The organism is Streptococcus infantis (assembly GCF_047464155.1).
In the GTDB taxonomy this organism is placed as follows: domain Bacteria; phylum Bacillota; class Bacilli; order Lactobacillales; family Streptococcaceae; genus Streptococcus; species Streptococcus infantis_U.
The window spans coordinates 403,700-461,370 of the sequence record NZ_JASHCL010000001.1 but is presented as its reverse complement, the minus strand read 5'-3'; the positions used below and the strand labels follow the sequence as shown (position 1 = coordinate 461,370).

The following is a 57,671-nucleotide window of genomic DNA, read 5'->3' as shown; positions in this document are numbered from 1 at the left end:
TCCAGTCATTGAATGGTGTATTGAGTTGGTTAAAGTAGGTTCTCTAAGGGAAGTTCTTGAAGCTAAGCCAGCAGATTATCCCTTGCTAGAAAAATACTATTTTGAAGATGTTAATGAAACTAATCAAGAAATGAAAATTGCGCAGAATAAGAAATTATACAAGAATATTACGGTAGAAGACGTTCAAAAGGCAAGAGACTCATGGGATATTATTAAACCAGTATACGAAACTGTTAACATCTATAACACCTATGAAGACTATCTCGATTCTGCAAAAATCTTTACTTTAGAACAAAGATACCTTCTGGCGATTATCTGGTATTTTATCGAAGTAAACAATGGAGGCCACTATCAATTTTTCGATAATTCGACAGGGATTGTCTGGGAAGATACTTTAAAGGGGTTGGAACTATTTGGAATGACGGAGCATGCTGTTAATTTCAAAAATCTTCTTGCATACTTTGGTGGAGCTATCTCCTTTGTTAGAGAAGAGAGATCGGAGATGCTGGCACAGATGGAAGAAGAGCATGGTGATGCTTTTTATCAGAAGTTGAATGAAGCAGATGATTTTGTTTATGATTATGATGGAAATGAGAATGAACTAAGTTTTATCAAAAAATATCCAGAGAAATTTATTTTTCAGGGAAATGCAGATAAATCGTAAAGAATAGTAAATAAAGACAGAGCAGATTGGAAGATCTGCTCTATTTTTTAGGGGAAAATCCTTGCTTTCTGAATAATTTCAATCTAAGTTGAATATCATAAATTCCATATTTACGGATTTTGAATATATTTTTTTAGAATATCAGGCTAAAAATTGCTTAAACCCGAATATTTTGTTACTATTATATAAAAAATGTAAGAAAATGAAAAGAAACGAAGATAAAACAGAAAATTAAAACGATTTTCCTGGGACACATCAGAAAATTATTTTCAGATTTTCAAAATAATTTTTAAAATATAGTAATTTACTTGAAACTTCTCTTAAAAGATAGTATAATAGAAATATAGAAAACGCTTACAATATAAAGGGGGATTTATGGATACATTAGAAGCTTTAAGAACTTTTACAACAGGCGAAAATTTCCATCTTCAGCACTATTTGGGCGCACATCGTGAGGAGAAAGACGGGGAATGGGGTTACACATTCCGTGTTTGGGCTCCAAATGCGCAAGCTGTTCATCTAGTTGGTGATTTCACTAATTGGGTTGAAAATCAAATCCCTATGGTTCGAAATGAATCTGGAGTTTGGGAAGTTTTTACAACTTTAGCCCAAGAGGGTCAGATTTATAAATATCATATCACACGGGCTAACGGTCATCAGCTTATGAAGATTGATCCTTTAGCTGTTCGGTATGAAGCACGTCCAGGAACAGGGGCTGTTTTAACAGAAATCCCAGAAAAGAAATGGAAGGATGGACTTTGGTTAGCTCGTAGAAAACGTTTGGGATTTTTTGAAAGACCAGTTAATATCTATGAGGCTCATGCAGGCTCTTGGAAGAGAAATCCAGACGGAACTCCATACAGTTTTGCTCAATTAAAAGAAGAGTTGATTCCTTACTTAGTTGAGATGAACTACACTCATATTGAGTTTATGCCTTTGATGGCGCATCCGCTTGGTTTGAGCTGGGGCTATCAACTGATGGGGTATTTTGGTTTAGAACATTCTTACGGAAGACCAGAAGAGTTTCAAGACTTTGTTGAAGAGTGTCATTTAAACAATATCGGAGTTATTGTGGACTGGGTTCCTGGTCACTTTACAATCAATGATGATGCTCTAGCTTATTATGACGGAACACCAACTTTTGAATATCAAGACCATAACAAAGCTCATAACTATGGTTGGGGAGCATTAAACTTCGACTTAGGGAAAAACGAAGTGCAATCCTTCTTGATTTCTAGCATTAAGTTCTGGATTGATTTTTATCATTTAGATGGTATCCGTGTAGATGCTGTAAGTAACATCCTTTATCTTGATTATGATAATGCACCTTGGACACCAAATAAAGATGGTGGCAATCTCAACTATGAAGGTTACTATTTCCTTCAGCGTTTAAATACTGTTATTAAGCTAGCTCACCCTGATGTCATGATGATTGCAGAAGAAAGCTCTTCGGCAACTAAAATAACAGGTCCGAAAGAGATCGGTGGTCTTGGATTTGACTACAAGTGGAACATGGGCTGGATGAATGACATTCTCCGTTTCTACGAAGAAGATCCAATTTACCGCAAGTATGATTTTAACCTTGTAACCTTCAGTTTTATGTATGTCTTTAATGAAAATTATCTTCTACCATTCTCACATGATGAGGTGGTTCATGGTAAGAAGAGTATGATGCATAAGATGTGGGGAGATCGCTACAATCAGTTTGCAGGCCTGAGAAACCTTTATACTTATCAAATTTGTCACCCTGGTAAGAAATTACTCTTTATGGGTAGCGAATTCGGTCAATTCTTAGAGTGGAAATCAGAAGAGCAATTAGAGTGGTCAAACCTTGAAGATCCAATGAATGCTAAGATGAAATACTTCACATCTCAACTGAATCAACTTTATAAAGACCATCGTTGTCTTTGGGAAATTGATACAAGTTATGATGGAATTGAAATCATCGATGCTGATAATAGAGATCAAAGTGTTCTATCCTTTATTCGTAAGGGTAAAAAAGGCGAGATGCTAGTCTGTGTCTTCAACATGGCACCGGTTGAACGTCCTGATTTTACAATTGGATTACCAGTTGCAGGTATTTACGAAGAAATTTGGAATACAGAGTTGGAACAATGGGGTGGAGTTTGGAAAGAACACAATCAAACTGTTCAAACTCAAGAAGGGTTATGGAAGGATTATGAGCAGACATTGACCTTTACTTTGCCAGCTATGGGTGCAAGTATTTGGAAAATCAAACGTCGCTTGAAACCTACAAAAAAGGAATCAAATAAATGTCAAAAAGGAGTAGAAAATGAAGAATGAAATGCTAGCTTTAATCCTTGCCGGTGGGCAAGGAACTCGTCTTGGTAAACTCACCCAAAGCATTGCAAAACCAGCTGTGCAATTTGGTGGGCGCTACCGTATCATTGACTTTGCTCTTTCTAACTGTGCCAACTCTGGAATCCACAATGTTGGGGTTATCACACAGTATCAACCTCTTGCTCTTAACAATCACATCGGGAACGGTTCAAGCTGGGGTCTAGATGTAATTGATTCAGGTGTTTCAATCCTTCAACCTTACTCTGCAAGTGAAGGAAATCGTTGGTTTGAAGGTACGAGTCACGCGATTTACCAAAATATCGACTATATCGATAGCATTAATCCTGAGTATGTTTTGATTCTTTCAGGAGACCATATCTACAAGATGGACTATGATGATATGCTCCAATCACACAAGGATAACAATGCCAGCTTGACTGTAGCTGTCTTGGATGTACCATTAAAAGAAGCTAGTCGTTTCGGTATCATGAATACAGATGCTAATAATCGTATTGTTGAATTCGAAGAAAAACCTGCCCAACCAAAATCAACTAAGGCATCAATGGGAATTTATATTTTCGATTGGAAACGTCTGCGCAATATGCTCGTTGCAGCTGAAAAGAATAATATTGACATGTCAGACTTTGGTAAGAATGTTATTCCTAACTACTTAGAGTCTGGAGAAAGTGTTTATGCCTATGAATTCAGTGGATACTGGAAGGATGTCGGCACTATTGAATCGCTTTGGGAGGCAAATATGGAATATATTTCTCCAGACAACGCTCTAGATAGTCGTAATCGTCAATGGAAAATCTATTCTCGTAACCTTATCTCTCCACCAAACTTTATTGGAGAACATGCTCATGTAGAAGACTCTCTCGTAGTTGATGGATGTTATGTAAATGGTACCGTGAAGCACTCTATTTTATCTACAGCAGCTCAAGTTCGTGAAGGAGCAGAAGTTGTTGATTCTGTCATCATGAGTGGAGCAGTAGTCGGAAAAGGTGCTAAGATTAAACGTGCCATTATTGGTGAGGGTGCTATCATTGCTGATGGTGTAGAAATTGATGGAACGGAAGAAGTAGAAGTAGTCGGGTATAACGAAGTAGTGGGGGTAGCAACAGATGAAGATTGATAAATATTCAGCGATTTTAGGAAACACTGTTGGTTTTCATGATATGTCAACCTTGACGAGTAATCGTCCTGTGGCGAGTTTGCCATTCGGAGGAAAGTATCGCTTGATTGACTTCCCACTCTCAAGTTTAGCAAATGCTGGTGTTCGTAGTGTCTTTGGAATCTTCCAACAAGATAATATCAGCTCAGTTTTCGACCACATTCGTTCAGGTCGCGAGTGGGGCTTGAATACACTACTTAGTCACTACTATTTAGGTATTTACAATACACGTGTAGAAAGTAGCACAGTCGGTAAAGAGTATTATCAACAACTCTTGACTTATTTAAAACGTTCTGGATCTAACCAAACTGTTTCCTTGAACTGCGATGTTTTGGTAAATATTGATCTTGCTCAGGTTTTCCATTTGCACAATACTACCAAATCTCCTATCACAGTTGTTTATAAGAAACTACCTAAGAAGGATATTTCAGAAGTAAATGCAATCCTTGATATCGATGAAACTGACCATGTACTTTCTCACAAGCTCTTTGATAAAAAATTAGACCAAAATCTTTACAACATGTCTACCGATATCTTTGTCGTTGATACCCCATGGTTGATTGAACGTCTTGAAGAAGAAGCTCAGAAAGAACATCCAGAAAAACTTCGCTATGTTCTTCGTGATTTGGCAGCTAAAGAAGGTGCTTTTGCCTACGAGTATACTGGCTATTTGGCAAATATTCATTCTGTAGAAACTTACTACCAAGCGAATATTGATATGCTTGATCAGCATAAATTCTACTCTTTGTTCTCTCCAAATCAAAAGATTCATACAAAGGTGAAAAACGAAGAACCAACTTATTATGCACCTGGTTGTGAAGTAAATACTTCGCAGTTTGCTTCTGGTAGTATTGTCGAAGGTAAAGTTGTTCGTTCAGTTATTTCTCGTAATGTTCAAATTCATAAAGATAGCTTAGTTAAAGAATCTATAGTTTTCCCTCGTGTTATCATTGGTGAAGGCGCTCAAGTTGAGTATGCAATTATTGATAAGGGTGCTGAAGTAGCTGATGGAGTTGTTATTCGTGGTACAGCAGAAAATCCTGTTGTCATCAAAAAAGGTGAAAAAGTAACAGAGGACATTCTTTCATGAAAATTTTATTTGTAGCAGCCGAAGGAGCCCCTTTCTCTAAAACAGGTGGCTTGGGAGATGTTATCGGGGCTCTTCCAAAATCATTAGTTAAAGCTGGTCATGAAGTTGCTGTTATCTTGCCATACTATGACATGGTGGAAGCCAAGTTTGGTGATCAAATTGAAGATGTTCTTCAATTTGAAGTATACGTTGGTTGGCGTAGACAATTTTGTGGCATTAAGAAGACAGTTTTAAATGGTGTTACATTCTACTTTATTGACAACCAGTATTATTTCTTCCGTGGTCATGTGTATGGGGATTTTGATGATGGAGAACGTTTTGCCTTCTTCCAACTTGCGGCTCTAGAAGCTATGGAGCGAATCGGATTTATCCCTGATGTCCTCCATGCTCATGACTACCATACAGCTATGATCCCTTTCTTATTGAAGGAAAAATACAGATGGATACAGGCCTACCAAAACATTAAGACTGTCTTAACTATACATAATTTGGAATTCCAAGGGCAATTCTCTGAAGGTATGCTTTGGGATTTGTTCCGAGTTGGATTTGAGCGTTATGCGGATGGTACAGTTCGTTGGAATGATTGCCTTAACTGGATGAAGGCTGGTATCCTCTATGCAGATCGTGTATCTACTGTATCGCCAAGCTATGCTCATGAAATTATGACACCAGAGTTTGGTTGTGGTTTAGATCAGATACTCCGTATGGAATCTGGAAAGCTTTCTGGTATTGTAAATGGAATCGATACAGATCTATATAATCCAGAAACGGATCCACTGTTGGATTATCATTTTAATAAATCAGACCTATCAGGAAAAGCTCAGAATAAAGCTAAACTTCAAGAAAAAGTTGGTCTTCCAGTTCGTCCCGATGTTCCAATGATTGGTATTGTGTCGCGTTTGACAAGACAGAAAGGTTTTGATGTCGTTGTTGAAGGTTTGCATCGCATGCTTCAAGAAGATGTTCAAATTGTTCTCTTGGGTACAGGTGATCCTGGTTTTGAACAAGCCTTCTCATGGTTTGGTCAAGTATTCCCAGATAAACTTTCTGCAAATATTACCTTTGATGTCAAGCTAGCACAAGAAATTTATGCAGCCTGTGATATTTTCCTCATGCCAAGTCGTTTTGAACCTTGTGGACTTTCTCAAATGATGGCTATGCGCTATGGAACATTACCACTTGTTCATGAGGTAGGCGGGTTGAGAGATACTGTTCAACCGTTTAACCCTATTGAAGGAACTGGCACAGGATTTAGTTTTGATAACTTGACTCCATATTGGCTTAACTGGGCTCTAGAAACTGCCTTGGATGTTTACTATAATCATCCAGATGTTTGGAAAAATCTTCAAGTCCAAGCTATGGAATGTGACTTCTCTTGGGATACAGCTTGTCAGTCTTACCTTGATTTGTATCACAGCATAGCAAATTAAATAAATAAAATCGTATGATGCTTTCATACGATTTTTTGAGATGATGAAAATATGGGGAATAAATGAATAAAGCTAGAGGACTCTGTGTCCTAGATGTTGATGGAACTTTGATAGAAGAAGAGGTTATTGATTTATTAGGGAAAGAGGCAGAGTGCGAAGAAGAAGTAGCCTTGCTAACAGCTCAAGCTATGAGAGGGGAATTAGACTTCGAAGCAAGTTTAAAAAAACGTGTTTCCCTTCTTAAAGGTCTCTCTATCAATGTTTTTGATAAGATTTATCATGAACTTCACCTTAGTAAAAACGCTACCCAGTTTATAAAAGTTCTTCAAGAAAATCAGATAGAAGTCGGTTTAGTATCAGGTGGATTTACCACTATCGTGGATAGATTAGCAAAAGATTTAGGAATTTCATTATATACTGCAAATCAGCTAGAAATCAGAGATGGTCATTTAACTGGAAATCTTATTGGCCCTATTATAAGCAGAGAAGTTAAAGAAAAAACATTGCTCAGTTGGGCTAAAGAGTTAGAGGTACCTTTCGAGAGGACAATAGCTATCGGTGATGGAGCTAATGACTTAAAAATGCTTAAAAGTGCAGGACTTGGTATAGCCTTTTGTGCCAAGGATATTGTGAAAAAGGAAATAAAACTTCAGGTAGATGAGAGAGATTTTGGGAAAGTTTTGGAAATGATAGACTTCCTTTAGATAGAAAGAGGAATCAAAATGAAAATTGTTATAGCACCTGACTCCTTCAAGGAGAGTCTTCCTGCAAAACAAGTGGCAGAAGCTATAAAAAGAGGATTCGAAAGGGTCATACCTAACGTGGAGTGTTTACTTTTACCTGTTGGTGATGGAGGTGAAGGAACAGTAGACGCCATTAAAAGTTCTCTAGGTTTGGAAGAAAAAACAGTCCAGGTAACTGGCCCTTTTGGTGATGAGGTTTTGATGTCTTACTTTCAAAAAGGAGAATTAGCTCTATTTGAAGTTGCAAATTTAGTAGGCCTTGCTAAAATCCCTTTTGAAAAACGTAATCCTCTAGAGATTCAAACAAAGGGAATTGGTCAACTGATTCTTCATTTGATAGACCAAGGGATTAAAGATATCTACGTCGGCGTCGGTGGTACGGCTAGTAATGATGGTGGTATTGGCATTGCATCAGGACTTGGTTACCAGTTTTATGACAAAAACGGAATTGTACTTCAAGCAAATGGTCAATCTCTATTTGATATCAGGAAAATTTCGAAGGAGGGAGTGCTTCAAATTCCTTCTGACGTACATATAAAAATACTTGCAGATGTGACCAATCCGCTTTGTGGACCTCATGGTGCTACCTTCACATTTGGAAAACAAAAGGGATTGGCTTCATCTAAATTTCAAGAAGTTGATGCTGCTATTAAAGACTTCTATAGTAAAGTTGCACCTGAAATATTAAAATTAGATGGTGCAGGAGCTGGTGGTGGTATTGCAGCTGGCTTGTGTGCCTTCGCTGGAGCAGAGATTGTATCTGGTATTCAAACTTGTTTGGATTTGATAAATTTCGATGAAAAAGTTACTGATGCAGATCTAGTGATTGTTGGCGAAGGTAGACTGGACTCGCAAAGCCTAGCTGGAAAGGCGCCAATTGGAGTAGCAAAAAGAACACCTAGGGGTGTTCCAGTTCTTGCTATTTGTGGTAGTTTATCAGAGGATTTACCACCTTTACCTTTCGAGAATATAGTCGCAGCTTTTTCCATACTTGAAAAAAGCGAACCGTTAGCAGATAGTTTTAAAAAAGCAGCTGTTTATTTAGAAAATACAGCTGCAAGTATTGCCCGAATCATGTCTTTGAGATAGAGTTAACCAAACCATTTTTTCCAGAGAGAAGTAGGAGCTTTCTGCTCTTTCTCTTGCCATAAGTCTGAAAAGGCCTTTCTGAGGTCTTTTTCTTGGGTTTGAACAGGACTATCACTGTGTATGACCATGCCAAAAGGAGAAGAGTTATGATCTTCAGAAACGATAGTTGCTTGGCAATTGTCATCTTTGGCATGTTTTAGGTAAAAGACTTGTTTATCAAATTCAACTTGAGGAGAAATTTTGATAAATAGAGGTTCAGTTTCTTTCTTTAGGGTCTCTAATATTGTTAAAAATGCCTTTTGAAATTTGTCATCATTTGCAGTGGCGAGTTCAGCGTAGCCAAGAACACGTTCTTCAAAGGTACCAAGAAAACGTCTTTGTTCGTCTGGATTTAACTTAATTCCACCATTGGCTTTTTCTAATATTTGTTTTGATACATCAGTCATAAATATAGTATATCATAAAAGTCTCTAGATAAGTCGGAAAAGAAAGCGATTACTTTATAAACTTAAGGAAAATTTGCACAAAGATAACGTTTTTTCTTGAAAAAGGTATCTTTTTGATGTATCATAGAGGTGTAAAATAATTTAACTCAAAGGAGAGTAAAAAATGTCAATTATTACTGATGTTTACGCTCGCGAAGTCCTAGACTCACGCGGTAACCCAACACTTGAAGTAGAAGTTTACACTGAATCAGGTGCTTTCGGACGTGGTATGGTTCCATCAGGAGCTTCTACTGGTGAACACGAAGCAGTTGAACTTCGCGACGGTGACAAATCTCGTTACGGTGGTCTTGGTACACAAAAAGCTGTTGACAACGTAAATAATATCATTGCTGAAGCTATTATCGGCTACGATGTACGTGACCAACAAGCTATCGACCGTGCTATGATCGCACTTGACGGTACTCCTAACAAAGGTAAATTGGGTGCTAACGCAATCCTTGGTGTGTCTATCGCTGTAGCTCGTGCTGCTGCTGACTACCTTGAAATCCCACTTTACAGCTACCTTGGTGGATTCAACACTAAAGTTCTTCCAACTCCAATGATGAACATCATCAATGGTGGTTCTCACTCAGATGCTCCAATCGCTTTCCAAGAATTCATGATCGTACCTGCTGGTGCACCTACATTCAAAGAAGCTCTTCGTTGGGGTGCTGAAATCTTCCACGCTCTTAAGAAAATCCTTAAATCTCGTGGTCTTGAAACAGCTGTAGGTGACGAAGGTGGATTTGCTCCTCGTTTCGAAGGAACTGAAGATGGTGTTGAAACTATCCTTGCTGCTATCGAAGCTGCTGGTTATGTTCCAGGTAAAGACGTATTTATCGGATTTGACTGTGCTTCATCAGAATTCTACGATAAAGAACGTCAAGTATACGACTACACTAAATTCGAAGGTGAAGGAGCTGCTGTACGTACTGCTGCAGAACAAATCGACTACCTTGAAGAATTGGTAAACAAATACCCAATCATCACTATCGAAGATGGTATGGACGAAAACGACTGGGACGGTTGGAAAGCTCTTACTGAACGTCTTGGCGGTAAAGTTCAATTGGTTGGTGACGACTTCTTCGTAACAAACACTTCATACCTTGAAAAAGGTATCGCAGAAGGTGCTGCTAACTCAATCCTTATCAAAGTTAACCAAATCGGTACTCTTACTGAAACATTCGACGCTATCGAAATGGCGAAAGAAGCTGGTTACACTGCTGTTGTATCACACCGTTCAGGTGAAACTGAGGATTCAACAATCGCTGACATCGCAGTTGCAACAAACGCAGGACAAATCAAGACTGGTTCACTTTCACGTACAGACCGTATCGCTAAATACAACCAATTGCTTCGTATCGAAGATCAACTTGGTGAAGTAGCTGAATACCGTGGATTGAAATCATTCTACAACCTTAAAAAATAAAATAGTTCAATGAACTAATAAAATCCCTTGGATATTATCCAAGGGATTTTTTCGTTGTTCTAGGGGGATGAAAAGTGCAAAATTTTTGTACAAACAAGCTGTATTTTTGCCATTCAAAGTGGAAAAAGAGATTTTTAATCATATTTTTGGTATAATAATACCCAGGAAAAACTAGAGAAAGAAGGAGGTTGAGATGGAAAAGTATTTATCGGTAACAACTTTGACCAAGTATTTGAAAATGAAATTCGATAAAGACCCATACTTGGAGAGGGTCTATTTAACTGGTCAGGTTTCTAACTTTCGAAAGCGTCCAACTCACCAATACTTTTCTCTAAAAGATGATCGAGCTGTAATACAAGCAACCATATGGTCGGGTATTTATCAAAAACTTGGGTTCGACTTGGAAGAAGGCATGAAGATTAATGTAGTCGGCCGAGTTCAAGTCTATGAACCAAGTGGGAGTTATTCAATTATTATTGAAAAGGCAGAGCCTGATGGTGTCGGCGCACTTGCCCTTCAGTTTGAACAACTAAAAAAGAAGCTTTCAGAGGAAGGTCTGTTTCAGGATCGTTTTAAACAGGCAATACCTCAATTTGCAAAAAAAATTGGAGTTGTGACTAGTCGTAGTGGAGCCGTTATCCAGGATATCATTACAACAGTTACTAGACGTTTTCCAGGTGTAGAAATTATTTTATATCCAACCAAGGTTCAAGGTGAAGGAGCGGCAGAGGAGATTGCCCGTAACATTGCTAAAGCTAATGAACGTGATGACTTAGACGTACTTATCATTGGTCGTGGTGGTGGCTCGATAGAGGATCTCTGGGCCTTTAACGAGGAAATTGTTGTTCGTGCTATTTTTGAATCGCGTTTACCGATTATTTCAAGTGTTGGTCACGAGACGGATGTTACTTTGTCAGATTTTGTAGCAGATAAGAGAGCAGCAACTCCGACTGCTGCAGCAGAACTAGCGACTCCTGTTACTAAGTTAGATCTTTTGACTTATCTGAAGAATCAAGAGAGACGTATGGCTACAGCTGTACAAAATACTTTATCTAAGAAAAAAGAATCCTTTAGAGGGCTTAGTCAATCAGTCATCTTCAGGCAACCAGAGCGTTTATATGATGGATATCTGCAACGCTTGGATCAGTTAGTACTTCGACTGAAGCAGGGATTGAATGGTGAGTTAGTTAGAAATCAACAGAAGATTCAAGCTCAAATTCACCGTTTGGAGCAATTATCACCAAATGTCAAGATTCATCGTTACCAGGATCGCCAGCTACAACTTGAAAAGTTACTTCGTAGTCAAATGGCGGTAGTATACGATGCCAAAGTTGCTGAAGTAAAACGCTTGTCAGAAGCGCTACTCATGTTAGATACGAGTCGTATCGTAGCAAGGGGGTTTGCGATTGTTAAAAAAGAGGATACCGTGGTATCTTCAGCAAAAGATTTGAAAAAAAATGACCAGGTGATGTTGATGATGCGAGATGGTCATGTAGAATTAGAGGTTAAAGATGTCAAAACAAAAGAAATTTGAAGATAATTTAGCAGAGCTTGAAACTATTGTTCAGAGTTTAGAAAATGGTGAAATTGCTTTAGAAGATGCCATTGCTGCATTTCAAAAAGGAATGGTCCTTTCAAAAGAATTGCAAGCTACGCTTGATAAAGCTGAAAAGACTTTGGTTAAAGTCATGCAAGAAGATGGAACAGAAAGCGAACTTCTATGAACAAGCAAGAAAAACTAGCCTTAGTTGAATCAGCCTTAGAGGAGTTTTATGGTGACCAGCAATTTGCGTCAAATTTAAGAGAAGCGGTTCTTTATTCCATACATGCTGGAGGTAAACGAATTCGTCCTTATTTACTTTTAGAAGTTTTGGATTCTTTGCAGGTGCCAATCACTCTAGCTCATGCCCAGGTTGCAGCATCGCTTGAGATGATTCATACAGGAAGCTTGATCCATGATGACCTTCCTGCTATGGATGATGATGATTTTCGTCGAGGGCGTTTAACCAACCATAAGAAGTTTGGTGAAGCGCTAGCCATTTTAGCAGGAGATGCCCTCTTTTTAGATCCTTATGCTTTGATAGCGCAAGCTGATTTAGGCAGCGAAGCTAAGGTAGATTTAATATCTTCTTTGTCCCTTGCTTCGGGTAGTATGGGAATGGTCGCTGGTCAAGTATTAGATATGGAAGGTGAAGGGAAACACTTAAACCTAGAAGAACTTCAGACCATCCATGCTAATAAGACTGGTAAACTCTTAGCCTTCCCTTTTCAAGCTGCAGGAATTATTGCAGGATTGGATGAAAATCTTCAAAAACAGCTGAAAACAGTTGGGGAGCTGATTGGGCTTGCTTTTCAAGTGAGGGATGATATCCTTGATGTTACTGCTAGTTTTGAGGAAATTGGTAAAACACCACTAAAAGATTTGCAAGCTGAGAAATCAACCTATCCTGCCTTGTTAGGATTAGATGAGGCAAAAGTTTTTTGTAACCAAACTTTGGATCAGGCAAATGCAAAGCTGGAAGAGATTAGTCAGTTAGTCACCTTTGATAAGGAACCAATTGTAAAAATAGTAGAAAGTTTGAGAATCAATGGCTAAGGAAAGAGTAGATGTACTTGCCTACAAACAAGGTTTATTTGAAACAAGAGAACAGGCTAAGCGGGGCGTAATGGCTGGATTAGTGATTGCAGTCCTTAATGGTGAGCGTTTTGATAAACCAGGAGAAAAAATTCCTGATGATACTGAATTAAAACTCAAGGGTGAGAAACTCAAGTATGTGAGCCGAGGAGGTTTGAAACTTGAGAAAGCCTTGGAAAATTTTGACATATCAGTTGAAGGTAAAACGACCATTGATATTGGAGCTTCAACAGGAGGCTTTACGGATGTCATGCTTCAAAATGGAGCAAAATTAGTTTATGCAGTTGATGTCGGGACCAATCAGCTGGCTTGGAAATTGCGCCAAGACTCACGTGTTGTTAGTATGGAGCAGTTTAATTTTCGTTATGCTGAAAAGACTGATTTTGAACAAGAACCTAGTTTTGCAAGTATTGACGTGAGTTTTATTTCTTTGAGTCTCATTTTACCAGCTCTACATAGAATATTGGCCGTTCAAGGAGAAGTTGTTGCACTTATAAAACCACAGTTTGAAGCAGGGCGAGAACAAATTGGAAAAAATGGTATTATCAAAGATGCCAAAGTTCACCAACATGTTTTAGAATCAGTTACTAAAATGGCAGTTGATGAAGGATTCTCAGTCTTAGGATTGGATTTCTCTCCTATTCAAGGCGGCCACGGTAATATTGAGTTTCTTGCTTATTTACGTAAGGAAGAACACGCAAGTAATCAGGTGGTTTCTGAAATAGAACCACTAGTAGAAAAAGCACATAGAGAGTTTAAAGATGAATAAAAAAGAAAGACTTGAAAAGATTAGAAGATTTGTGACTGACTATCAAATCGGCACACAAGAAGAAATCGTTGAACACTTGAGAGAAGCAGGCATTTCTGCTACTCAAGCAACTGTTTCACGTGATATCAAAGAATTAGGGATTGTAAAAATTCCTTTGAAAGACAATACATATGTCTATGAATTACCAAAGTCAGTAGTTAAAAGTTTACAGCTGGCTGAGAACAATATTGAAAGTTTTGAGAGAATGGGAAATTTCATCAACTTAGATGTTATTCCTGGGAATACAATTTTTGTGAAAAGTCAACTGACTCAAACATTTTCAGATAAGATTTTTAGCTGTTTAGCAGATGATAATTCAATTTTAATTATAGCGCGAACTGAAGAAGCAGCTGTAGAAATTGTAGAGCAAGTTAAAAAGTGGTAGGACCTTATGTTACTTGAAATTTCAATTAAAAACTTTGCCATCATTGAGGCTATTTCACTTAATTTTGAGAAAGGAATGACCGTTCTTACTGGGGAAACTGGTGCCGGGAAGTCTATCATCATCGATGCTATGAACATGATGCTGGGAGCCAGAGCAACAACAGATGTCATTCGTCATGGTGCACCTAAAGCAGAAATTGAAGGTCTTTTCTCGGTTGAAAACAGTCATGCTTTGCAAATGATTTTTGATGAGCAAGGAATAGAGTTAGGTGATGAAATCATCATCCGTCGTGAAATTTTACAAAACGGGCGTAGTGTTAGTCGTGTCAATGGACAGATGGTTAATCTATCTGTTCTTCGCTCAATTGGACAGTATCTTGTTGATATCCATGGCCAACATGATCAAGAAGAGTTAATGCGTCCCCAATTGCACATTCAGATGCTTGATGGGTTTGGTGATGCAGATTTTCTGGAACTGAAGCAAGCCTATCAGACAAACTTTGATGCTTATCGTAAAATGCGCAGGCAACTTCTTGAGATTAAGAAAAATCAAGAAGAGCACAAGGCTCGTATTGAAATGTTGGAATTTCAGATGGCTGAAATTGAATCTGCGTCCTTACAACCAGGCGAAGACCTCAAACTAAACCAAGAACGAGATAAACTTCTAAATCATAAAAATATTGCTGATACGCTAACTAACGCTTATACTATGTTAGATAATGATGAGTTTTCAAGTCTATCTAACGTCCGTTCAGCTATGAATGATATGGAAAGTTTAGAAGAGTATGATGTAGAATATCGTGAAATTTCTACTTCCTTATCTGAATCTTATTATGTTCTAGAAGATGTTACCAAACGTTTAGAGGATATTATTGAAGATCTTGATTTCGACGGTAATCATCTAATGCAGATTGAAAGCCGTTTGGATCTCATTCACGCCATCACACGTAAGTATGGTGGTAATGTTGACGATGTTTTGTTGTACTTTGCTAAAATCACAGAAGAATACAATCTTCTGACTGGTAATAATTTATCTTCAGATGATATGGAAGCAGAACTCAAAAAGTTGGAAGTAAGTCTAGTTGACTTAGCAACAAAGCTTGCATCTGCTCGACATAACTTAGCTCAACAATTAGAAATTGAGATTCAGCAAGAACTCAAAGACCTTTATATGGATAAGGCTCGATTTCAGGTTCAATTTACTAAAGGTAAGTTTACTCGTGAAGGGAATGAGAGTGTTGAATTTTATATTTCAACTAACCCTGGAGAAGACTTTAAACCATTAGTAAAAGTAGCTTCTGGTGGTGAGTTATCTCGTTTGATGTTGGCTATTAAGTCTGCCTTTTCTCGTAAGGAAGGTAAGACTAGCATTGTATTTGATGAGGTGGATACAGGAGTTTCAGGTCGCGTAGCTCAGGCAATCGCACAGAAAATTCATAAGATTGGTCAGCATGGCCAAGTTCTAGCTATTTCGCATCTTCCTCAAGTCATCGCTATCGCTGATTATCAGTTCTTCATTGAAAAGATTAGCAATGAGCATTCAACCGTTTCAATAGTTCGCTTGTTAACAGTTGATGAAAGAGTGGAAGAAGTTGCTAAAATGTTGGCTGGTGAGAATGTAACAGAAGCAGCACTTAGTCAAGCGAGAGAATTGTTGCAAAGTAAGGAGAAATAAATGACAGACTATTATGTTATTGGAGATGTCCATGGGAAAGCAGGAATGCTTGAGGACCTTCTAAAAACATGGGATGGTAAGACTCAATTACTCTTTCTTGGAGATTTGATTGATAGAGGTGAAGATAGTCGCCGAGTTCTAGAAATGGTCAAAGACTTAGTCGACAATCAGGGAGCTATTTGCTTGTCAGGGAACCATGAGTATATGTTTTTAACTTGGTTGGATAACCCTGAAGAAAGCTATGACCACTATCGTCGTAATGGTGGGGATACAACTATTAATTCTATTCTAGGCCGCCCATTGGATGCACCAGTAGATGGTGTAGCAGATGCTAAGCGTGTTGAAACTGAAGCAGCTGACTTAGTGGAGTTTATCCGTCAGATGCCTTTTGTGATTGAGACAGATAAGTATATATTCGTTCATGCTGGAATTGATTTAACTTTGGATGACTGGCATGATACTACAGATTACAAGAAAGTTTGGCTCAGAAAACTATTCCACGAAGCAGCTAATCATACTGGTAAAACGATTGTCTTTGGACATACACCAGTCTATGGTTTACTGAATCAAGAACGCGGTACAGCGGAACTTTGGATTACAGAAGACGGTAAGATTGGAATGGATGGAGGAGCTGTTTACGGCGGTGTCCTTCACGGTATTGTCTTTACTGACCAAGGTATGACTGAACGCTATTTCATCGAAAATGACGGCTTTGTCGCCGAAGATTAGTACTCCTAGCAGGGTATGGTCTTGTCAAAATATTAAAAACATTTTATAATTAATAGATACCCTGAAAGGAAGAGAATCATGAACGTAGAAGAATTGAAAAAACGACAGGAGAAGATTCGTAACTTCTCTATTATTGCCCATATTGACCACGGGAAATCAACGCTAGCAGACCGTATTTTAGAGAAGACAGAAACAGTTTCTAGCCGTGAAATGCAGGCCCAACTATTAGATAGTATGGACCTTGAACGTGAACGTGGGATTACTATCAAGCTTAATGCCATTGAGCTTAATTATACTGCAAAAGATGGCGAGACTTATATTTTCCACTTGATTGACACACCAGGACACGCGGACTTTACCTATGAAGTTTCACGTTCCCTTGCTGCCTGTGAGGGTGCTATCTTGGTAGTCGATGCTGCACAAGGGATTGAGGCTCAAACTCTAGCTAACGTTTACCTTGCCTTGGATAATGATTTGGAAATTCTTCCAGTTATCAATAAGATTGATTTGCCTGCAGCAGATCCGGAGCGCGTGCGTACAGAAATCGAAGATGTCATTGGTCTAGACGCTAGTGAAGCGGTATTGGCTTCAGCCAAAGCTGGTATCGGTATCGAAGAAATTCTCGAGCAAATTGTCGAAAAAGTCCCTGCTCCAACAGGAGACGTATCAGCACCATTAAAAGCCTTGATTTTCGACTCAGTATACGATGCTTATCGTGGAGTTATCCTCCAGGTTCGTGTTATGGATGGAGTTGTCAAACCAGGCGATAAGATTCAGCTCATGAGTAATGGAAAAACCTTTGATGTTACCGAAGTGGGAATCTTCACACCTAAAGCAGTGGGACGTGATTTCCTTGCGACAGGTGACGTTGGATATATTGCAGCATCTATCAAGACTGTTCAGGACACCCGTGTTGGTGATACAGTAACCTTGGCAACAAATCCTGCTTCAGAGCCACTATCTGGATACAAGCAGATGAATCCGATGGTTTTCGCAGGTCTCTATCCAATTGAGTCAAATAAATATAACGATCTTCGTGAAGCCCTTGAAAAATTACAACTAAATGATGCTAGTTTGCAGTTTGAACCTGAAACTTCTCAAGCGCTCGGATTTGGTTTCCGTTGTGGTTTCCTTGGATTACTTCATATGGATGTTATTCAGGAACGTTTGGAACGTGAGTTTAACATCGACCTTATCATGACTGCACCATCCGTTATCTACAAGGTTAATCAGACAGATGGTGAATCTATGGATGTATCGAACCCATCTGAGTTTCCTGATCCTACAAAGATTGCGACCATTGAAGAACCATATGTAAAGGCACAAATCATGGTACCACAAGAATTCGTTGGAGCAGTAATGGAACTAGCTCAACGCAAACGTGGTGATTTTGTGACCATGGATTATATTGATGATAATCGTGTCAATGTCATCTATCAAATTCCTCTTGCTGAGATTGTCTTTGACTTCTTTGATAAACTTAAGTCTTCGACACGTGGTTATGCAAGCTTTGACTACGAATTGTCAGAGTACCGCCCATCTAAACTGGTCAAAATGGATATCCTTCTCAACGGAGACAAGGTCGATGCCCTCAGCTTTATCGTTCACAAAGATTTTGCTTATGAACGTGGGAAACTTATCGTAGATAAACTTAAGAAAATCATTCCTCGTCAACAATTTGAAGTGCCCATTCAAGCTGCAATTGGACACAAGATTGTGGCTCGTACTGATATCAAAGCCCTTCGTAAGAATGTGCTTGCCAAGTGCTACGGTGGTGACGTTTCACGTAAGCGTAAACTCCTCGAAAAACAAAAAGCTGGTAAGAAACGGATGAAAGCTATTGGATCAGTAGAAGTTCCTCAAGAAGCCTTCCTTAGCGTTTTGAGTATGGATGAAGAATAATTGATTCCTAATACAGTTATCTTTTGACACTTATCTATTCTTTCATTAGAATAGAAGTGAAAGGAGAAGGATCATGAAAAAAATGGTCAGCTTATCTACACTTTTAGTGTGTTGCTTAACTCTCGCTGCTTGTAATACTTCAAAATCTAAAAAAGAAGTAGCTTCAGAAACAACAACAGTTCAAGAAACTACTACAGCCCAAGAAACAACAACTGTAGCCGAATCAACAATTAAAGATACACAGGTAATTGGGTCAGATGCTTATGGCTACGTAAAAGTGCCAAAATCATGGATACATTTTACAGAAGTTGAGGGTGGTGATGATATTCAGTACTGTGATGGAACGGACATCAATATCGTAACCCTAAATACTTTTAAACCAGAGCACCTTGGTGTTAGTGAAAGTGAATATGCTGCTCTTGATGCTGTTCAAGTTTCTACTAGCGTTTATCAAACTAAACAACAAAGCAAGGATTTCTCTAAAGTTTGGGGATCTAAGTCAAAAATTGGTGGTTATGACGCCTATGTCGTAAACTGTATTGCTAAAAATGGTAAATATCTAGTAATCTGGATTTTTAAATCAGACGATGGTAAGTTTAGATACGTTTCTCTAGAAGGAACACCTGAAGTTTTAAAGGATATGCTTCCATTGATTGAACAAAGTTGGACAACGAGAAATAATTAATATAAAAAAACAGGATGTATGTCCTGTTTTTTTATATCTTTTTTCAAAACTATTTAAAATTATTTGCTGTTTAAAATCAAACAAAAAAAATAAAAATCAAACAAAATACAACAAAAAATATTGACAACGGTTTCATATAGTGTTATACTTGTAACATAAAAGTTAAATATGAAGGGAGAAGATCATGGGATTAGATCATTTCTTCAGCAAAGACTTAGTCTTTTGTCTAGAAGCAGATAATCAAGAGCAACTATTTGATCAAGTTGCAACCCTATTGGAAGAAAAGAAAGTTGTTACGGATACCTATCGATCGGCTTTGATTGAACGTGAAAAAATGTTCCCAACCGGTTTAGATATGGAATTTCTAGGGAAGGACTTGCCAAATGTAGCAATCCCTCACACAGATACGATTCATAATTTAACTGAAAATGTTGTTGTGGTTCGCTTACCAAAACCAGTAACATTCCACAATATGATTGCACCTGACAAGGAAGTAGAAGTATCATTACTCTTCTTTATTATCAATAATTCAAGTTCAAGTCAAACAAACATTCTTGCTCAATTGATGGACTTCTTTACAGGTAACGGTCATCTAGAGGCGCTTTCTAAGATTACAGAACCAGAAGCTCTGTACCAGTATATCTCAGAAGCAACTGCTTAATTTTAAAATAAATAGAAACTAAAAAACGGAGGAAATCCAAATGATTAAAATTCTTGCTGCTTGTGGTGCGGGTGTTAACTCAAGCCACCAAATTAAAAGTGCTCTAGAAGAAGAGCTTTCAAACCGTGGATACGATGTACAATGTGACGCAGTTATGGTAAAAGATGTCAATGAAGACTTGATTAAAGGTTATGATATCTTCACACCAATCGCTTCAACTGACTTAGGTTTTGACCCAGGTATTCCAGTAGTTGAAGCTGGACCAATCTTGTTCCGTATTCCAGCTATGAGCGCTCCAGTTTATGACAATATTGAAGCAGCAATTAAAGAACACGGATTAAGTTAATTATTATTTTGTAAATTTCCATAAAAATAAAGGGAGGAAAATTATGGATATCATTATCGACCTAGCCAATAAGGTCTTCAAACCTATCTTGGAGATGGGTGGACCAATCATCATGCTGATCATTTTGACAGTATTGGCTCTACTTTTTGGAGTGAAATTCTCCAAAGCGCTTGAAGGTGGTATCAAACTTGCCATCGCTCTTACTGGTATCGGTGCTATCATCGGTATGTTAAATGGTGCTTTCTCAACATCACTTGCAAAATTCGTTGAAAACACTGGTATTCAATTGAATATTACCGACGTTGGTTGGGCACCACTTGCTACAATCACTTGGGGTTCAGCTTGGACACTTTACTTCTTGCTTGTGATGTTGATCGTCAACATTGTCATGCTTGCAATGAAGAAAACTGATACACTTGACGTCGATATCTTTGATATCTGGCACTTGTCTATCACAGGTCTTTTGATCAAATGGTACGCTGACAACAATGGAGTTAGCCAAGGAGTTTCACTCTTCATCGCGACTGCAGCAGTTGTTCTTGTTGGGGTTCTTAAAATCATTAACTCTGACTTGATGAAACCAACATTTGATGACCTTCTTAATGCACCAAGTTCATCACCAATGACTTCAACTCACATGAACTACATGATGAACCCAGTTATCATGGTTTTGGATAAGATTTTTGATAAACTCTTCCCAGGTCTTGATAAATACGACTTTGACGCTGCTAAATTGAATAAACGAATCGGTTTCTGGGGATCTAAATTCTTCATCGGTTTCATCCTTGGTATCGTTATCGGTTTGATGGGAACTCCACATCCAGTTCCTGGTGTTGAAGGTGCTGATAAATGGGAACTTGTTATTAAAGGTTGGTTGTCACTTGGTTTGACTGCCGGTGTCTGCTTGGAGCTATTCTCTCTTATCGGTTCATGGTTCATCGCAGCCGTAGAACCACTTTCACAAGGTATTACAAACGTTGCTACTAAACGTCTTCAAGGACGTAAATTCAACATCGGTCTTGACTGGCCATTTATCGCTGGTCGTGCTGAAATCTGGGCTTGTGCTAACGTACTTGCACCAATCATGTTGGTTGAAGCTGTGCTTCTTTCAAAAGTCGGAAATGGTATCTTGCCACTTGCTGGTATCATCGCTATGGGTGTGACTCCAGCTCTCTTGGTAGTTACTCGTGGTAAATTGCTCCGTATGATTATCTTCGGAACTCTCTTATTGCCACTCTTCCTTCTTTCAGGTACACTTATCGCACCATTCGCAACTGAACTTGCTAAAGGTGTAGGTGCCTTCCCAGAAGGTGTGAGCCAAACTCAATTGATTACTCACTCAACTCTTGAAGGACCAATTGAAAAACTATTAGGTTGGGCAATTGGTAACGCTACAACTGGTGATATCAAAGCTATCCTTGGCGCAGTAGTATTCCTTGTATTCTACGTTGGTATCTTTGCATGGTACAGAAAACAAATGATCAAACGTAACGAAGAATACGCAGCAAACGCAAAATAATTTGCTCCTAAAAATGTAAATTGTAAAAACTAGGTTGTCAGTTTCCAGCGTGGAGCAGTCAGCCTAGTTTTTTTGAAAAAATGGAGGTAACAGCTGTGATTGAATTAAAATCAGATCAATTGCATGTACAGTTTCAAACTTTTGGAGGTGCTTTATCTTCAATTAAGGATAAAGATGGTGTAGAGTATCTGTGGCAAGGTGATCCAACTTATTGGAGTGGACAAGCACCTGTTTTATTCCCAATTTGCGGATCAGTTAGAAATGATACCGTCGTTTATGAGAATAAAGACGGAAGTCATAAAATAGGAAAAATTCCGCGTCATGGATTGGTAAGAAAAAAGGAATTTGAATTAGTTGCTCAAACAGATAATTCTGTTACATTTGCTATTGAAGATACTGAGGAAATGTATGAGAATTATCCTTATCATTTCCGACTAGAAATCACTTATATTGTGACTGGTAAAATAATTCGTACAGAGTATAAAATTTACAATAAAGAATCTGAAAAGACTATGCCGTACTTTATTGGAGGGCATCCTGGCTTTAATTGTCCACTCTTAGCTGATGAAGTTTATGAAGATTACTATCTTGAATTTGAAGAGCCTGAAACGTGCTCAGTTCCGAAACCTTTCCCAGAAACAGGAATGTTAGATTTCAAAGTAAGAAGTTCTTTGTTAGACAATCAACAAGAATTGGACCTAAATTATGACTTGTTTAGCTATGATGCAGTGACATTAGATGAGTTAGAGTCCCGCAAAGTAACTTTACGCTCAAGAAAACATGATAAAGGTTTGAGACTACACTTTGAAGAATTTCCAAATTTAATTGTATGGTCAACTCTTAATAAAGGCCCTTTTATCGCCTTAGAACCATGGTCTGGCTTGTCTACTTCACTTGAAGAAGGCGATCGACTTGAAGAAAAGAAAGATGTTCGAATTTTGAAACCTGTCGATTTTGATCACGTTGGATTTGATATCGAAATTTTATAAAAAATAAACAAAAACAAACATAAATTGTTGACTTTTTCAACTAATAGTAGTATATTATGTTTATAAAGAACAATTTGTGTTTATTTTAACAAAGTGACTGTTCTAGTTTTTCTATGAAGAAAACTTATTAAGAACGGAATACGGTCTTCGTTCTTAATTAAAATTATTGTCAACAAAACTACTGGTAGCTTTTTGAGGATGATGATATCTGAATTCAAAAGTTTACTAGTCTATTATTAAAAAAGGAGTATACAATATGTCTATTGTTATTGGTGCAGATGCTGCAGGTTTAAGATTGAAAGAAGTTGTAAAAGACTTCTTGGAAAAAGAAAACTTCCACGTAGTGGATGTTACAGCAGAAGGTCAAGACTTTGTTGATGTAACTCTAGCAGTTGCGGAAGAAGTCAAGAAAGAAGAACAAAACCTTGGTATCGTCATTGATGCTTATGGTGCAGGTCCGTTTATGGTTGCTACTAAAATCAAAGGAATGGTTGCTGCAGAAGTTTCTGATGAACGTTCAGCTTATATGACTCGAGGTCACAACAACTCACGTATGATTACGATGGGTGCTCAACTTGTTGGGGACGAATTGGCTAAAAACATTGCTAAAGGCTTTGTAAATGGTAAATACGACGGTGGTCGTCACCAAATCCGTGTCGACATGTTGAATAAAATGTGCTAATTTTGACATTGAAAGAAAGGTAAGATAAAATGAGAATTGCAATCGGATGTGACCACATCGTAACAAATGAAAAAATGGCGGTTTCAGAATTTTTGAAATCTAAAGGACATGAAGTCATCGACTTTGGTACTTATGACCACGCTCGTACCCACTATCCAATTTTTGGTAAAAAAGTTGGTGAAGCAGTAGTTAGTGGCCAAGCTGATCTTGGTGTATGTATCTGTGGTACTGGTGTAGGTATTAATAATGCTGTTAACAAGGTTCCTGGTGTTCGTTCTGCTTTGGTTCGCGATATGACAACAGCTCTATATGCAAAAGAACAATTGAATGCCAACGTAATCGGATTTGGTGGTAAAATCACTGGCGAATTGCTCATGTGTGATATTATTGAAGCTTTCATCAACGCTGAATACAAACCATCAGAAGAAAACAAAAAATTGATCGCTAAAATCCAACACGTTGAAACTCATAACGATCATCAAACTGATGCCAACTTCTTTACAGAGTTCCTTGAAAAATGGGATCGTGGTGAATACCACGACTAAGAGGTGACTTATGATTTTAACAGTCACAATGAACCCATCCATTGATATTTCATATCCTTTGGATGAATTGAAAATTGATACTGTCAACCGTGTTGTAGATGTTACTAAAACGGCTGGTGGTAAAGGTTTAAATGTTACACGTGTCCTATCAGAATTTGGTGATTCGGTAGTCGCATCGGGACTTGTCGGTGGTAAGCTTGGAGAATTTCTTGTAGAAAACATTGATGATAAAGTAAGCAAACGCTTCTTTTCAATCCAAGGAGAAACACGTAACTGTATCGCCATTCTACATGGAGAAAACCAAACAGAAATTCTTGAAAAAGGCCCTGAGGTTCAAGAAAAAGAAGGACAAGATTTCTTGGCTTACTTCAAAGAACTTCTTAATACTGTAGAAGTAGTAGCTATTTCAGGTAGTCTACCAGCAGGACTTCCTGTTGATTACTATGCTAGTTTGGTTGAACTTGCTAACCAAGCTGGAAAACCTGTTGTATTGGATTGCTCAGGTGTTGCCCTTCAGGCCGTCCTTGAATCTCCACATAAACCAACAGTTATTAAACCAAATAATGAAGAATTATCTCAACTTTTAGGAAGAGAAATTTCTAAAGATTTGGGCGAATTAAAAGAAGTCCTTCAAGAACCACTATTTGATGGAATCGAGTGGATTATCGTTTCCTTAGGTGCTAACGGAGCATTCGCTAAACACGGTAACACTTTCTACAAAGTAGATATTCCAAGAATTCAAGTAGTAAATCCAGTCGGTTCTGGTGATTCTACAGTGGCAGGTATTGCTTCAGGTCTTTTCCATAAAGAATCTGATCATGAATTGTTGACTAAGGCGAATGTCCTTGGTATGCTAAATGCTCAAGAAAAAATGACTGGTCATATCAATATGGCTAACTATCAAAATTTATTTGACCAATTAATTGTGAAAGAGGTATAAAATGACTTTAACAGAAAATAAACGTGCTTGTTTGAAAAAACTCTCAGATGAAAATGGAATCATCTCAGCTCTAGCATTTGACCAACGTGGTGCTTTGAAACGTTTGATGGCTCAATACCAAACAGAAGAGCCTACAGTAGCTCAAATGGAAGAACTCAAAGTCTTGGTAGCAGATGAATTGACTAAATACGCTTCATCAATGCTTCTTGACCCTGAATACGGACTTCCAGCGACTAAAGCTCTTGCTCCAAATGCTGGTCTTCTCCTTGCTTATGAAAAAACTGGATACGACACAACAAGCACAAAACGTTTGCCAGACTGCTTGGATGTTTGGTCTGCAAAACGTATCAAAGAACAAGGTGCAGATGCTGTTAAGTTCTTGCTTTACTATGACGTAGATAGCTCTGACGAACTTAACCAACAAAAACAAGCCTACATTGAACGTATTGGTTCTGAGTGTGTGGCTGAAGATATTCCATTCTTCCTTGAAATCCTTGCTTACGATGAAAAAATTGCTGATGCAGGTTCTGCAGAATACGCTAAAGTAAAACCACACAAGGTTATTGGTGCGATGAAAGTCTTCTCAGACCCACGCTTCAATATCGATGTTTTGAAAGTGGAAGTTCCAGTCAATGTGAAATACGTTGAGGGATTTGGGGATGGTGAAATTGTTCATACACGTGAAGAAGCAGCTGCTTTCTTCAAAGCTCAAGATGAAGCAACAAATCTTCCATACATCTACTTGAGTGCTGGCGTGTCAGCTAAGCTCTTCCAAGAAACTCTTGTATTTGCCCACGAATCAGGTGCAAACTTCAATGGTGTTCTTTGTGGACGTGCTACATGGGCTGGATCAGTTGAAGCTTACATCAAAGACGGTGAAGCAGCTGCTCGCGAATGGCTCCGTACAACTGGTTTTGAGAACATTGATGAACTCAACAAAGTTCTTAAAACAACAGCAACTTCATGGACTGAACGCGTGTAAATTTCCACCCTTTTTATGTCTAAAACCCAGCTAAAAAACTTTTAAAAAAGTTGTATGTAAAGGTTTACAAAATAAAAATCTTGTGCTATACTTAAGTCACAAGTTAATAAGAGTGAGTGTTACTAAGTAATATTAGGCATGATCACAGATGACTCAGAAATTTATTTTCAGGGTTATTTGTGGTCATTTTTTATACTCTAGCTCTTAAATGACAGAACAAGGAGGTCGACATGTATCGGATATTAAATCCAATGAACCATAATGTTTCTCTTGTGCGGAATAGCAAGGGAGAGGAGTTGATCGTAATTGGTAAGGGTATTTCGTATGGTAAGAAGAAGGGAGATTTGATTTCTGAGGATCAGGTTGAAAAAGTTTTTCGGATGAAAACAGAAGAGTCGCGAGAAAATTTTATGGCTCTTCTCAAGGATGTACCGCTTGATTTTATTACGGTCACTTATGAGATTATTGATAAACTTTCTAAAAAATATCAATATCCTGTTCAAGAGTACCTCTACGTAACCTTAACAGACCATATCTATTGTTCTTATCAAGCGATTAGCCAAGGACGTTATAAGGATAGTAATTTACCTGATATTTCAAAGGAGTATCCTGTTGCTTTTCAAATAGCTCAAGAGTCTTTTGAAATTTATAATAGCAAACTATCTGGTAATTTACCAAAGGATGAAATCAAGAGAATTGCCTACCACTTTATTAATGCCGAGGGTGAGAATGAGGTAGAAGTTGCAGAAGCTATTGATAAGAGAAAGGAAATCATAAAGAAGGTTGAGAGTCTTCTCAGGAGCTATGATATTCAAAGAACCAATGAGAATAATAATTTCTACGATCGTTTTATGATTCATCTAAATTATTTCTTGGATTACCTTGACCGAAGTCGGGATGATAATCAATCCTTGCTTGATATGGAGAAGCATATAAAAAATACCTATCCGATAGCATTCGAGATTGGTAGTAAAATTTATGAAGTTATTGCACAGGAAACGGGTGTTGACCTTTATAAGAGTGAACGAGTTTACCTTGTTCTACATATTCAACGTTTATTGTCATAACATTTACTAAAAATTATATAAGGAGAAATCTATCATGAATAGAGAAGAAGTAACATTGTTAGGTTTTGAGATTGTTGCCTATGCTGGCGATGCTCGTTCAAAACTATTGGAAGCCTTGAAGGCTGCTGAAGCTAGCGATTTTGCAAAAGCAGAAGCTCTTGTTGAAGAAGCAGCAGGTTGCATTGCGGAAGCTCACAAAGCGCAAACATCTATGCTTGCTCAAGAAGCTGCGGGGGAAGAAATTCCATACAGCATCACAATGATGCACGGACAGGATCACCTGATGACAACAATCTTGCTAAAAGATTTGATGCATCATTTAATTGAACTTTATAAAAGAGGAGCTAAATAATGAATAAGTTAATTGCCTATATCGAGAAAGGAAAGCCTTTCTTTGAAAAACTATCTCGAAATATCTATCTTCGTGCTATTCGTGATGGATTTATCGCTGGAATGCCTGTCATTCTATTCTCAAGTATTTTTATCTTAATTGCCTTTGTACCTAATTCATGGGGCTTCCAATGGTCTGATGAAGTTGTGGCCTTTTTGATGAAACCTTATAGCTATTCAATGGGTATTCTCGCCCTCTTGGTCGCGGGTACAACAGCTAAATCATTAACAGACTCTGTTAACCGTAGTATGGAAAAAACCAACCAAATCAACTATATGTCAACTCTATTAGCTGCTATTGTTGGTTTATTGATCTTGGCAGCTGACCCAATTGAAGGAGGCTTTGCAACAGGTTTCCTCGGAACAAAAGGTTTGCTTTCAGCTTTTCTAGCAGCCTTTGTTACTGTAGCAATCTATAAGGTTTGTGTGAAGAATAATGTTACTATTCGAATGCCTGACGAAGTTCCACCAAATATCTCACAGGTCTTTAAAGATGTTATTCCATTTACGCTTTCTGTCGTTTCCCTTTACGGTCTTGACTTACTTGCTCGTCAATTTGTTGGTACAAGTGTAGCAGAATCAATCGGAAAATTCTTTGCACCTCTATTCTCAGCAGCAGACGGTTATGTTGGTATTACGATCATTTTCGGTGCCTTTGCATTCTTCTGGTTTATTGGTATCCATGGCCCATCTATCGTTGAACCTGCGATTGCAGCGATTACTTATGCAAATGCTGAAGTCAACTTGAACCTTCTCCAACAAGGTATGCACGCTGATAAGATCCTTACATCTGGTACACAAATGTTCATCGTTACTATGGGTGGTACTGGTGCAACTCTTGTTGTTCCGTTCATGTTTATGTGGTTATGTAAATCAAAACGAAATCGTGCTATTGGACGTGCTTCAGTAGTTCCTACATTCTTCGGTGTAAACGAACCAATCTTGTTTGGTGCACCGCTTGTTTTGAACCCAATCTTCTTTATCCCATTCATCTTTGCACCAATTGCAAACGTATGGATCTTTAAGTTCTTTATTGAAACACTTGGCATGAACTCATTCACTGCCAACCTTCCATGGACTACACCAGGACCTCTTGGTATTGTTCTTGGTACAAACTTCCAGTTCTTATCATTCGCTCTTGCAGCATTATTAATTGTAGTAGATATTGTTATCTACTATCCATTCCTCAAGGTTTATGATGAACAAATTCTTGAAGAAGAACGTTCAGGTAAAGCTAATGATGAATTAAAAGAAAAAGTAGCTGCAAACTTTAACACTGCAAAAGCAGATGCTATTCTTGCAAAAGCTGGTGTTGAAGGTGAACCAGTTCAAAACAATATCACAAAAGAAACAAACGTATTGGTTCTTTGTGCAGGTGGTGGAACTAGTGGACTTCTTGCCAATGCTTTGAATAAAGCTGCTGCAGAATACAATGTTCCTGTGAAGGCTGCTGCTGGTGGTTACGGTGCTCACCGTGAAATGTTGCCAGAATTTGACCTTGTTATTCTTGCTCCTCAAGTAGCTTCAAACTTTGAGGATATGAAAGCTGAAACAGATAAACTAGGCATCAAATTGGCGAAGACAGAAGGTGCTCAGTACATTAAATTGACACGCGATGGACAAGGTGCTCTAGCCTTTGTTCAAGCTCAATTTGAAGAATAAGAACTAAAAAGTGAGATGGAGATGGATGGCTCACTAACTCCTCTCCCCTCACTTTTCATTTTATACAATCAAGAAATAGGTGAAAAAATGACAAAAACACTTCCTAAAGATTTTATTTTTGGTGGAGCAACGGCTGCCTATCAAGCAGAAGGAGCTACCCATACTGACGGAAAAGGACCAGTTGCTTGGGACAAATACTTAGCTGATAACTATTGGTATACAGCAGAACCAGCAAGTGATTTCTACCATAAATATCCAGTAGACTTACAGTTGGCTGAAGAATATGGCGTAAACGGAATTCGTATTTCTATTGCTTGGTCACGTATTTTCCCAACTGGTTATGGTGAAGTCAATCCAAAAGGGGTAGAATTCTATCATAAGTTATTTGCAGAATGTCATAAACGTCATGTAGAACCTTTTGTAACCCTCCATCACTTTGATACACCAGAAGCTCTTCACTCAAATGGAGATTTCTTGAATCGTGAGAATATGGACTATTTCGTTGATTACGCTGCCTTCTGTTTCGAAGAATTCCCAGAAGTCAACTATTGGACAACCTTCAATGAAATTGGCCCAATTGGTGATGGTCAATACTTGGTCGGTAAATTCCCACCAGGTATTCAATATGACCTTGCCAAAGTCTTCCAATCTCACCACAATATGATGATTTCTCATGCACGTGCTGTGAAATTGTACAAAGACAAAGGTTATAAAGGTGAAATCGGGGTTGTTCACGCCCTTCCAACTAAGTATCCATTGGATCCTAAAAATCCTGCAGACGTTCGGGCTGCTGAGTTGGAAGATATCATCCACAACAAATTTATCTTGGATGCTACTTACCTTGGACACTATTCAGATGCAACCATGGAAGGTGTTAATCACATCTTATCTGTCAATGGCGGTAGCTTGGATCTTCGTGACGAAGATTTTGCGGCACTTGAAGCTGCAAAAGACCTGAATGACTTTCTTGGGATCAATTACTACATGAGTGACTGGATGGAAGCCTTTGATGGTGAAACTGAAATCATCCACAATGGTAAAGGGGAAAAAGGAAGCTCTAAATACCAAATCAAAGGTGTTGGACGTCGTGTAGCTCCTGACTATGTACCTCGTACTGATTGGGACTGGATCATCTACCCTCAAGGTTTGTATGATCAAATCATGCGTGTCAAGAAAGATTATCCAAACTACAAGAAGATCTACATCACTGAAAACGGACTTGGATACAAAGATGAATTTGTGGACAATACGGTTTACGATGATGGCCGTATTGATTATGTGAAACAACACTTGGAAGTATTGTCTGATGCGATTGCCGATGGTGCAAACGTAAAAGGATACTTCATTTGGTCATTGATGGACGTCTTCTCATGGTCTAATGGTTATGAAAAACGTTACGGACTCTTCTACGTTGATTTCGATACACAAGAACGTTATCCTAAGAAATCAGCTCATTGGTACAAAAAACTAGCTGAAACTGGCCTTATTGAGTAGATGTAACGATAAAAAAGTCTCACCATTGGTGAGACTTTTTAAGGTGTCGACTTAATAATTTTTGTTTGTTTTGACAAAGTTTTTAGGGTTTCTTGGCTAAGTTTTGAGTCTGAAATAATTGTATCAATATCAGCGATATTATAGAAAGTATAAAAATCAAACTTATTAAATTTACTATGGTCAGCAAGAAGAATCTTTTTATTAGCATTATTTAATGCTAACTTTTGGACTTCGCCTTCATCTTCGCTAAAAGTAGCGATAGCTTGATCTTTTATACCATTGCAACTAACAAAAGCTTTAGAGAATTGAAGGCTTTCGATATCTTGGAGCGTTAAGGTTCCGACAAAGGCACCAGTGATTTCTCGATAATTTCCACCAATCAAAATTAAATCAGTCAGTTTTCGTTCATTCAAGATAATGAAAACGGGAAGGCTATTTGTTACCACACGAATATTATCTATAGGAAGTTCACGAGCAAAGAACTCGAGAGTAGTACCTGGACCGATAAAAATTGTTTCTCTTTCTTCGACTAAATGACCAGCAAATTTTGCGATTTCTTGTTTTTCAGCAATCTGAAGACCTTGTTTTTCGACATTCGAGCGTTCATTTGCTAATAGAGAACCAGAACGAAGCTTTTCAGCACCTCCATGCACTCGAACAAGTAGATCCTTGTCAGCTAATTCTTGTAGATAACGTCGAGCAGTCATATCAGAAATATCTAAACGATTCATTATTTCTTTGACTGTGATGGTTCCTCTTGTATTGACAATCTCTAAAATCACATCTAGTTTTTCTTGTTTTAGCATTGAATCACCCCCATATCCACTATCATTTTATCATATTTTAAACATCTAAGCAACTTAAAGAAAACAAAACTAAACAAAAACAAAAAACATCTGTGTTTGTTTTTAACTCAGATGTTTTTATATTTTTTAATTAGTCTAATCCGTAGTTATAATCATCGTCCTGCATAGCTTCAACTTCACCAAGTAGATATCCGTTACCAACTTGAGAGAAGAAGTCGTGGTTTGATGTACCAGTTGAAATCCCGTTCATAACAATTGGGTTTACATCGTCAGCTGAGTCAGGGAAGAGGGGATCTTGACCTAGGTTCATAAGGGCTTTATTGGCGTTGTAGCGAAGGAAAGTTTTAACCTCTTCAGTCCAACCAACACCATCATATAAACTCTCTGTATAACCTTCTTCATTTTCATAAAGAGTGTAGAGGAGGTCGTACATCCAGTCTTTTAATTTTTCTTGCTCTTCTTCTGGTAATTCGTTGAAACCAAGTTGGAATTTATAACCAATGTATGTTCCGTGAACAGATTCGTCACGAATAATAAGTTTGATGATTTCAGCAACGTTAGCCAGTTTGTTGTTTCCAAGATAGTAGAGTGGTGTAAAGAAACCTGAATAGAAGAGGAAGGTTTCAAGGAATACACTGGCTACTTTCTTTTCAAGTGGAGTACCATTGAGGTAAATTTCGTTGATGATTTGTGCTTTTTTCTGTAGATATGGGTTTGTATCAGTCCACTCAAAAATTTCTTCAATTTCAGATTTGGTATTTAAAGTTGAAAAGATTGAAGAATAAGACTTAGCGTGAACAGATTCCATAAATTGAATGTTGTTAAAAACAGCTTCTTCGTGAGGAGTACGGATATCAGCACGGAGCGCATTTACCCCAGTTTCAGACTGCATGGTATCCAAAAGTGTCAAACCACCAAAGACTTTTCCTACTAAGTCTTTTTCTTGATTTGATAACTTTCTCCAGTCATCTAAGTCATTAGACAAGGGAATACGTGTATCCAACCAAAATTGTTCGGTTAGTTTTTCCCATGTTGATTTATCGATGACATCTTCGATGGCATTCCAGTTAATGGCTTTGTAGTAAGTTTCCATTACAAATCTCTTTCTTTTGATTTTATTAAAATAGTGATGAATGTTCTAGCCTTGTGTGATTGGGTTACCGCACAAAAAGTCGGAGTACCGACTTTTTGATGTTACCTTATCTTTGCAAGCAAGATTCTAGTGAGATTTTAAATCACACAGCTTTCACATTGGTTAGCACCAACTTCACCGCCGTCATCTGTGTAGGTACGAACATAGTAGATAGACTTGATTCCCTTGTTAAAGGCGTAGTTACGAAGGATAGAGAGGTCACGTGTTGTTTGTTTGTTCTCTTTCTTCCATTCATAAAGACCTGTTGGGATATCACTACGCATGAAGAGTGTGAGTGAAAGTCCTTGATCTACATGTTCAGTAGCAGCAGCATAAACATCAATTACTTTACGCATATCCATGTCATAGGCAGAAGTGTAGTAAGGGATGGTATCTGTTGATAATCCTGCAGCAGGATAGTAGATCTTACCAATTTTCTTCTCTTGACGTTCTTCGATACGTTGAGTGATTGGGTGGATAGAAGCAGACACGTCATTGATGTAGCTGATAGAACCATTTGGTGCTACAGCAAGACGGTTTTGGTGGTAAAGTCCATCTGCTTTAACTTTATCACGAAGTTCAGCCCAATCAGCTGTAGACGGGATAAAGATTCCTTCAAAGAGTTCTTTAACACGATCAGATTTTGGAACAAATTCTCCACTTGTGTATTTATCAAAGTAGCTTCCATTTGCATAGTCTGATTTTTCAAAGTTGTGGAAGGTGACGCCACGTTCACGCGCGATATTGTTTGATTCTACCAAGGTCCAGTAATTCAAAAGCATAAAGTAGATACTTGTAAATTCAACAGACTCAGGAGATCCGTATTCGATCAATTGTTGAGCAAGATAGCTGTGAAGTCCCATAGCTCCAAGTCCAAATGTATGAGCTTGGCTGTTTCCGTGGTCGATAGTAGGAACAGCGACGATATGAGAACTATCTGTAACGAAAGTCAAAGCACGTACCATAGCTCGGATAGAGCGACCAAAGTCAGGTGACGTCATCATGTTGACCACGTTTGTTGAACCAAGGTTACATGAAACGTCAGTACCCATTTTAAGGAATTCTTGCGCATCGTTGATCAAACTTGGTTCTTGGATTTGGAGAATCTCTGAACACAAGTTACTCATGATAATCTTACCATCAACAGGATTTGCGCGATTAGCAGTATCGATATTGACTACATAAGGATAGCCAGATTCTTGTTGCAATTTAGAAATTTCAGTTTCCAAATCACGCGCCTTGATCTTTGTTTTACGAATGTTTGGATTTGCCACCAATTCATCGTATTTTTCTGTGATATCGATATAGTTGAAAGGTACTCCATACTCTTTTTCTACAGAATAAGGACTAAAGAGGTACATTTCCTCATTCTTACGTGCTAATTCGTAGAATTTATCTGGTACCACAACACCAAGTGAGAGAGTTTTTACACGAACTTTTTCATCAGCATTTTCTTTCTTAGTAGAAAGGAAAGCGATAATGTCTGGGTGGAAGACGTTGAGGTAAACAACCCCAGCACCTTGACGTTGACCCAATTGATTTGAGTAAGAGAAGCTGTCTTCGAAAAGCTTCATAACTGGTACGACACCAGAGGCTGCACCTTCATATCCTTTGATTGGAGCCCCAGCTTCACGAAGGTTGCTGAGGGAAATTCCCACACCACCACCGATACGTGAAAGTTGAAGAGCTGAGTTGATAGAACGTCCGATAGAGTTCATATCATCTGTTACCTGAATCAAGAAACATGATACCAATTCACCACGACGTGCACGACCTGCATTCAAGAATGAAGGTGTAGCAGGCTGGTAGCGTTGGTGGATGATTTCATTGGCAATATCAATTGCGATAGCTTCGTCACCATCAGCAAAATAAAGAGCGTTGAAGAAGACACGGTCTTCCATACTTTCAAGGTAATACTCTCCATCGTTAGTTTTCAAGGCGTATTGATTGTAAAACTTGTATGCAGCCATGAAAGACTTAAACTGGAAGTTTTGATCTTTAATAAATTGATAAAGCTCTTCTAAGAATTCAGGACGATATTTTTTGATAAACGCTGTTTCTATGTAGTCGTGTTTAATAAGGTAATCAATTTTATCAGTGATAGAATTAAATACCATAGAATTTGGTACAACGTTCTCTTTAAAGAAAGCATTCAGAGCTTCTTTATCTTTGTGGAGCATGATTTGTCCGTTAACAGGACGGTTAATTTCATTATTTAGACGGAAGTATGTTACATCCTCAAGTTGTTTTAATCCCATAAAATTCCCTTTATTTCATTACAAAAGAAAGGCTTCTAAGATTTACATAGAAGCTTTTAATCCTGATACTTAAGCAAGTTTTTTAAGTTTTGCTGGTTGGAAACCAGAGAAAACTTCAGTTGGTGTTTGAATGATAGGAGCAGCGCTAAAGCCAAGCTCTTTAACTTGTTCAATAAATTCAGGTTGTTCGTCAAGATTGATTTCGCGATAAGCGATATTGTTACTATCTAAGAAACGTTTGGTCATTTTACATTGAACACAATTATTTTTAGAATAAACGGTTACCATTCTGTAACTCCTCTTTCAAAAATTTAATTACTTCTTAAGTATATCAGAAAAAAAATCTTTGTCAACGAAGAAAAACTAAATATTGTAGATTTTTTTTCGATGATAGATGTCAAAACACAATATGTAGTGATTACAAAAAAATAAAACCCATAAATAACAGCGTTTTCTAAATGTTAAAACTATAAAAAACTACATGATGTATTTTGATACATAAAATAGAAGATTTTCAGCAAGTTATCTGAAAGGAAAAAGAAGAAATCCCATAAAATACTTGAAAAAAATCCTAGAAGGTGATATAATACCAAATTGTAAGGGTTATCAGATATAACTCAAAAAGAAAACATTTAAAGGAGAGTCAAATTATGGCTTCTAAAGATTTCCACGTAGTGGCAGAAACAGGTATTCACGCACGTCCAGCAACATTGTTGGTACAAACTGCTAGCAAATTTGCTTCAGATATTACTCTTGAGTACAAAGGTAAATCAGTTAACCTTAAATCTATCATGGGTGTTATGAGCCTTGGTGTTGGTCAAGGTGCTGACGTTACAATTACTGCTGAAGGTGCAGACGCTGATGACGCTATTGCTGCTATCTCAGAAACAATGGAAAAAGAAGGATTGGCATAAGAAAATGACAGAAATGCTTAAAGGAATTGCAGCATCTGATGGTGTTGCCGTTGCCAAAGCATATCTACTCGTTCAACCGGATTTATCTTTCGAAACTATTACTGTCGAAGATACAAATGCAGAAGAGGCTCGTTTGGATGTTGCTCTTGAAGCTTCTCAAAACGAGCTTTCTCTTATCCGCGAGAAGGCTGTAGGTACGCTTGGTGAAGAAGCGGCGCAAGTATTTGACGCTCACTTGATGGTTCTTGCTGACCCTGAATTGATCGGTCAGATTAAAGAAACAATTCGTGCTAAGAAAGTAAATGCAGAAGCAGGTCTGAAAGAAGTTACAGACATGTTTATCACAATCTTTGAAGGCATGGAAGACAACCCATACATGCAGGAGCGTGCAGCGGATATTCGCGACGTTACCAAACGTGTTTTGGCAAATCTTCTTGGCAAGAAACTGCCAAACCCAGCTTCAATCAATGAAGAAGTGATTGTGATCGCACATGACTTGACTCCGTCTGATACTGCTCAATTGGACAAAAATTTTGTAAAAGCTTTTGTAACAAACATTGGTGGACGTACAAGTCACTCAGCTATCATGGCTCGTACACTTGAAATTGCTGCTGTATTGGGTACAAACAACATCACTGAACTTGTAAAAGATGGTGACATTTTAGCTGTTTCAGGTATTTCAGGTGAAGTGGTTATCAACCCAAGTGAAGAACAGATTGCAGAATTCAAAGCAGCTGGTGAAGCTTACGCTAAACAAAAAGCTGAATGGGCTCTTTTGAAAGATGCTAAAACTGTTACTGCTGATGGTAAACACTTTGAGTTAGCAGCTAATATCGGTACACCTAAAGACGTTGAAGGTGTGAACGAAAATGGTGCTGAAGCTGTTGGTCTTTATCGTACAGAATTCTTGTACATGGATTCTCAAGATTTCCCAACGGAAGACGACCAATACGAAGCTTACAAAGCAGTTCTTGAAGGTATGAACGGTAAACCTGTTGTCGTTCGTACAATGGATATCGGTGGGGATAAAGAACTTCCTTATTTCGATCTTCCTAAAGAAATGAACCCATTCTTGGGTTACCGTGCTTTGCGTATCTCTATTTCTGAAACTGGTAACCAAATGTTCCGTACACAATTGCGTGCCTTGCTTCGTGCATCTGTTCACGGTAAATTGCGTATCATGTTCCCAATGGTTGCTTTGTTGAAAGAGTTCCGTACTGCAAAAGCTATTCTTGAAGAAGAAAAAGCAAAATTGGTTGCTGAAGGCGTTGCTGTTGCAGATGATATCCAAGTTGGTATCATGATTGAAATACCAGCTGCAGCGATGCTTGCGGATCAATTTGCTAAAGAAGTTGATTTCTTCTCAATTGGTACAAACGACCTTATCCAATACACAATGGCTGCTGACCGTATGAACGAACAAGTTTCATACCTTTACCAACCATATAACCCATCAATTCTTCGTTTGATCAATAACGTGATCAAAGCAGCTCACGCTAAAGGTAAATGGGCTGGTATGTGTGGTGAGATGGCTGGTGACCAAACAGCTGTTCCACTTCTTGTTGGAATGGGCTTGGATGAGTTCTCTATGTCAGCTACTTCAGTACTTCGTACACGTAGCTTGATGAAGAAACTTGACACAGCTAAGATGCAAGAATACGCTAACCGTGCTCTTACTGAATGTTCAACAATGGAAGAAGTTCTTGAACTTTCTAAAGAATACGTTAACTTTGATTAAAAACATTAAAACCTTGTAGAACTAAACTACAAGGTTTTTTGTACTCTAATTTGAAAAGTCATCCTGTAAAATTTTCTAAAAATATGGTAAAATAGACAAAGGAAAAATACGGAGGCAACTATGCAAAACAGACCAATCATTATCGGAGTAACAGGGGGATCTGGTGGAGGAAAAACCAGTGTTTCGAAGGCTATCTTGTCACATTTTCCAAATGAGAAAATCTCTATGATTGAGCATGATTCCTACTATAAAGATCAATCACATTTAACCTTTGAAGAACGAATCAAAACTAATTATGACCATCCTTTTGCTTTTGATACTGACTTGATGATTGAGCAAATTAAGGAATTGTTGGCGGGGCGTCCTGTTGATATTCCTACCTATGATTATGCTGCCCATACAAGAAGCTCGAAAACCTATCGTCAAGAACCTCAAGACGTCTTTATTGTAGAAGGAATCTTAGTTCTAGAAGACAAACGCCTTCGTGATTTGATGGATATTAAGATTTTTGTAGATACTGATGATGATGTCCGTATCATCCGACGTATTAAACGGGATATGGAAGAGCGTGGTCGTAGTTTGGATAGCGTTATTAATCAATATCTAGGTGTAGTAAAACCTATGTATCATCAATTCATTGAACCTACAAAACGTTACGCTGATATTGTAATTCCTGAAGGAGTAACCAATACTGTAGCGATTGACTTGTTGACTACTAAGATTGAAAAGATTTTAGAAGAAGCTCGTTTAGCCCAGTAATAAATAAAAAAAGACTGTATCTATTGATACAGTTTTTATTGTTTTATTTTTTCAAGTCTTGGAACGATAATGAGGGTCAAGAGAGCAGAGATGATTAATTCTGCTATCGAATTTGTAGAGATAACAGTCGCTAATAGTTTTTGAATATTTCCATCAAAAACATTACCAAAGAGGAAGAAGATACCACCTAAGACAAATACTGTATTAGTCAGTGAGCCAAGTGCACCTGCGAAGATGAGTCCGGCTTTTCCCTTTAGCAGTTTATAAACGAAATAAGGTGTCAAACCGATCAAGATACGTGGGACAATTGCAATCACAACTGAATATAGGTTACCATTAGGTACAAAAGGTGAGAAGAGATAGCTGGTTGGAAGAATTGTGAGAGTATTTACAGTCAAGCTAATCATTCCCATTAAGAAACCTAATGTTGCGCCAATTCTTGGTCCATAGATAATACTTGCAATAATTACTGGAATGTGGACGATAGTTGGTTTAATAGGAAAGGGCAGTACGTTAAATAGGATTGAACTCAGTAAATGAATGACAATCATACTGGCAAAAAAGATAGCGATTGGAGCAATATTAGAGCGTTTGTTCATGAAGTTTATCCTTTATTTGTTGTAAAATTCTTTCAAAATCAGCGAGAGCGCCACGACCGATATCACCACAGGCCAGTAGCGAATCTTTAGGAGAAATAATTGTATAACCATAATCTTCTAAAGTTTTAAGATTAGCTTGGGTCGCAGGGTGGTCATACATCTTTGTGTTCATAGCTGGAGCCAATAGTTTGGGTACAAAGTGTGGCAAAGCAAGAGCAGTAGCAGTCACCATATTGTCAGCAAACCCGTGAGCTAATTTAGCAATTGTATTGGCTGTCGCAGGAACTACGATAAATAAATCTGTTTCTTTTCCTATTTGAATGTGATTCACTTGATCTGGAAAAGGTTCCTGCATGACATCGAGATGTACAGTATTTTGTGATAGTACTTGTAAAGTTAATGGCTGAATAAATGCTGTTGCTGCCTGAGTCATAAGAACAGTAACAGAATGCCCCTGTTTTTTCAAAGAACTAACTAGGTCAACTGTCTTATATGCGGCAATAGATCCAGTAATAGCGAGTGTAATACGGGCCATAATATTCCTTTCTTTTAGTCATAGCTTTTGATTTTCTCGAGAAGTAAATCAGCAATTTCTTGTTTACTCATAGCAGTTTGGAAAGAATTTTTTTCAACTAAGTAAGCCTTATGTTGGTCGCTACTAATCTGAGTAAGGTCGTTTGCGACAATTAAATCAGCTTGGCTCTTTTCAAGACTTTCCTGAGCAACTTGAATCAGATGTTCCTGACTGACATCAACCAGTAATTTAAATCCTATCAGGTGAATCTTAGGATTCCATTCTTTAACAAGAGATATGATTTTTGGATTCTTCTTGAGAAATAGAACCTGGACGTCTTCCTTAGATGAGATTTTGGTTTCCTGATTTTTCTTATCTAAAAACTCTGTTAAATCTTGACTAGCTTTAACCTCACCAAATCCAGTCATATAGACAGGAGTGTAATCTGATACAGCCATAGAATGGATTAATACCTGGTAATCCATTACCTTATCTTTCATGACTTGTAGCAAATCAACTGTATTTTTAATTTCGATGATGGTCAAGTTTGGATGACTAACTGGCTTAACTGCTTGAAGAGTGGTAATCAAACAAACTTCATGACCAGCCTCTAGAAGAGTTTCGGTGATAATCTTACCTAGTCTACCAGAAGAGTGGTTGGTTATTGAACGAACACTATCAATTGCTTCGCTAGTACCACCAGAAGTAACTAAAATTTTCATAGAACTATTGTACAAAAAAATGATCATTAAGTAAAATGAAAGTGATATAACAAGGGTCGGAAATAGGATGTTAATCCATAGTTAAAATCTATAAAGGCATATAAAAATTTAGATAGAGATAAAGAAAGTCTGTTATTTAGCGATATTCACGAACGTTACTAATCATAATGACTGTTAAAAATCTTGTTTTATGATATAATGAATTAACACATTAGAGGCTATAGGAGTTTTTTATGAAAACAGATATTGAAATTGCACAGAGTATTGAGTTAAAACCGATTGTTGATGTCGTTGAGAAACTTGGTATTTCATACGATGATTTGGAGTTGTATGGAAAGTACAAGGCTAAACTAAGCTTTGATAAGATTCGTGAAGTTGAAACCAATCCAGTCGGTAAATTGATCCTGGTAACAGCCATCAACCCAACTCCAGCAGGTGAAGGGAAATCAACCATTACCATCGGTCTTGCTGATGCTTTGAACAAGCTTGGTAAGAAAACTATGATTGCCATCCGCGAACCTTCTCTTGGTCCTGTTATGGGGATTAAAGGTGGTGCTGCTGGTGGTGGTTATGCGCAAGTTTTACCAATGGAAGATATCAACCTTCACTTTACTGGTGATATGCATGCTATTACAACAGCAAACAATGCTCTTTCTGCCTTGATTGACAATCACTTGCATCAAGGAAATGAGCTAGGTATCGACCAACGCCGTATTCTTTGGAAACGTGTAGTGGACTTGAACGATCGCGCTCTTCGTCACGTAACAGTCGGCCTCGGTGGTCCTCTTAACGGTATTCCACGTGAAGATGGATTTGATATCACTGTTGCTTCAGAGATCATGGCCATCCTTTGCTTGTCAACTGATATTGAAGATTTGAAACGTCGTTTGGCCAATATCGTCATTGGTTACCGTTATGACCGTACACCTGTTTCAGTGGGTGATCTACAGGTTGAAGGTGCCTTGGCATTGATTTTGAAAGATGCTATCAAACCAAACTTGGTTCAAACAATCTATGGTACACCTGCCTTTGTACATGGTGGTCCATTTGCCAATATCGCACACGGATGTAACTCTGTCTTGGCTACAACTACAGCCCTCCATTTGGCAGATTACACAGTAACAGAAGCAGGTTTTGGTGCAGACCTTGGTGCAGAGAAATTCCTCGATATCAAAACTCCAAACTTGCCAACTGCGCCAGATGCAGTAGTTATCGTTGCAACCCTTCGTGCTCTTAAGATGAATGGTGGAGTTGCTAAGGATGCTTTGACAGAAGAGAATGTAGAAGCAGTTCGTGCTGGATTTGCAAACTTAAAACGCCACGTTGAAAATATTCGCAAGTTCGGTATTCCAGCAGTTGTTGCAATCAATGAATTTGTATCAGATACAGAAGCGGAAATCGCAGCTTTGAAAGAACTTTGTGCTTCAATCGACGTACCAGTCGAATTAGCTAGCGTATGGGCTGATGGAGCAGAAGGTGGAGTGGCTCTTGCTGAAACTCTTGTCAAAACAATTGATGAAAACCCAGCTAACTACAAACGTTTGTATGACAATGACCTTTCAGTACAAGAAAAGATTGAAAAGATTGTCACTGAAATCTATCGTGGAAGCAAAGTAAATTTTGAGAAGAAAGCTCAAACTCAAATCGCACAAATCGTACAAAACGGTTGGGACAAATTGCCAATCTGTATGGCGAAAACTCAATACAGTTTCTCAGATAATCCAAATGCTCTTGGTGCACCTGAAAACTTTGAAATTACTATTCGTGAATTAGTACCAAAACTGGGTGCAGGCTTTATCGTTGCCCTTACTGGTGACGTTATGACTATGCCTGGACTTCCAAAACGACCTGCCGCTCTCAACATGGATGTTGAAAGTGATGGAACTGTTCTTGGATTATTCTAATAAGAAAATTTAAAGACAAGCTCAACATCGAGTTTGTCTTTTTGAAATTACTAAAAAATCTCCTAGATGATGACTAGGAGATTTGTTTTTTATTTCATTGTTGGGAAAAGAAGTACGTCACGGATAGTAGTAGTATCTGTGAGGAGCATGCAGAGACGGTCGATACCGATTCCCAAACCACCTGTTGGTGGCATACCATATTCAAGGGCTTCGATGTAATCGTAGTCAATGCCTGTTGCTTCATCATCACCAAGTTCTTTGGCTTTGGCTTGAGCTTCGAAACGGCTAAGTTGATCGATTGGATCATTCAACTCAGTAAAGGCATTTCCGTATTCTTTAGTCATGATGAAGAGCTCGAAACGATCTGTAAAGCGCTCATCTTCAGGATTTTTCTTAGCAAGTGGTGATACAGCTACTGGGTGACCGTATACAAATGTTGGTTGAATCAATGTTTCTTCAACAAATTCTTCAAAGAAGGCATTGATGATGTGACCAACTTCTGTGTAGTGTTTTTCAACTGGAACTTTCTTCTCAGCTGCGATAGCTTTAGCTTCTTCGAAAGTCATATCTTTCCAGAAATCAACACCAGTAATTTCCTTGATTGCATCAACCATGTGTACACGTTTAAATGGTTCATTGATCTTGATTTCAGTTCCTTGATAGATAACTGGACCGTCACCTTTAACAGCTTTAGCTACGTGTTGGATAATACCTTCAGTCAAGTCCATGATATCGTGGAAGTCTGCATAAGCTTGGTAAACCTCGATAGAAGTAAACTCAGGATTGTGTGTAGCGTCCATTCCTTCGTTACGGAAGATACGACCAATTTCATAGACGCGTTCCATACCACCAACGATAAGGCGTTTCAAGTGAAGTTCAGTCGCGATACGAAGTACCATGTCGATGTTTTGTGCATTGTGGTGTGTGATGAATGGGCGAGCAGCAGCACCACCAGCTTCATTGTGAAGCACTGGTGTTTCTACTTCAAGGAAACCTTGAGCATCGAGGTAGCGACGGATTTCAGAAATGATTTTTGAACGTGTGACAAAGCGGTCAAAGCTTTCACGGTTAGAAATCAAATCGAGGTAACGTTTACGGTAGATTGTTTCAACGTCTGAAAGTCCGTGGAATTTCTCAGGCAATGGACGAAGGGCTTTAGACAAGTGTGTGATGTGAGTAGCCTTGATAGAGAGTTCTCCCATATCCGTACGCATCACTTCACCCTCAACACCTAGGAAGTCACCAAGGTCAGCTTTCTTAAAGATTTCGTAGTTTTCTTCACCGACAGCATCTTTACGAACGTAGATTTGGATTTGTCCTTCGCGATCTTGAAGGTGAGCAAAGCCAACTTTACCTTTACCTCGTTTAGTCACTAAACGTCCAGCAATAGTAGCAGTTTCGTTTAATTCATGTAGTTGTTCTTTATCAAGGTCAGCAAATTTATCTTTTAGTTCTTGAGAGTTAGCGGTACGCTCAAAACGTTTGCCGAAAGGATCAATTCCTTGTTCACGGAGCGCTGCCATTTTTTCACGGCGAACGATCTGCTGATCATTCAATTCTTCCATATGTTCTGTTGACATGGGTTCCTCCTAATTTTTAATTAAATTTTGAAATAATAAATCAATTTTTCACGATACTCCCATTTTATCATAAATAGTCAAGAAATTCACGGATATTCTATAAAAACTAAAAAGAACTTGATGCTATCCATCAAGTTCTATCATTTTCTTTGATAAGAAGTATCGTTCCATGTTTTTAGAGTGAAGTTTTTAAAGTCTTCAGTTTCTATAATTGTCAGACTAGCATTAACCAAACCGCCATCTTTGCGGAGAAGAGCTTCATTGTAGCCTAAAAGAGTACGAAGACTTGCAGTAAGATTTGCTCCGTGTCCAACCAGTAAGAGTTGTTCTGCCTTAGAGTTTTTTAAGGACTTGATAAATTGGATGGTGCGCTGAGTTGTAGTGTAGAGTGATTCAGCTTCAAACATACTTGTATCAAACTTAGCTAAGTTTGTTTTAAAGGCTTGAATTTGCTGAGGGTAGATAGCATTTAAAGTCGCAATTTTTAAACCTTCAAGTTTACCAAGGTGCCATTCTCTGAGTTCAGGAACACTTTCCAAGGAACATGGGTTTGTCAGTTGGCTTTGGATAATTTCAGCTGATTTTACAGCCCTTGGTAAATCACTCGAATAAATCTTGTCGAATGAAATGTCTTTAAGATATTGACCGAGTTCTTTTAAGGTATCAATAGACTCAGGAAGAAGTGGAGAATCTCCGCCTGCACCTTGAAAGCGACCTTCTAGATTCCAGACTGTTCGACCGTGACGAACAAAGTAAAGTTTCATGACTTGTTTTCCTCCAAAATATCTACAAAGTTCGCTTTAACAAAGTTTGCTAAATCTTGTGGAGAAATGATGATGCTGTGTCCGACTTCTCCAGCAGAAACAATCATTTTTACCAATTCAAAAGCACTTTTATCAATGTAAATAGGGTAGTTGTGTTTTTGACGGATACCGACAGGGTTATTTGCGCCATGAATATATCCAGTTGTTTTTTCTAAATCCTTTTGCGGAATCATACTCACTTTTTTGTTACCAGAAATCTTTGCTAATTTCTTTTCAGAAAGATGTTCAGTAATAGGAATAATCCCAATAACTGGACCAGTCTTGTCCCCTAAAAGAGCTAGTGTTTTAAAAATGTGATTTCTCTCATACTCAGAAGGAAGCCCTCCCTCTAAAGCATTGATTTGAATCCCTTGGTGTTCAACACCTGCCTTAGCTAATATTTGCTCGACTAAGGTCTTCTTTACTTTAGTTTTTTTTGCCATTATTTGTACTTATCCTCCAATTGACTCATCCAGATCCCTAACCAAATGCCAAGGGCGAAGAAGAAGGCGATGATGACATAGGAAACAAGAGATAAGCCACTATAGCTGATGCTCTCAGCATTACCAGCGTTTGGAATCAAAATCAGGAGAGTACTTGAAAGGACGATCCCAATGATAAAGTGATAGACACGAGAGTGGTAGACACGAAGAGCATAATCCATCAATTTTGAAAAAATAATAAGAGTGGCAGCAGCCCCAATTCCTATTGGAAGGAAGGTACCAAATAAATCAAAAGTTTTAAATCCAGTTAACATTGGGGTATAAAGACCTAAAATCAAGAGAAGATTTGAGGGGCTTAATCCAGGAACCAAGATACCTAGAGCGAGCAGAGCACCAGCTAGGATAAAACTTGTGAAACTTGCGCTGAGTGAACCAACAACAAAGTTTAAAGCGTAAAGACCAATTCCAGAAACGATAAAGGTAACCCAAAACCAAATCAGATCGACTTTGTCTCTTTCAGAATCTTGAGTAGCTTCCTTTACAAGACTTGGGACTGTACCAATAATAGCACCCGCAAAACTCCATAAAACATAAACCTGATAATGCTCAAGGAGGTACTCAATTGGATAAGAAAATAGCCCAATACCTAGTAACATTCCAATAGCAACAGGTAAGAAATAAAGGATATCTTCTTTAAGGTTTTTAAATGGATGGGCAAGAAATCGAATCATTCTTTCATAAATCCCTAAAATAGCTGCCAGAACACCACCAGATATACCAGGTAATATAAATCCTAGGGCAATAACAATTCCTTTAATGATTTTTGAAATCCAAGATAACATAAACTCTCTCCATATTTATTCTCTAAAATTCTCTTCTTGTATTATATCACAAAGTAAGAGAAATAAAAAAGCAAGCAGAAGGAATATCTGCTTGCTGAATGAAATTAAGGTTTTAAGAATAGTTTTCTAAACGTTTCTTCCTTATCTTTTGATAAAGAAATAAGATTTAAGTCAAGATGATGTTCAAATCCAACCAGTTTACCCTTTGAGGTGTATTGATGGAGATCAAAGTCAAGGTCTGTATTTGGTGAACTTTCAAAGTAGCCTGAGTCAAGTCCGTAGGATGGAATCCAAATAGCAGAAAACTTATCTGTACTGATGCTATGTTCTTCCATGAAATAAACACCGATGTAGATACCAATATTCTTAGCTCCAAGTGATTCTAACTTAGCACGAAATGCCTCTACTCCTTGGTTCATATCTGACATTGTTTTTTCTTCAACATCTAACCAATAGTAACTTGGATTGTATGGCGAAGCTGAATTATAAAATGATTCGGCCACTTTTTCCATATCCTCTACACTTTTACCAGATACATAGGCATATACAGCAACTGGAACATTTCTCTTTTGAAACTCAGCGATATGACTTTTATAAGCTTTATCAATACCGTTTGTATAAGATGCATCGTTCTCAGTGGTGATCTGATTTCCTCCGTGGACTCGAACAATGACACCGGAGATATTTTGAGATAAAATATCGTAATTGATTTCCGATGGTCTCTGCCAACCAGAGATATCGATGATAGGCTTATCCAAGTTATGTAGAGCTTGTGTTTCTATTTGAACTGGATTTTGTTTAGTTTTTACAGGATGTTCTTCGAATCGTGGACGATTGAGAATCAAGAATCCTATAAAAGCAGCAAATATAATAACTATAAAAGCTGGACGAATTTTTTTTCTCATACTTCTATAGTTTATCGTAATTTGTGAAAAAAATCAAAAAATTTACTCAAAATTAAGTAGTGATAGTCATTAACGTCATGTTGAGTTCATCAAATTTGTGTATCGCAGACTAAATTATGGTATAATAATAAAGAATTTCTATAGAAAAGAGAAAAATATGGCAAATTATGCAGTTATTTTAGCAGCGGGTAAAGGTACTCGTATGAAATCAGATCTACCAAAAGTCATGCACAAGGTTGCGGGAATTTCTATGCTGGAGCATGTTTTTCGTAGTGTAGGGGCCATCACTCCTGAAAAAACAGTAACGGTTGTTGGACATAAGGCAGAACTTGTGGAGCAAGTTTTAGCTGGTCAAACTGATTTTGTCAGACAGTCTGAGCAATTAGGAACTGGTCATGCAGTTATGATGGCCGAACCAATTCTTGAAGGCCTTTCTGGACAAACATTGGTTATTGCAGGTGATACACCATTAATCACGGGTGAAAGTCTAAAGAACTTGATTGATTTCCATGTAAACCACAAGAATGTAGCAACAATCTTAACTGCAGAAGCTGACGACCCATTTGGTTATGGACGTATTGTTCGTAATGATAATGCTGAAGTGCTAAGAATTGTTGAACAAAAAGATGCGACTGATTTTGAAAAACAAATCAAAGAAATTAATACAGGAACCTATGTTTTTGATAACGCTCGTCTCTTTGAAGCACTTAAGAATATTAATACCAACAACGCTCAAGGTGAATACTATATCACGGATGTGATTGGAATATTCCGTGAAGCTGGAGAAAAAGTTGGAGCTTATACTCTGAAAGACTTTGATGAAAGTCTCGGAGTTAATGACCGTGTGGCACTCGCTACAGCAGAAGCTGTTATGCGTCGCCGTATTAACCAAGCTCATATGGTCAATGGAGTAAGTTTTGTAAATCCAGAAGCAACTTATATTGATGTGGATGTTGAAATTGCTCCAGATGTACAAATTGAAGCTAATGTAACCCTAAAAGGTTCTAGTAAGATTGGTTCAGAGACTGTTTTGACAAATGGAACATATATTGTTGATAGTACTATTGGATCAGGTGCAGTAATTACCAACTCTATGATTGAGGAAAGCACAGTTGCTGATGGAGTTACAGTCGGACCTTTCGCTCATATTCGTCCAGGGTCTAGCCTAGCTAAGGATGTTCATATCGGAAACTATGTTGAGGTGAAAGGTTCTTCTATTGGCGAAAATACTAAAGCAGGCCATTTAACATACATTGGAAACTGTGATGTTGGAAGTGATGTTAATTTTGGTGCTGGAACAATCACTGTGAATTACGATGGTCAACACAAGTTTAAAACTGTCATCGGTAACAATGTCTTTGTCGGATCAAATTCAACGATTATCGCTCCAGTAGAACTAGGGGATAACTCTCTTGTTGGTGCGGGTTCAACAATTACTAAAGATGTGCCTGCTGATGCTATTGCCATCGGACGAGGTCGTCAAGTTAATAAGGACGAATACGCAACTCGTCTCCCTCACCATCCTAAAAACAAATAGGAGCTAACCATGGAATTTGAAGAGAAGACGATTAGTCGAAAAGAAATCTATAAAGGTCCTATTTTCCAATTAGTTCAAGACCAGGTTGAACTTCCTTCAGGGAAAGGGACGGCTCAACGCGATTTGATTTTTCATAACGGTGCAGTATGTGTTCTTGCAGTTACTCAAGAAAACAAGATTGTCTTAGTGAAGCAATATCGCAAGGCGATTGAAAAAGTTTCTTACGAAATTCCTGCTGGAAAATTAGAAGTTGGCGAAAATGCAGATCCAGAAGCAGCAGCTCTTCGTGAATTAGAAGAAGAGGCAGCCTATACCGGAACATTAAGCCTTCTTTATGATTTTTACTCTGCGATTGGATTTTGTAACGAGCGCTTAAAACTTTATTTGGCAAGTGATTTGACAAAGGTTAATAATCCTCGTCCACAGGATGAAGATGAAACAATAGAACTACTTGAAGTTAGTCTTGAACAGGCTAAACAACTCATCCAGTCTGGTGATATCTGTGATGCCAAGACTATCATGGCTATCCAGTATTGGGAATTACAAGAAAAATAGAGGAGGAACCCATGGGAAAACCTTTATTAACAGACGAAATCATTGAGCGTGCGAATCGAGGTGAAGATATCTCTGGTCCTGCTTTAGTAGATGATCAAGAAACGAAGATATTGTCAACTTCATCTCAATATGATGGATATTCACGTTCAAGTGACCATGGATTTAGTCAGGATACTTTAACGATTGAGGTTGAACCTCAAATCCATAAGAGTCGTCGAATCGAAAATACCAAGAGAAATGTCTTTAACTCTAAATTGAATAAGATTCTATTTTCTGTTATTCTTCTCTTGATTTTGCTAGTTTTAGCAATGAGATTTATTTAAGGGGAATGTCATGAAAATAGGAATTATAGCAGCTATGCCAGAAGAGCTAGTTTATCTAATTCAACATTTAGAAAATGCTCAAGAAGAGGCGGTATTAGGAAATAAGTATCATACAGGAAAAATTGGTTCAGTCGAGCTTGTCTTGGTCGAGAGTGGAATTGGTAAAGTTATGTCTGCAATGAGTGTAGCAATCCTAGCCGACCACTTTAAAGTAGATGCTGTCATCAACACTGGTTCAGCTGGAGCTTTAGCAGAAGGGATCGAAGTCGGTGATGTAGTGATTGCTGATAAGCTAGCTTATCATGATGTTGATGTGACTGCTTTTGGGTATGAATACGGTCAAATGGCCCAACAACCACTCTATTTCGAATCTGACAAGAAGTTTGTCAGTATGATTCAAGAGAGTTTATCTAAACTTAACCAAAAATGGCATATAGGTTTGATTGCGACCGGTGATAGTTTTATTGCGGGTGAAGATAAGATTAAAGCTATAAAAGAACATTTTCCTCAGGTGCTTGCGGTTGAGATGGAAGGAGCGGCTATCGCTCAAGCAGCTCACGCGCTGAATCTACCTTTCTTAGTTGTCCGTGCCATGAGTGATAATGCGAATCACGAAGCTTCTATTTCATTTGATGAATTTATCGTAGAAGCTGGACGTCGCTCAGCACAAGCCCTTCTAACTCTCCTAGAAACAATTCATAATTAAAATCTAAAGAACACTAGCAAGTGTTCTTTTTTATTGGAAATAGAAGCTTGTCTCAGTTAAAGTTATTTTTTGTCTTTTTTGATATAATAGAAACATTGATTTGAAGAATAGGAAGAGAAAATGAACCCTTTATTAAACGGTATGAATGACAAACAGGCTGAAGCGGTCCAAACAACAGAAGGTCCACTGCTGATCATGGCGGGGGCTGGTTCCGGTAAGACACGAGTTTTGACCCACCGTATCGCCTACTTAATTGATGAAAAAATGGTTAATCCATGGAATATTTTAGCTATTACCTTTACGAATAAAGCAGCACGCGAGATGAAGGAGCGTGCCTATGGGCTCAATCCAGCTACTCAAGATTGTTTGATTGCGACCTTTCACTCTATGTGTGTTCGTATCTTACGTCGTGATGCAGATCATATTGGATATAATCGTAATTTTACAATTATCGATTCAGGTGAGCAACGAACCCTGATGAAGCGCATTTTAAAACAATTAAACTTAGATCCTAAAAAATGGAATGAACGCTCTATTTTAGGAACTATTTCTAATGCTAAGAATGACCTGATTGATGATGTGGCTTATGCTGCTCAAGCTGGAGATTTGTATACTGATATTGTGGCTAAATGTTATACTGCATACCAAAAGGAACTTCGTCAATCTGAATCTGTAGACTTTGATGATTTGATCATGTTGACGCTGCGACTTTTTGATCAGAATCCAGATGTCTTGACATACTACCAGCAAAAGTTCCAGTACATCCATGTTGATGAGTACCAAGATACCAACCATGCCCAGTATCAACTGGTCAAACTGTTGGCTTCTCGCTTCAAAAATATCTGTGTAGTTGGGGATGCAGACCAGTCTATTTACGGTTGGCGTGGCGCTGATATGCAGAATATCCTTGATTTTGAAAAAGATTATCCAGATGCAAAGGTCGTTTTGTTAGAGGAGAATTACCGTTCTACCAAAACCATCCTCCAAGCAGCTAACGATGTCATTAAAAATAATAAAAATCGACGTCCAAAAAATCTCTGGACGCAAAATGCTGATGGGGAACAGATTATTTACTATCGTGCTAATGATGAACAGGATGAGGCTGTCTTTGTAGCCAAAACCATCGATGAACTTGGTCGCACTCAAAACTTCCTACATAAAGACTTTGCGGTGCTTTACCGTACCAATGCCCAGTCACGTACCATTGAAGAAGCTTTGCTTAAGTCAAATATTCCGTATACAATGGTTGGTGGAACAAAATTCTACAGCCGTAAGGAAATTCGTGATATTATTGCTTACCTCAATCTTATTGCCAACCTAAGTGATAATATCAGTTTTGAGCGTATTATCAATGAACCCAAGCGTGGAATTGGCCCAGGTACTGTTGAGAAGATTCGTGATTTTGCTAATTTGCAAGAAATGTCCATGCTAGATGCTTCAGCAAATATCATGTTATCAGGTATCAAAGGTAAAGCGGCTCAGTATATTTGGGATTTTGCAAATATGATCCTCGATTTGAGGGAACAACTTGATCGACTTTCAATCACTGAGTTGGTAGAAGCAGTATTAGAAAGAACAGGTTACGTTGATATCCTGAATGCCCAAGCAACCTTGGAAAGTAAGGCTCGGGTTGAAAATATCGAGGAGTTCCTCTCTGTCACAAAAAACTTCGATGACAATCCTGAAAGTCAAGAAGAGGAAACAGGACTAGATAAACTTAGTCGTTTCTTGAATGATTTGGCTTTGATTGCAGATACTGACTCTGGTAGTCAGGAGACATCTGAAGTAACCTTGATGACTCTTCACGCGGCCAAAGGACTTGAGTTCCCAGTTGTCTTTATTATTGGCATGGAAGAAAATGTCTTTCCTCTAGGTCGTGCCTCTGAAGATCCAGATGAATTAGAAGAGGAACGCCGTTTGGCCTATGTAGGAATCACGCGCGCCGAGAAAATTCTCTATCTAACCAACGCCAACTCTCGCTTGCTTTTCGGGCGTACAAGTTACAATCGTCCGACCCGTTTTATCAACGAGATTAGTTCAGATTTGTTGACCTATCAAGGTTTGGCTCGTCCAACAAATACTAGCTTTAAATCTTCTTATACAAGCGGAAACACTACATTTGGTCAAGGAATGAGTTTGGCTCAGGCACTTCAAGAACGAAAGCGGAATGCTGCTCCTACATCGATCCAATCAAGTGGTTTACCATTTGGACAATTTGCATCTAATAGTAAATCGTCATCTAGTGAAACTAGCTGGTCTATTGGAGATATTGCTCTTCATAAAAAATGGGGTGAAGGAACTGTGCTTGAAGTTTCAGGTAGCGGATCAACTCAGGAATTGAAAATCAATTTCCCAGAAGTCGGTTTGAAAAAACTTTTGGCTAGTGTAGCACCGATTGAGAAAAAGTAAGTTTCTAAACGAATAAAATATCCTCTTGAAATAGCAAGAGGGTATTTTTTTTGATTCTCTTATCACAAGATTGTGATAGTTTACAAGTTTTTAACAAATAGCTTTTTAAACTTCACCATCTAAAAAAATAGTGTATAATTGAAAATGTTTTTGAAAGGAGAAGAAAATGACTGAAAAACAAATGAAAACATTGGGTTGGATTGCAACCTTTATGTCTGTTATGATGTATATCTCATATATTCCACAAATTATGAACAACCTTGCGGGTCAAAAAGGAAACTTTATCCAGCCAGCAGTAGCTGCAATTAACTGCAGTCTTTGGGTTTACTACGGACTCTTTAAAAAAGAACGTGATATTCCTTTGGCAGCAGCCAATGCACCAGGTATCGTTTTTGGGATTATCACAGCTTTGACAGCTTTATTCTAAAAATAAAAAGCAACTAGCAGAATGTTCTGCTGGTTGCTTTTATTTGTTTACAAAATATATTTCTCAATAGCGCGTGCAACACCATCTTCTTCATTGCTGGCAGTTACGGCATCCGCGAGAGATTTGACGTGGTCGCTAGCGTTTCCCATGGCAATCCCAAGACCAGCAAACTCTAACATCTCAATATCGTTATTGGCATCACCCATTGCCATGATTTCAGAAGGTTGGATATCTAAAATCTCAGCCAAACGAGAAAGGGCAGAAGCTTTAGTTGTACCGAGTGGCATTGCTTCATAGATAACTGGTTGAGATCGAACACCGCTAAATCTCTGACAAAGTTCTTCAGCAAATCGTTGTTCAAAATCATCTGTTTGTTCTTTTGTACCTAAGAACATGCCTTGGAACATACGATATTTACCACTAGTAGCTTCCTCTAGTGAGATTTCAGTTAGGTCAGCAAAGACAAGTGTGGCATCATATTGAACGATAGGATTTGGTTTGCCTCCGAGAACGAAGTAGTGTTCCTCATCAAAGAGAGTCAACTGAACATCACTCTTTTCAGCAAGGTCATTGAGGTATTCAATGTCTGATTTTTTAAGTTCCCTCCAGTCAACAAGGCTCCAGTCGCTAGTTTGGTGGGTAGAACAACCATTATTGACAATGATGTATTCATTCTGCAAATCAAGACCGAGTTTCTTGTAGTAGGGAAGAACTCCAAAGAGAGGACGTCCAGTACATAGAACCAGTTTGACACCTTTTTCGATAGCTTTATGAATAGCATCAATATGAGCCTGAGGAATTTCCTTGGCTTCGTTGAGAAGAGTACCATCCATATCTAGGGCAAGTAATTTAATCATAGTATTTACCTTTTTACGTGTTTTGCCTATATTATAGCATATTTTAGACAAATAAGGCTAAAGTAAGGAGAAATGCTATTTCTTTTTAGGATTTTACTAGATAGATAACAAAAATATGATATACTAAATTTGCGAGCATTTAATATTATAGAGTAAAGTATAAAAAAGCAGAGGTCTTATCATGAAAAGAAGAACAGTACAGATTTTACTAGCCTTGTTGGTAATCATTTATAGAAAGACATGGTTTTGGTGGATTTTTAATCATTTTGCAGGTAGACTTGTGCCTGCTAGTAGAGAATTTTTTCAAATTCTTTCTTTTTTAGAGTTTAGCGTTACTTTTCTAGCTATGATTTATTTACTAGTATTCGAAGGTAGAAGAATTCTTGAGTTTAAGTTGAAATGGAGATATCTAGTTTATTTGCTTCTTGCTTATGGAGTCAGTTATCTTTCAGATATTGTGTTTTCCTTTTTAACCCCAGCAACGTCCAATCAAATCGCTTTAAATGAATTGACTGAGATGACAGGGCGACAAGAGCTACTATATCTTTTACTTATTGTTTGTCTGCTAGGACCAATTACAGAAGAATTGGTATATCGAGGAGTTCTGATGAATACATTTTTGAAAGATTCACCTTGGTATGGAGATGTTTTACTATCAGCCTGTGTCTTTGGCTATGTGCATGTCAGTTCAGGTTTAACACCACTCGCCTTTTTCACCTATGCAAGTGGTGGAGCAATTTCTGCATTCCTCTACCGAAAAACTCATTCTCTCTATTATCCTATTTTACTTCACATTATGATCAACATTACTGCATTTTGGGAATTATGGGTACTCTTGTTTTCTGGTAGGTAAATAATAAAAAGTCGGAGTTTATTCCGACTTTTTTGATATGGGACAGGTTAAAATTAGGGCTTTATATCAATCTGTTTTGACTTAAAAAATGATATAATAAAAGGTAATGAAAAAAAGCAAATGAGGCAGAGATGAAACTACTTTATACCGATACTCGGACTTCTTTGACAGAAATCCTAACCAAGGAGGCTCAAGGACTAGTTGACCAAGGTAAACGTGTCTTTTATATTGCCCCTAACTCTCTTTCTTTTGAAAAGGAACGCGCCGTGCTGGAGTGCTTGAGTCAGCAGGCTTCTTTTGCGATCACAGTCACGCGCTTTGCTCAAATGGCTCGTTATTTGGTTTTAAACGATATACCCGCGAAGTCAAATCTCGATGATATTGGTCTGGGTATGGCTTTCTATAAATGTTTGTCTGAGATAGACGCTAAGGATTTGCGTGTTTACGGGGCTATTAAGCAAGATCCGCAATTCATCGAACAACTGATTGAGATTTATCATGAAATGACAACTGCGAAGATGAGCTTTTTGGATTTAGAAAGTCTATCTGACGCTGATAAACGTTTTGATTTACTCTTGATTTTTGAAAAGGTAGCAGCTTATCTCAATCAAGGTCAAGTTTCGCAAGGGAGTCCATTAACCTATCTGATCAATGCTATCGAAGAAAATAAAGTAAGCAGTGATTTTAGTCAGATTGCCTTAGTCATTGATGGTTTTACTCGTTTTTCTGCGGAAGAGGAACACCTAGTGGATCTACTTTATCGTAAGGGTGTTGAGATTGTTATTGGTGTTTATGCGACTAAAAAAGCTTATACAAGTCCTTTTATTGAAGGCAACCTCTATCAAGCCAGTGTTGAGTTTTTACGTCAGTTAGCTTTTAAATATCAGACCAAGGCAGAAGACGCATGTCAAGAACATAAAAATGTTGATGCTTTTGCCAAGGCTTCAAAATTACTGGAAAGTGCTTATGATTATTCTGAAATCAGTTTGGAAGTGGATGCTAAGGATAGAGAAGACTTGCAAATCTGGTCTTGTCTGACACAAAAAGAAGAGCTGGAGCTAGTTGCTCGCAGCATTCGCCAGAAATTGCACCAAGAACCAGAACTGAGTTATAAGAATTTTCGTATTCTACTAGGAGATGTAGAGTCCTATAAACTGTCCTTGCAGACAATTTTTAATCAATATCAGATTCCCTTCTATTTGGGTAAGAGTGAGTCTATGGCTCATCATCCTTTGTCTCAATTCGTAGAATCCATCGGACGTCTCAAACGTTACTATTTCCGTCAGGAAGATTTGATTAATCTCTTACGAACCGGCTTATATACCGACCTTAGTCAAGAGGAAATCGATAGTTTTGAGCAATATCTTCGTTATCTAGGCATTGATGGTCTCTCTAGTTTTAAACAAGAGTTTACAAAAAATCATCGTGAAAAATTTGATTTGGTCAAATTAAATGAGCTTCGTGTTCGCATTGTAAGCCCACTAGAAACTCTATTATCCAGTCGTAAACAAAAGTCTGAAAATATTCTTGCAAAATGGAAGAACTTTTTGAAGGATTCCTTTGTGACTAAGCAACTGCAAATCTTCTCTGCAACAATGGAAGTGGCGGAACAAGAAAGACAAGAGGAGGTCTGGAAGGCTTTTTGTCATGTCATGGAGCAATTTGCAACTGTATTTGAAAGTTCTCAGGTCACTTTGGATGATTTCTTGGCTCTTCTTCATTCAGGAATGTCCTTATCAAATTATCGTACGATCCCAGCAACGGTAGATACTGTTCTGGTGCAAAGTTATGATTTGATTGCGCCTTTGACAGCTGATTACATCTATGCACTTGGCTTAACTCAAGATCACTTGCCTAAAATTGCTCAAAACACTAGTTTATTGAGCGATGAAGAAAGGGAAGTGCTGAACCGAGCAACCCAAGAAGGTTCTCAATTACTGATTGCAAGTCAAGAAAACCTCAAGAAAAATCGCTACACCATGCTTTCTTTGGTCAACTCTGCTAAGAAGCAATTAGTCTTATCAGCGCCAAGTTTACTCAATGAAAATGAGAGTAAAGAGTCGGTTTATCTGAAAGAATTACAGGATTTTGGTTTTAGCAAGATTGAAAAGAGAATTGATCGAAAAAACCTATCAAAGGATGATATTGGTTCTTATCACAGTCTTTTGTCTAGTCTTGTTGCCTATCATCAGCAAGGTGAGATGGAGACAAGTGAACAAGACTTAACCTTTGTTAAAGTTTTAGCTCGTGTTATGGGGAGAAAGTTGGAAGACCAAGGTTTAGAAAATCCAGTCCTGCCTACAAGTCCACGAAGTAAGACTTTAGCAGCAGATACTTTGGATGCCTTGTATCCTCAAAACCAAGATTTTTATCTATCAACTTCGGGATTAACGGAGTTTTATCGAAATGAATATAGTTATTACCTTCGTTATGTCTTAGGCTTGCAGGAAGAATTGCGTCTCCGTCCTGATGCACGAAGTCACGGGAATTTCTTGCATCGTATTTTTGAACGAGCAATGAAACTTCCGACTAATGAATCCTTTGACCGACGTTTAGAACAAGCCATTTCTGAAACTAGTCAGGAACGAGAGTTTCAAGCTATTTATCAGGAAAGCTTAGAAGCTCAATTCACCAAGGAAGTTCTTTTGGATGTTGCGCGTGCAACTGGTCACATCCTTCGTCACAATTCTGAAATTGAAACAATTCAGGAAGAAGCTGTCTTTGGTGGCAAGGAACAAGCTTTTGTACAGTTAGATAATGGTCGTAATATTTATGTTCGTGGGAAGGTCGATCGTATTGACCGTTTGAAAACATCAGATGCTATTGGTGTTGTAGACTACAAATCTTCTCTAACTCAATTTAACTTTCCTCTCTTTTTTAACGGTCTAAACTCACAATTGCCAACATACTTGGCTGCTCTTAAGAAAGAAGGAAATAAAGACTTCTTTGGAGCTATGTACTTAGAAATGGCTGAACCAACTCAGTCATTACAAACTGTTAAAACTCTTTCAAAGGCAGTAACTGAAACCAATAAGAGTATGAAATACCAAGGACTATTTCTTGAAAAAGAGATAAAGAATCTTGGTGAACTATATAATAAAAACAAGACCTATCAGTTGTCTGATGAGGAATTCCAGTTATTACTGGACTACAACGCCCTTATCTACAAAAAAGCGGCAGAGAAGATTTTATCTGGTAGATTTGCTATCAATCCATATACAGAAAACGGTAGAAGCATTGCGCCCTATGTTCAGCAATATCAGTCTATTACAGGTTTTGAAGCTAATTATCATCTAGGTCAGGCTAGATTGTTAGATAAGGTAGCTAAGAGTAATGACAAGGAAGCTTGGTTTAATAAAATTAGAGAGGAGTTGGAACGATGAAATTTTTATCCCAAGAAGAGGTTGAAGAGTTGCAAGTAGCAGAAGCTCATTCTGACAAGAAACCAAAGAAAACCGCTGAGCAAATTCAAGCTATCTACAGTTCTGGTAAAAACATTCTGGTTTCAGCATCAGCTGGCTCAGGAAAAACCTTTGTCATGGCTGAACGAATTCTTGATCAACTAGCGCGTGGAGTAGAAATTCG

General features: G+C 38.1%; 56 protein-coding genes (2 of these 56 running past the window's edge). 42 read left to right on the top strand and 14 right to left on the bottom strand.

Going from position 1 to position 57,671, the window contains the following annotated elements:
• From QM810_RS02210 to QM810_RS02180, 7 genes are all read left to right on the top strand, one after another.
• A protein-coding gene (locus QM810_RS02210) for a DMP19 family protein (protein WP_414253710.1) crosses the window boundary here: on the top strand, nucleotides 1-664 show its 3' portion. It extends 377 nt beyond the left edge of the window; 664 of the gene's 1,041 nt are visible here — the last part of the coding sequence; the start codon falls outside the window, past its left edge; it ends in the stop codon at nucleotides 662-664.
• 375 nt (nucleotides 665-1,039) lie between these two features.
• Entirely contained in the window at nucleotides 1,040-2,968 is a 1,929-nt protein-coding gene (glgB, locus tag QM810_RS02205) for a 1,4-alpha-glucan branching protein GlgB (protein ID WP_414253709.1), read from the top strand.
• Entirely contained in the window at nucleotides 2,958-4,100 is a 1,143-nt protein-coding gene (locus QM810_RS02200; protein WP_214261847.1) for a glucose-1-phosphate adenylyltransferase, read from the top strand. Before glgB ends, QM810_RS02200 begins: the two co-directional genes overlap by 11 nt.
• Nucleotides 4,090-5,229, top strand: coding sequence for a glucose-1-phosphate adenylyltransferase subunit GlgD (gene glgD, locus QM810_RS02195; RefSeq protein ID WP_414253708.1), 1,140 nt, complete (start codon nucleotides 4,090-4,092; stop codon nucleotides 5,227-5,229). The genes QM810_RS02200 and glgD overlap by 11 nt, the downstream gene beginning before the upstream one ends.
• A complete protein-coding gene (gene glgA / locus QM810_RS02190) occupies nucleotides 5,226-6,659 on the top strand; it encodes a glycogen synthase GlgA (RefSeq protein ID WP_414253707.1) in 1,434 nt (477 codons plus the stop codon). The genes glgD and glgA overlap by 4 nt, the downstream gene beginning before the upstream one ends.
• 62 nt (nucleotides 6,660-6,721) lie before the next feature.
• Complete coding sequence (gene serB / locus QM810_RS02185) at nucleotides 6,722-7,363, top strand: phosphoserine phosphatase SerB (RefSeq protein WP_414253706.1); 642 nt, start codon at nucleotides 6,722-6,724, stop codon at nucleotides 7,361-7,363.
• 18 nt (nucleotides 7,364-7,381) lie between these two features.
• Entirely contained in the window at nucleotides 7,382-8,491 is a 1,110-nt protein-coding gene (locus tag QM810_RS02180; protein WP_414253705.1) for a glycerate kinase, read from the top strand.
• A gap of 2 nt (nucleotides 8,492-8,493) precedes the next feature.
• Here the strand turns inward: QM810_RS02180 and QM810_RS02175 are convergent, their stop codons facing one another.
• On the bottom strand, nucleotides 8,494-8,937 hold the full coding sequence (locus tag QM810_RS02175; RefSeq protein ID WP_414253704.1) for a DUF1694 domain-containing protein: 444 nt from the start codon (nucleotides 8,935-8,937) through the stop codon (nucleotides 8,494-8,496).
• Nucleotides 8,938-9,100: 163 nt separating this feature from the next.
• Here QM810_RS02175 and eno point away from each other — a divergent pair, with 163 nt between their 5' ends.
• From eno to lacG, 22 genes are all read left to right on the top strand, one after another.
• Nucleotides 9,101-10,405, top strand: coding sequence for a surface-displayed alpha-enolase (gene eno / locus QM810_RS02170; RefSeq protein WP_006151137.1), 1,305 nt, complete (start codon nucleotides 9,101-9,103; stop codon nucleotides 10,403-10,405).
• A gap of 193 nt (nucleotides 10,406-10,598) precedes the next feature.
• Nucleotides 10,599-11,939 carry an exodeoxyribonuclease VII large subunit gene (xseA, locus tag QM810_RS02165; protein WP_414253703.1) on the top strand — a complete coding sequence of 447 codons (1,341 nt, stop codon included), beginning with the start codon at nucleotides 10,599-10,601 and terminating at the stop codon, nucleotides 11,937-11,939.
• Complete coding sequence (locus QM810_RS02160) at nucleotides 11,917-12,129, top strand: exodeoxyribonuclease VII small subunit (RefSeq protein ID WP_006154290.1); 213 nt, start codon at nucleotides 11,917-11,919, stop codon at nucleotides 12,127-12,129. The genes xseA and QM810_RS02160 overlap by 23 nt, the downstream gene beginning before the upstream one ends.
• Complete coding sequence (locus QM810_RS02155; RefSeq protein ID WP_414253702.1) at nucleotides 12,126-13,001, top strand: polyprenyl synthetase family protein; 876 nt, start codon at nucleotides 12,126-12,128, stop codon at nucleotides 12,999-13,001. Before QM810_RS02160 ends, QM810_RS02155 begins: the two co-directional genes overlap by 4 nt.
• Nucleotides 12,994-13,809, top strand: coding sequence for a TlyA family RNA methyltransferase (locus QM810_RS02150; RefSeq protein ID WP_414253701.1), 816 nt, complete (start codon nucleotides 12,994-12,996; stop codon nucleotides 13,807-13,809). Before QM810_RS02155 ends, QM810_RS02150 begins: the two co-directional genes overlap by 8 nt.
• Nucleotides 13,802-14,233: an arginine repressor gene (locus QM810_RS02145; protein ID WP_414253700.1), complete on the top strand. Its 432-nt coding sequence runs from the start codon at nucleotides 13,802-13,804 to the stop codon at nucleotides 14,231-14,233. The genes QM810_RS02150 and QM810_RS02145 overlap by 8 nt, the downstream gene beginning before the upstream one ends.
• A gap of 6 nt (nucleotides 14,234-14,239) precedes the next feature.
• Nucleotides 14,240-15,907, top strand: a complete 1,668-nt coding sequence (recN, locus tag QM810_RS02140; RefSeq protein WP_414253699.1) for a DNA repair protein RecN — start codon at nucleotides 14,240-14,242, stop codon at nucleotides 15,905-15,907.
• Complete coding sequence (locus tag QM810_RS02135) at nucleotides 15,908-16,636, top strand: metallophosphoesterase family protein (RefSeq protein WP_414253698.1); 729 nt, start codon at nucleotides 15,908-15,910, stop codon at nucleotides 16,634-16,636. It abuts the gene before it with no gap.
• Nucleotides 16,637-16,714: 78 nt separating this feature from the next.
• Nucleotides 16,715-18,538: a translation elongation factor 4 gene (gene lepA / locus QM810_RS02130; protein ID WP_414253697.1), complete on the top strand. Its 1,824-nt coding sequence runs from the start codon at nucleotides 16,715-16,717 to the stop codon at nucleotides 18,536-18,538.
• Between the two features lie 73 nt (nucleotides 18,539-18,611).
• Nucleotides 18,612-19,223 carry a hypothetical protein gene (locus QM810_RS02125; protein ID WP_414253696.1) on the top strand — a complete coding sequence of 204 codons (612 nt, stop codon included), beginning with the start codon at nucleotides 18,612-18,614 and terminating at the stop codon, nucleotides 19,221-19,223.
• 184 nt (nucleotides 19,224-19,407) lie between these two features.
• Nucleotides 19,408-19,884 carry a PTS sugar transporter subunit IIA gene (locus tag QM810_RS02120; protein ID WP_006151178.1) on the top strand — a complete coding sequence of 159 codons (477 nt, stop codon included), beginning with the start codon at nucleotides 19,408-19,410 and terminating at the stop codon, nucleotides 19,882-19,884.
• Nucleotides 19,885-19,924: 40 nt separating this feature from the next.
• Nucleotides 19,925-20,230, top strand: a complete 306-nt coding sequence (locus QM810_RS02115; protein ID WP_414253695.1) for a PTS fructose transporter subunit IIB — start codon at nucleotides 19,925-19,927, stop codon at nucleotides 20,228-20,230.
• Nucleotides 20,231-20,273: 43 nt separating this feature from the next.
• Nucleotides 20,274-21,749 (top strand): PTS galactitol transporter subunit IIC, encoded by a 1,476-nt coding sequence (locus tag QM810_RS02110; protein ID WP_414253694.1) that lies wholly within the window; start codon nucleotides 20,274-20,276, stop codon nucleotides 21,747-21,749.
• 80 nt (nucleotides 21,750-21,829) lie between these two features.
• Entirely contained in the window at nucleotides 21,830-22,738 is a 909-nt protein-coding gene (locus tag QM810_RS02105; protein ID WP_414253693.1) for an aldose 1-epimerase family protein, read from the top strand.
• Nucleotides 22,739-22,994: 256 nt separating this feature from the next.
• Complete coding sequence (gene lacA / locus QM810_RS02100; protein WP_000029280.1) at nucleotides 22,995-23,420, top strand: galactose-6-phosphate isomerase subunit LacA; 426 nt, start codon at nucleotides 22,995-22,997, stop codon at nucleotides 23,418-23,420.
• 29 nt (nucleotides 23,421-23,449) lie between these two features.
• Complete coding sequence (lacB, locus tag QM810_RS02095) at nucleotides 23,450-23,965, top strand: galactose-6-phosphate isomerase subunit LacB (protein WP_001216925.1); 516 nt, start codon at nucleotides 23,450-23,452, stop codon at nucleotides 23,963-23,965.
• 10 nt (nucleotides 23,966-23,975) lie between these two features.
• Nucleotides 23,976-24,905, top strand: a complete 930-nt coding sequence (locus QM810_RS02090; protein WP_414253692.1) for a tagatose-6-phosphate kinase — start codon at nucleotides 23,976-23,978, stop codon at nucleotides 24,903-24,905.
• Nucleotide 24,906: 1 nt separating this feature from the next.
• On the top strand, nucleotides 24,907-25,887 hold the full coding sequence (lacD, locus tag QM810_RS02085) for a tagatose-bisphosphate aldolase (RefSeq protein WP_414253691.1): 981 nt from the start codon (nucleotides 24,907-24,909) through the stop codon (nucleotides 25,885-25,887).
• A 230-nt stretch (nucleotides 25,888-26,117) separates the two neighbouring features.
• Nucleotides 26,118-26,954 carry a PRD domain-containing protein gene (locus QM810_RS02080; RefSeq protein ID WP_414253690.1) on the top strand — a complete coding sequence of 279 codons (837 nt, stop codon included), beginning with the start codon at nucleotides 26,118-26,120 and terminating at the stop codon, nucleotides 26,952-26,954.
• 34 nt (nucleotides 26,955-26,988) lie between these two features.
• Entirely contained in the window at nucleotides 26,989-27,306 is a 318-nt protein-coding gene (locus QM810_RS02075) for a PTS lactose/cellobiose transporter subunit IIA (RefSeq protein ID WP_414253689.1), read from the top strand.
• Nucleotides 27,306-29,006: a lactose-specific PTS transporter subunit EIIC gene (locus QM810_RS02070; RefSeq protein ID WP_414253688.1), complete on the top strand. Its 1,701-nt coding sequence runs from the start codon at nucleotides 27,306-27,308 to the stop codon at nucleotides 29,004-29,006. The genes QM810_RS02075 and QM810_RS02070 overlap by 1 nt, the downstream gene beginning before the upstream one ends.
• Nucleotides 29,007-29,093: 87 nt before the next feature.
• Nucleotides 29,094-30,500: a 6-phospho-beta-galactosidase gene (gene lacG / locus QM810_RS02065; RefSeq protein WP_414253687.1), complete on the top strand. Its 1,407-nt coding sequence runs from the start codon at nucleotides 29,094-29,096 to the stop codon at nucleotides 30,498-30,500.
• A 38-nt stretch (nucleotides 30,501-30,538) separates the two neighbouring features.
• Here the strand turns inward: lacG and QM810_RS02060 are convergent, their stop codons facing one another.
• The 4 genes from QM810_RS02060 to nrdH all read right to left on the bottom strand — a co-directional run bounded on the left by QM810_RS02060 (nucleotide 30,539) and on the right by nrdH (nucleotide 34,984).
• Nucleotides 30,539-31,306, bottom strand: a complete 768-nt coding sequence (locus QM810_RS02060; RefSeq protein ID WP_414253686.1) for a DeoR/GlpR family DNA-binding transcription regulator — start codon at nucleotides 31,304-31,306, stop codon at nucleotides 30,539-30,541.
• A gap of 130 nt (nucleotides 31,307-31,436) precedes the next feature.
• Nucleotides 31,437-32,399, bottom strand: a complete 963-nt coding sequence (nrdF, locus tag QM810_RS02055; RefSeq protein ID WP_006151169.1) for a class 1b ribonucleoside-diphosphate reductase subunit beta — start codon at nucleotides 32,397-32,399, stop codon at nucleotides 31,437-31,439.
• Nucleotides 32,400-32,536: 137 nt separating this feature from the next.
• Nucleotides 32,537-34,696 (bottom strand): class 1b ribonucleoside-diphosphate reductase subunit alpha, encoded by a 2,160-nt coding sequence (nrdE, locus tag QM810_RS02050; protein ID WP_414253685.1) that lies wholly within the window; start codon nucleotides 34,694-34,696, stop codon nucleotides 32,537-32,539.
• Between the two features lie 69 nt (nucleotides 34,697-34,765).
• Nucleotides 34,766-34,984: a glutaredoxin-like protein NrdH gene (gene nrdH / locus QM810_RS02045; protein ID WP_006145603.1), complete on the bottom strand. Its 219-nt coding sequence runs from the start codon at nucleotides 34,982-34,984 to the stop codon at nucleotides 34,766-34,768.
• A 362-nt stretch (nucleotides 34,985-35,346) separates the two neighbouring features.
• Between nrdH and QM810_RS02040 the strand changes: the two genes are divergently transcribed.
• The 3 genes from QM810_RS02040 to udk all read left to right on the top strand — a co-directional run bounded on the left by QM810_RS02040 (nucleotide 35,347) and on the right by udk (nucleotide 38,107).
• Nucleotides 35,347-35,610, top strand: a complete 264-nt coding sequence (locus QM810_RS02040) for a phosphocarrier protein HPr (RefSeq protein WP_000146952.1) — start codon at nucleotides 35,347-35,349, stop codon at nucleotides 35,608-35,610.
• 4 nt (nucleotides 35,611-35,614) lie between these two features.
• Nucleotides 35,615-37,348 (top strand): phosphoenolpyruvate--protein phosphotransferase, encoded by a 1,734-nt coding sequence (gene ptsP / locus QM810_RS02035; RefSeq protein WP_414253684.1) that lies wholly within the window; start codon nucleotides 35,615-35,617, stop codon nucleotides 37,346-37,348.
• A gap of 120 nt (nucleotides 37,349-37,468) precedes the next feature.
• Nucleotides 37,469-38,107: a uridine kinase gene (gene udk / locus QM810_RS02030; RefSeq protein ID WP_414253683.1), complete on the top strand. Its 639-nt coding sequence runs from the start codon at nucleotides 37,469-37,471 to the stop codon at nucleotides 38,105-38,107.
• Nucleotides 38,108-38,142: 35 nt separating this feature from the next.
• Here udk and QM810_RS02025 read toward each other — a convergent pair whose 3' ends face one another.
• Genes QM810_RS02025 through coaB form a run of 3 tightly spaced genes read right to left on the bottom strand, consistent with a single transcriptional unit; the run spans nucleotide 38,143 to nucleotide 39,942 of the window.
• Nucleotides 38,143-38,706: an ECF transporter S component gene (locus tag QM810_RS02025; RefSeq protein WP_045614921.1), complete on the bottom strand. Its 564-nt coding sequence runs from the start codon at nucleotides 38,704-38,706 to the stop codon at nucleotides 38,143-38,145.
• On the bottom strand, nucleotides 38,690-39,241 hold the full coding sequence (gene coaC / locus QM810_RS02020) for a phosphopantothenoylcysteine decarboxylase (RefSeq protein WP_414253682.1): 552 nt from the start codon (nucleotides 39,239-39,241) through the stop codon (nucleotides 38,690-38,692). The genes QM810_RS02025 and coaC overlap by 17 nt, the downstream gene beginning before the upstream one ends.
• Nucleotides 39,242-39,255: 14 nt before the next feature.
• On the bottom strand, nucleotides 39,256-39,942 hold the full coding sequence (gene coaB / locus QM810_RS02015; protein WP_414253681.1) for a phosphopantothenate--cysteine ligase: 687 nt from the start codon (nucleotides 39,940-39,942) through the stop codon (nucleotides 39,256-39,258).
• Between the two features lie 233 nt (nucleotides 39,943-40,175).
• Between coaB and QM810_RS02010 the strand changes: the two genes are divergently transcribed.
• Entirely contained in the window at nucleotides 40,176-41,846 is a 1,671-nt protein-coding gene (locus tag QM810_RS02010) for a formate--tetrahydrofolate ligase (RefSeq protein WP_414253680.1), read from the top strand.
• Nucleotides 41,847-41,935: 89 nt separating this feature from the next.
• Here QM810_RS02010 and lysS read toward each other — a convergent pair whose 3' ends face one another.
• The 5 genes from lysS to QM810_RS01985 form a co-directional block, all read right to left on the bottom strand.
• Nucleotides 41,936-43,426, bottom strand: a complete 1,491-nt coding sequence (gene lysS / locus QM810_RS02005) for a lysine--tRNA ligase (protein ID WP_235083285.1) — start codon at nucleotides 43,424-43,426, stop codon at nucleotides 41,936-41,938.
• Between the two features lie 140 nt (nucleotides 43,427-43,566).
• On the bottom strand, nucleotides 43,567-44,190 hold the full coding sequence (locus QM810_RS02000; protein WP_414253679.1) for a histidine phosphatase family protein: 624 nt from the start codon (nucleotides 44,188-44,190) through the stop codon (nucleotides 43,567-43,569).
• A complete protein-coding gene (locus QM810_RS01995; protein ID WP_414253678.1) occupies nucleotides 44,187-44,672 on the bottom strand; it encodes an aminoacyl-tRNA deacylase in 486 nt (161 codons plus the stop codon). Before QM810_RS01995 ends, QM810_RS02000 begins: the two co-directional genes overlap by 4 nt.
• Nucleotides 44,672-45,514 carry a DUF368 domain-containing protein gene (locus tag QM810_RS01990; protein ID WP_414253677.1) on the bottom strand — a complete coding sequence of 281 codons (843 nt, stop codon included), beginning with the start codon at nucleotides 45,512-45,514 and terminating at the stop codon, nucleotides 44,672-44,674. Before QM810_RS01990 ends, QM810_RS01995 begins: the two co-directional genes overlap by 1 nt.
• Before the next feature lie 104 nt (nucleotides 45,515-45,618).
• Nucleotides 45,619-46,419 carry a GH25 family lysozyme gene (locus QM810_RS01985; RefSeq protein ID WP_414253676.1) on the bottom strand — a complete coding sequence of 267 codons (801 nt, stop codon included), beginning with the start codon at nucleotides 46,417-46,419 and terminating at the stop codon, nucleotides 45,619-45,621.
• Nucleotides 46,420-46,576: 157 nt separating this feature from the next.
• Between QM810_RS01985 and glmU the strand changes: the two genes are divergently transcribed.
• The 6 genes from glmU to QM810_RS01955 all read left to right on the top strand — a co-directional run bounded on the left by glmU (nucleotide 46,577) and on the right by QM810_RS01955 (nucleotide 52,376).
• The gene (glmU, locus tag QM810_RS01980; RefSeq protein WP_414253675.1) at nucleotides 46,577-47,956 is read left to right on the top strand and encodes a bifunctional UDP-N-acetylglucosamine diphosphorylase/glucosamine-1-phosphate N-acetyltransferase GlmU; all 1,380 of its coding nucleotides are present in this window, start codon (nucleotides 46,577-46,579) and stop codon (nucleotides 47,954-47,956) included.
• A gap of 9 nt (nucleotides 47,957-47,965) precedes the next feature.
• Nucleotides 47,966-48,511 (top strand): NUDIX hydrolase, encoded by a 546-nt coding sequence (locus QM810_RS01975; RefSeq protein WP_414253674.1) that lies wholly within the window; start codon nucleotides 47,966-47,968, stop codon nucleotides 48,509-48,511.
• 11 nt (nucleotides 48,512-48,522) lie between these two features.
• Complete coding sequence (gene macP, locus QM810_RS01970) at nucleotides 48,523-48,834, top strand: cell wall synthase accessory phosphoprotein MacP (protein ID WP_414253673.1); 312 nt, start codon at nucleotides 48,523-48,525, stop codon at nucleotides 48,832-48,834.
• 10 nt (nucleotides 48,835-48,844) lie between these two features.
• On the top strand, nucleotides 48,845-49,540 hold the full coding sequence (locus tag QM810_RS01965; protein ID WP_414253672.1) for a 5'-methylthioadenosine/adenosylhomocysteine nucleosidase: 696 nt from the start codon (nucleotides 48,845-48,847) through the stop codon (nucleotides 49,538-49,540).
• Nucleotides 49,541-49,660: 120 nt separating this feature from the next.
• Nucleotides 49,661-51,949, top strand: a complete 2,289-nt coding sequence (pcrA, locus tag QM810_RS01960; RefSeq protein WP_414253671.1) for a DNA helicase PcrA — start codon at nucleotides 49,661-49,663, stop codon at nucleotides 51,947-51,949.
• Between the two features lie 166 nt (nucleotides 51,950-52,115).
• Nucleotides 52,116-52,376, top strand: coding sequence for a SemiSWEET family transporter (locus QM810_RS01955; RefSeq protein ID WP_006150712.1), 261 nt, complete (start codon nucleotides 52,116-52,118; stop codon nucleotides 52,374-52,376).
• Nucleotides 52,377-52,423: 47 nt separating this feature from the next.
• Here QM810_RS01955 and QM810_RS01950 read toward each other — a convergent pair whose 3' ends face one another.
• A complete protein-coding gene (locus QM810_RS01950; protein WP_414253670.1) occupies nucleotides 52,424-53,233 on the bottom strand; it encodes a Cof-type HAD-IIB family hydrolase in 810 nt (269 codons plus the stop codon).
• 181 nt (nucleotides 53,234-53,414) lie between these two features.
• Here QM810_RS01950 and QM810_RS01945 point away from each other — a divergent pair, with 181 nt between their 5' ends.
• The 3 genes from QM810_RS01945 to addA form a co-directional block, all read left to right on the top strand.
• Nucleotides 53,415-54,086, top strand: a complete 672-nt coding sequence (locus tag QM810_RS01945; protein WP_414253669.1) for a lysostaphin resistance A-like protein — start codon at nucleotides 53,415-53,417, stop codon at nucleotides 54,084-54,086.
• 131 nt (nucleotides 54,087-54,217) lie between these two features.
• Entirely contained in the window at nucleotides 54,218-57,469 is a 3,252-nt protein-coding gene (gene rexB / locus QM810_RS01940) for an ATP-dependent nuclease subunit B (RefSeq protein WP_414253668.1), read from the top strand.
• A protein-coding gene (addA, locus tag QM810_RS01935; protein WP_414253667.1) for a helicase-exonuclease AddAB subunit AddA crosses the window boundary here: on the top strand, nucleotides 57,466-57,671 show its start. It continues 3,433 nt past the right edge of the window; 206 of the gene's 3,639 nt are visible here — the first part of the coding sequence; the start codon lies at nucleotides 57,466-57,468; the stop codon falls past the right edge of the window. Before rexB ends, addA begins: the two co-directional genes overlap by 4 nt.

What these genes read in the sequence shown, in the direction of transcription:
- glgB (WP_414253709.1), top strand. Translation starts at nt 1,040, where the DNA reads ATGGATACATTAGAAGCTTTAAGAACTTTTACAACAGGCGAAAATTTC.
- QM810_RS02200 (WP_214261847.1), top strand. Translation starts at nt 2,958, where the DNA reads ATGAAGAATGAAATGCTAGCTTTAATCCTTGCCGGTGGGCAAGGAACT.
- glgD (WP_414253708.1), top strand. Translation starts at nt 4,090, where the DNA reads ATGAAGATTGATAAATATTCAGCGATTTTAGGAAACACTGTTGGTTTT.
- glgA (WP_414253707.1), top strand. Translation starts at nt 5,226, where the DNA reads ATGAAAATTTTATTTGTAGCAGCCGAAGGAGCCCCTTTCTCTAAAACA.
- serB (WP_414253706.1), top strand. Translation starts at nt 6,722, where the DNA reads ATGAATAAAGCTAGAGGACTCTGTGTCCTAGATGTTGATGGAACTTTG.
- QM810_RS02180 (WP_414253705.1), top strand. Translation starts at nt 7,382, where the DNA reads ATGAAAATTGTTATAGCACCTGACTCCTTCAAGGAGAGTCTTCCTGCA.
- QM810_RS02175 (WP_414253704.1), bottom strand. Translation starts at nt 8,937, where the DNA reads ATGACTGATGTATCAAAACAAATATTAGAAAAAGCCAATGGTGGAATT.
- eno (WP_006151137.1), top strand. Translation starts at nt 9,101, where the DNA reads ATGTCAATTATTACTGATGTTTACGCTCGCGAAGTCCTAGACTCACGC.
- xseA (WP_414253703.1), top strand. Translation starts at nt 10,599, where the DNA reads ATGGAAAAGTATTTATCGGTAACAACTTTGACCAAGTATTTGAAAATG.
- QM810_RS02160 (WP_006154290.1), top strand. Translation starts at nt 11,917, where the DNA reads ATGTCAAAACAAAAGAAATTTGAAGATAATTTAGCAGAGCTTGAAACT.
- QM810_RS02155 (WP_414253702.1), top strand. Translation starts at nt 12,126, where the DNA reads ATGAACAAGCAAGAAAAACTAGCCTTAGTTGAATCAGCCTTAGAGGAG.
- QM810_RS02150 (WP_414253701.1), top strand. Translation starts at nt 12,994, where the DNA reads ATGGCTAAGGAAAGAGTAGATGTACTTGCCTACAAACAAGGTTTATTT.
- QM810_RS02145 (WP_414253700.1), top strand. Translation starts at nt 13,802, where the DNA reads ATGAATAAAAAAGAAAGACTTGAAAAGATTAGAAGATTTGTGACTGAC.
- recN (WP_414253699.1), top strand. Translation starts at nt 14,240, where the DNA reads ATGTTACTTGAAATTTCAATTAAAAACTTTGCCATCATTGAGGCTATT.
- QM810_RS02135 (WP_414253698.1), top strand. Translation starts at nt 15,908, where the DNA reads ATGACAGACTATTATGTTATTGGAGATGTCCATGGGAAAGCAGGAATG.
- lepA (WP_414253697.1), top strand. Translation starts at nt 16,715, where the DNA reads ATGAACGTAGAAGAATTGAAAAAACGACAGGAGAAGATTCGTAACTTC.
- QM810_RS02125 (WP_414253696.1), top strand. Translation starts at nt 18,612, where the DNA reads ATGAAAAAAATGGTCAGCTTATCTACACTTTTAGTGTGTTGCTTAACT.
- QM810_RS02120 (WP_006151178.1), top strand. Translation starts at nt 19,408, where the DNA reads ATGGGATTAGATCATTTCTTCAGCAAAGACTTAGTCTTTTGTCTAGAA.
- QM810_RS02115 (WP_414253695.1), top strand. Translation starts at nt 19,925, where the DNA reads ATGATTAAAATTCTTGCTGCTTGTGGTGCGGGTGTTAACTCAAGCCAC.
- QM810_RS02110 (WP_414253694.1), top strand. Translation starts at nt 20,274, where the DNA reads ATGGATATCATTATCGACCTAGCCAATAAGGTCTTCAAACCTATCTTG.
- QM810_RS02105 (WP_414253693.1), top strand. Translation starts at nt 21,830, where the DNA reads ATGGAGGTAACAGCTGTGATTGAATTAAAATCAGATCAATTGCATGTA.
- lacA (WP_000029280.1), top strand. Translation starts at nt 22,995, where the DNA reads ATGTCTATTGTTATTGGTGCAGATGCTGCAGGTTTAAGATTGAAAGAA.
- lacB (WP_001216925.1), top strand. Translation starts at nt 23,450, where the DNA reads ATGAGAATTGCAATCGGATGTGACCACATCGTAACAAATGAAAAAATG.
- QM810_RS02090 (WP_414253692.1), top strand. Translation starts at nt 23,976, where the DNA reads ATGATTTTAACAGTCACAATGAACCCATCCATTGATATTTCATATCCT.
- lacD (WP_414253691.1), top strand. Translation starts at nt 24,907, where the DNA reads ATGACTTTAACAGAAAATAAACGTGCTTGTTTGAAAAAACTCTCAGAT.
- QM810_RS02080 (WP_414253690.1), top strand. Translation starts at nt 26,118, where the DNA reads ATGTATCGGATATTAAATCCAATGAACCATAATGTTTCTCTTGTGCGG.
- QM810_RS02075 (WP_414253689.1), top strand. Translation starts at nt 26,989, where the DNA reads ATGAATAGAGAAGAAGTAACATTGTTAGGTTTTGAGATTGTTGCCTAT.
- QM810_RS02070 (WP_414253688.1), top strand. Translation starts at nt 27,306, where the DNA reads ATGAATAAGTTAATTGCCTATATCGAGAAAGGAAAGCCTTTCTTTGAA.
- lacG (WP_414253687.1), top strand. Translation starts at nt 29,094, where the DNA reads ATGACAAAAACACTTCCTAAAGATTTTATTTTTGGTGGAGCAACGGCT.
- QM810_RS02060 (WP_414253686.1), bottom strand. Translation starts at nt 31,306, where the DNA reads ATGCTAAAACAAGAAAAACTAGATGTGATTTTAGAGATTGTCAATACA.
- nrdF (WP_006151169.1), bottom strand. Translation starts at nt 32,399, where the DNA reads ATGGAAACTTACTACAAAGCCATTAACTGGAATGCCATCGAAGATGTC.
- nrdE (WP_414253685.1), bottom strand. Translation starts at nt 34,696, where the DNA reads ATGGGATTAAAACAACTTGAGGATGTAACATACTTCCGTCTAAATAAT.
- nrdH (WP_006145603.1), bottom strand. Translation starts at nt 34,984, where the DNA reads ATGGTAACCGTTTATTCTAAAAATAATTGTGTTCAATGTAAAATGACC.
- QM810_RS02040 (WP_000146952.1), top strand. Translation starts at nt 35,347, where the DNA reads ATGGCTTCTAAAGATTTCCACGTAGTGGCAGAAACAGGTATTCACGCA.
- ptsP (WP_414253684.1), top strand. Translation starts at nt 35,615, where the DNA reads ATGACAGAAATGCTTAAAGGAATTGCAGCATCTGATGGTGTTGCCGTT.
- udk (WP_414253683.1), top strand. Translation starts at nt 37,469, where the DNA reads ATGCAAAACAGACCAATCATTATCGGAGTAACAGGGGGATCTGGTGGA.
- QM810_RS02025 (WP_045614921.1), bottom strand. Translation starts at nt 38,706, where the DNA reads ATGAACAAACGCTCTAATATTGCTCCAATCGCTATCTTTTTTGCCAGT.
- coaC (WP_414253682.1), bottom strand. Translation starts at nt 39,241, where the DNA reads ATGGCCCGTATTACACTCGCTATTACTGGATCTATTGCCGCATATAAG.
- coaB (WP_414253681.1), bottom strand. Translation starts at nt 39,942, where the DNA reads ATGAAAATTTTAGTTACTTCTGGTGGTACTAGCGAAGCAATTGATAGT.
- QM810_RS02010 (WP_414253680.1), top strand. Translation starts at nt 40,176, where the DNA reads ATGAAAACAGATATTGAAATTGCACAGAGTATTGAGTTAAAACCGATT.
- lysS (WP_235083285.1), bottom strand. Translation starts at nt 43,426, where the DNA reads ATGTCAACAGAACATATGGAAGAATTGAATGATCAGCAGATCGTTCGC.
- QM810_RS02000 (WP_414253679.1), bottom strand. Translation starts at nt 44,190, where the DNA reads ATGAAACTTTACTTTGTTCGTCACGGTCGAACAGTCTGGAATCTAGAA.
- QM810_RS01995 (WP_414253678.1), bottom strand. Translation starts at nt 44,672, where the DNA reads ATGGCAAAAAAAACTAAAGTAAAGAAGACCTTAGTCGAGCAAATATTA.
- QM810_RS01990 (WP_414253677.1), bottom strand. Translation starts at nt 45,514, where the DNA reads ATGTTATCTTGGATTTCAAAAATCATTAAAGGAATTGTTATTGCCCTA.
- QM810_RS01985 (WP_414253676.1), bottom strand. Translation starts at nt 46,419, where the DNA reads ATGAGAAAAAAAATTCGTCCAGCTTTTATAGTTATTATATTTGCTGCT.
- glmU (WP_414253675.1), top strand. Translation starts at nt 46,577, where the DNA reads ATGGCAAATTATGCAGTTATTTTAGCAGCGGGTAAAGGTACTCGTATG.
- QM810_RS01975 (WP_414253674.1), top strand. Translation starts at nt 47,966, where the DNA reads ATGGAATTTGAAGAGAAGACGATTAGTCGAAAAGAAATCTATAAAGGT.
- macP (WP_414253673.1), top strand. Translation starts at nt 48,523, where the DNA reads ATGGGAAAACCTTTATTAACAGACGAAATCATTGAGCGTGCGAATCGA.
- QM810_RS01965 (WP_414253672.1), top strand. Translation starts at nt 48,845, where the DNA reads ATGAAAATAGGAATTATAGCAGCTATGCCAGAAGAGCTAGTTTATCTA.
- pcrA (WP_414253671.1), top strand. Translation starts at nt 49,661, where the DNA reads ATGAACCCTTTATTAAACGGTATGAATGACAAACAGGCTGAAGCGGTC.
- QM810_RS01955 (WP_006150712.1), top strand. Translation starts at nt 52,116, where the DNA reads ATGACTGAAAAACAAATGAAAACATTGGGTTGGATTGCAACCTTTATG.
- QM810_RS01950 (WP_414253670.1), bottom strand. Translation starts at nt 53,233, where the DNA reads ATGATTAAATTACTTGCCCTAGATATGGATGGTACTCTTCTCAACGAA.
- QM810_RS01945 (WP_414253669.1), top strand. Translation starts at nt 53,415, where the DNA reads ATGAAAAGAAGAACAGTACAGATTTTACTAGCCTTGTTGGTAATCATT.
- rexB (WP_414253668.1), top strand. Translation starts at nt 54,218, where the DNA reads ATGAAACTACTTTATACCGATACTCGGACTTCTTTGACAGAAATCCTA.